The organism is Ensifer sp. VA4, from assembly GCF_055710065.1.
In genome coordinates, this window is record NZ_JBVQPO010000008.1 from 111,144 (window position 1) to 167,774 (window position 56,631).

At 62.9% G+C, this 56,631-nt stretch carries 52 protein-coding genes and 1 other RNA gene (2 of these 53 running past the window's edge); 19 read left to right on the top strand and 34 right to left on the bottom strand.

The window, feature by feature from the left end:
- Window positions 1–48, top strand: the end of a protein-coding gene (locus tag AC0C6X_RS15595; protein WP_472953904.1) for a DUF1134 domain-containing protein. The gene continues 543 nt to the left of window position 1, outside the view; only the last 48 of its 591 coding nucleotides appear in the window; its start codon lies off the left edge, out of view; its stop codon occupies window positions 46–48.
- A gap of 260 nt (window positions 49–308) precedes the next feature.
- The gene (locus AC0C6X_RS15600) at window positions 309–1,478 is read left to right on the top strand and encodes a hypothetical protein (protein ID WP_472953906.1); all 1,170 of its coding nucleotides are present in this window, start codon (window positions 309–311) and stop codon (window positions 1,476–1,478) included.
- 103 nt (window positions 1,479–1,581) lie between these two features.
- Here AC0C6X_RS15600 and AC0C6X_RS15605 read toward each other — a convergent pair whose 3' ends face one another.
- Window positions 1,582–2,418: a TrmH family RNA methyltransferase gene (locus AC0C6X_RS15605; protein ID WP_472953908.1), complete on the bottom strand. Its 837-nt coding sequence runs from the start codon at window positions 2,416–2,418 to the stop codon at window positions 1,582–1,584.
- 4 nt (window positions 2,419–2,422) lie between these two features.
- Window positions 2,423–2,806, bottom strand: a complete 384-nt coding sequence (locus AC0C6X_RS15610) for a hypothetical protein (protein WP_472953910.1) — start codon at window positions 2,804–2,806, stop codon at window positions 2,423–2,425.
- 29 nt (window positions 2,807–2,835) lie between these two features.
- On the opposite strand from AC0C6X_RS15610, the gene AC0C6X_RS15615 reads away from it, so the two are divergent.
- Entirely contained in the window at window positions 2,836–3,864 is a 1,029-nt protein-coding gene (locus tag AC0C6X_RS15615) for an RluA family pseudouridine synthase (protein WP_173520469.1), read from the top strand.
- Between the two features lie 212 nt (window positions 3,865–4,076).
- Window positions 4,077–4,985 (top strand): RNA polymerase sigma factor RpoH, encoded by a 909-nt coding sequence (gene rpoH / locus AC0C6X_RS15620; protein ID WP_173520468.1) that lies wholly within the window; start codon window positions 4,077–4,079, stop codon window positions 4,983–4,985.
- A gap of 105 nt (window positions 4,986–5,090) precedes the next feature.
- Here the strand turns inward: rpoH and AC0C6X_RS15625 are convergent, their stop codons facing one another.
- Both AC0C6X_RS15625 and AC0C6X_RS15630 read right to left on the bottom strand, forming a co-directional pair.
- Window positions 5,091–7,370, bottom strand: coding sequence for a hypothetical protein (locus AC0C6X_RS15625; RefSeq protein ID WP_173520467.1), 2,280 nt, complete (start codon window positions 7,368–7,370; stop codon window positions 5,091–5,093).
- A gap of 62 nt (window positions 7,371–7,432) precedes the next feature.
- Complete coding sequence (locus tag AC0C6X_RS15630; RefSeq protein WP_173520466.1) at window positions 7,433–8,731, bottom strand: adenylosuccinate synthase; 1,299 nt, start codon at window positions 8,729–8,731, stop codon at window positions 7,433–7,435.
- 204 nt (window positions 8,732–8,935) lie between these two features.
- On the opposite strand from AC0C6X_RS15630, the gene AC0C6X_RS15635 reads away from it, so the two are divergent.
- Entirely contained in the window at window positions 8,936–9,817 is an 882-nt protein-coding gene (locus tag AC0C6X_RS15635) for a DMT family transporter (protein WP_472953914.1), read from the top strand.
- Between the two features lie 127 nt (window positions 9,818–9,944).
- Here the strand turns inward: AC0C6X_RS15635 and AC0C6X_RS15640 are convergent, their stop codons facing one another.
- From AC0C6X_RS15640 to tolQ, 14 genes are all read right to left on the bottom strand, one after another.
- Window positions 9,945–10,451 (bottom strand): GNAT family N-acetyltransferase, encoded by a 507-nt coding sequence (locus AC0C6X_RS15640; protein ID WP_472953916.1) that lies wholly within the window; start codon window positions 10,449–10,451, stop codon window positions 9,945–9,947.
- 118 nt (window positions 10,452–10,569) lie between these two features.
- Entirely contained in the window at window positions 10,570–12,165 is a 1,596-nt protein-coding gene (gene serA, locus AC0C6X_RS15645; RefSeq protein WP_173520463.1) for a phosphoglycerate dehydrogenase, read from the bottom strand.
- Between the two features lie 137 nt (window positions 12,166–12,302).
- The gene (locus tag AC0C6X_RS15650) at window positions 12,303–13,481 is read right to left on the bottom strand and encodes a phosphoserine transaminase (RefSeq protein WP_472953917.1); all 1,179 of its coding nucleotides are present in this window, start codon (window positions 13,479–13,481) and stop codon (window positions 12,303–12,305) included.
- Between the two features lie 212 nt (window positions 13,482–13,693).
- Window positions 13,694–14,533, bottom strand: a complete 840-nt coding sequence (locus AC0C6X_RS15655; protein ID WP_472953919.1) for an outer membrane protein — start codon at window positions 14,531–14,533, stop codon at window positions 13,694–13,696.
- Between the two features lie 188 nt (window positions 14,534–14,721).
- Window positions 14,722–15,546, bottom strand: a complete 825-nt coding sequence (locus AC0C6X_RS15660; protein ID WP_173520460.1) for an outer membrane protein — start codon at window positions 15,544–15,546, stop codon at window positions 14,722–14,724.
- A 384-nt stretch (window positions 15,547–15,930) separates the two neighbouring features.
- Complete coding sequence (gene glmM, locus AC0C6X_RS15665) at window positions 15,931–17,283, bottom strand: phosphoglucosamine mutase (RefSeq protein ID WP_173520459.1); 1,353 nt, start codon at window positions 17,281–17,283, stop codon at window positions 15,931–15,933.
- 313 nt (window positions 17,284–17,596) lie between these two features.
- The gene (gene ftsH / locus AC0C6X_RS15670) at window positions 17,597–19,540 is read right to left on the bottom strand and encodes an ATP-dependent zinc metalloprotease FtsH (protein ID WP_173520458.1); all 1,944 of its coding nucleotides are present in this window, start codon (window positions 19,538–19,540) and stop codon (window positions 17,597–17,599) included.
- A 101-nt stretch (window positions 19,541–19,641) separates the two neighbouring features.
- Window positions 19,642–20,958 (bottom strand): tRNA lysidine(34) synthetase TilS, encoded by a 1,317-nt coding sequence (gene tilS, locus AC0C6X_RS15675; protein ID WP_472953923.1) that lies wholly within the window; start codon window positions 20,956–20,958, stop codon window positions 19,642–19,644.
- A 13-nt stretch (window positions 20,959–20,971) separates the two neighbouring features.
- The gene (gene ybgF, locus AC0C6X_RS15680) at window positions 20,972–22,006 is read right to left on the bottom strand and encodes a tol-pal system protein YbgF (protein WP_173520456.1); all 1,035 of its coding nucleotides are present in this window, start codon (window positions 22,004–22,006) and stop codon (window positions 20,972–20,974) included.
- Window positions 22,007–22,265: 259 nt separating this feature from the next.
- Complete coding sequence (gene pal / locus AC0C6X_RS15685) at window positions 22,266–22,799, bottom strand: peptidoglycan-associated lipoprotein Pal (RefSeq protein WP_173520455.1); 534 nt, start codon at window positions 22,797–22,799, stop codon at window positions 22,266–22,268.
- A gap of 182 nt (window positions 22,800–22,981) precedes the next feature.
- Complete coding sequence (gene tolB / locus AC0C6X_RS15690) at window positions 22,982–24,292, bottom strand: Tol-Pal system beta propeller repeat protein TolB (protein WP_247959756.1); 1,311 nt, start codon at window positions 24,290–24,292, stop codon at window positions 22,982–22,984.
- Between the two features lie 78 nt (window positions 24,293–24,370).
- Entirely contained in the window at window positions 24,371–25,450 is a 1,080-nt protein-coding gene (locus AC0C6X_RS15695; RefSeq protein ID WP_247959757.1) for a hypothetical protein, read from the bottom strand.
- A gap of 9 nt (window positions 25,451–25,459) precedes the next feature.
- Window positions 25,460–25,912 carry a protein TolR gene (gene tolR, locus AC0C6X_RS15700; protein WP_173520452.1) on the bottom strand — a complete coding sequence of 151 codons (453 nt, stop codon included), beginning with the start codon at window positions 25,910–25,912 and terminating at the stop codon, window positions 25,460–25,462.
- A gap of 26 nt (window positions 25,913–25,938) precedes the next feature.
- Window positions 25,939–26,661, bottom strand: a complete 723-nt coding sequence (gene tolQ, locus AC0C6X_RS15705; protein WP_173520451.1) for a protein TolQ — start codon at window positions 26,659–26,661, stop codon at window positions 25,939–25,941.
- A 97-nt stretch (window positions 26,662–26,758) separates the two neighbouring features.
- Here tolQ and AC0C6X_RS15710 point away from each other — a divergent pair, with 97 nt between their 5' ends.
- The 3 genes from AC0C6X_RS15710 to ligD are packed head-to-tail and all read left to right on the top strand — an operon-like array spanning window position 26,759 to window position 30,716.
- Entirely contained in the window at window positions 26,759–27,265 is a 507-nt protein-coding gene (locus AC0C6X_RS15710) for a hypothetical protein (protein ID WP_432704710.1), read from the top strand.
- The gene (gene ku, locus AC0C6X_RS15715; protein ID WP_173520450.1) at window positions 27,265–28,113 is read left to right on the top strand and encodes a non-homologous end joining protein Ku; all 849 of its coding nucleotides are present in this window, start codon (window positions 27,265–27,267) and stop codon (window positions 28,111–28,113) included. The genes AC0C6X_RS15710 and ku overlap by 1 nt, the downstream gene beginning before the upstream one ends.
- An 8-nt stretch (window positions 28,114–28,121) precedes the next feature.
- Window positions 28,122–30,716, top strand: a complete 2,595-nt coding sequence (gene ligD, locus AC0C6X_RS15720; protein WP_472953928.1) for a DNA ligase D — start codon at window positions 28,122–28,124, stop codon at window positions 30,714–30,716.
- A 109-nt stretch (window positions 30,717–30,825) separates the two neighbouring features.
- Here ligD and ybgC read toward each other — a convergent pair whose 3' ends face one another.
- The gene (gene ybgC / locus AC0C6X_RS15725; protein ID WP_173520448.1) at window positions 30,826–31,281 is read right to left on the bottom strand and encodes a tol-pal system-associated acyl-CoA thioesterase; all 456 of its coding nucleotides are present in this window, start codon (window positions 31,279–31,281) and stop codon (window positions 30,826–30,828) included.
- 124 nt (window positions 31,282–31,405) lie between these two features.
- Here ybgC and AC0C6X_RS15730 point away from each other — a divergent pair, with 124 nt between their 5' ends.
- Genes AC0C6X_RS15730 through AC0C6X_RS15740 form a run of 3 tightly spaced genes read left to right on the top strand, consistent with a single transcriptional unit; the run spans window position 31,406 to window position 34,382 of the window.
- Window positions 31,406–32,626, top strand: coding sequence for an NAD-dependent epimerase/dehydratase family protein (locus AC0C6X_RS15730; protein ID WP_472953929.1), 1,221 nt, complete (start codon window positions 31,406–31,408; stop codon window positions 32,624–32,626).
- A complete protein-coding gene (locus AC0C6X_RS15735) occupies window positions 32,623–33,483 on the top strand; it encodes a glycosyltransferase (RefSeq protein WP_173520446.1) in 861 nt (286 codons plus the stop codon). The genes AC0C6X_RS15730 and AC0C6X_RS15735 overlap by 4 nt, the downstream gene beginning before the upstream one ends.
- Window positions 33,480–34,382 carry an NAD-dependent epimerase/dehydratase family protein gene (locus AC0C6X_RS15740; protein WP_472953932.1) on the top strand — a complete coding sequence of 301 codons (903 nt, stop codon included), beginning with the start codon at window positions 33,480–33,482 and terminating at the stop codon, window positions 34,380–34,382. Before AC0C6X_RS15735 ends, AC0C6X_RS15740 begins: the two co-directional genes overlap by 4 nt.
- A gap of 21 nt (window positions 34,383–34,403) precedes the next feature.
- On the opposite strand, the gene AC0C6X_RS15745 is transcribed toward AC0C6X_RS15740, so the two are convergent.
- The 4 genes from AC0C6X_RS15745 to ruvC all read right to left on the bottom strand — a co-directional run bounded on the left by AC0C6X_RS15745 (window position 34,404) and on the right by ruvC (window position 37,687).
- Complete coding sequence (locus AC0C6X_RS15745) at window positions 34,404–35,306, bottom strand: metallophosphoesterase (RefSeq protein WP_173520444.1); 903 nt, start codon at window positions 35,304–35,306, stop codon at window positions 34,404–34,406.
- Complete coding sequence (gene ruvB, locus AC0C6X_RS15750) at window positions 35,307–36,347, bottom strand: Holliday junction branch migration DNA helicase RuvB (RefSeq protein WP_173520443.1); 1,041 nt, start codon at window positions 36,345–36,347, stop codon at window positions 35,307–35,309.
- 94 nt (window positions 36,348–36,441) lie between these two features.
- Entirely contained in the window at window positions 36,442–37,059 is a 618-nt protein-coding gene (gene ruvA, locus AC0C6X_RS15755; protein WP_472953936.1) for a Holliday junction branch migration protein RuvA, read from the bottom strand.
- Window positions 37,060–37,174: 115 nt separating this feature from the next.
- Window positions 37,175–37,687 carry a crossover junction endodeoxyribonuclease RuvC gene (gene ruvC / locus AC0C6X_RS15760; RefSeq protein ID WP_173520441.1) on the bottom strand — a complete coding sequence of 171 codons (513 nt, stop codon included), beginning with the start codon at window positions 37,685–37,687 and terminating at the stop codon, window positions 37,175–37,177.
- 170 nt (window positions 37,688–37,857) lie between these two features.
- On the opposite strand from ruvC, the gene AC0C6X_RS15765 reads away from it, so the two are divergent.
- On the top strand, window positions 37,858–38,856 hold the full coding sequence (locus AC0C6X_RS15765; RefSeq protein ID WP_472953938.1) for an LLM class flavin-dependent oxidoreductase: 999 nt from the start codon (window positions 37,858–37,860) through the stop codon (window positions 38,854–38,856).
- 10 nt (window positions 38,857–38,866) lie between these two features.
- Here AC0C6X_RS15765 and AC0C6X_RS15770 read toward each other — a convergent pair whose 3' ends face one another.
- The 8 genes from AC0C6X_RS15770 to AC0C6X_RS15805 form a co-directional block, all read right to left on the bottom strand.
- Window positions 38,867–39,496, bottom strand: coding sequence for an HAD hydrolase-like protein (locus tag AC0C6X_RS15770; RefSeq protein WP_472953941.1), 630 nt, complete (start codon window positions 39,494–39,496; stop codon window positions 38,867–38,869).
- A 72-nt stretch (window positions 39,497–39,568) separates the two neighbouring features.
- On the bottom strand, window positions 39,569–40,315 hold the full coding sequence (locus tag AC0C6X_RS15775; RefSeq protein ID WP_173520438.1) for a YebC/PmpR family DNA-binding transcriptional regulator: 747 nt from the start codon (window positions 40,313–40,315) through the stop codon (window positions 39,569–39,571).
- Window positions 40,316–40,399: 84 nt separating this feature from the next.
- Complete coding sequence (locus AC0C6X_RS15780; RefSeq protein ID WP_472953943.1) at window positions 40,400–40,882, bottom strand: DUF6636 domain-containing protein; 483 nt, start codon at window positions 40,880–40,882, stop codon at window positions 40,400–40,402.
- Between the two features lie 17 nt (window positions 40,883–40,899).
- Entirely contained in the window at window positions 40,900–41,736 is an 837-nt protein-coding gene (locus tag AC0C6X_RS15785; RefSeq protein WP_472954109.1) for an MBL fold metallo-hydrolase, read from the bottom strand.
- Window positions 41,737–41,991: 255 nt separating this feature from the next.
- Window positions 41,992–45,171 (bottom strand): efflux RND transporter permease subunit, encoded by a 3,180-nt coding sequence (locus AC0C6X_RS15790; protein ID WP_472953946.1) that lies wholly within the window; start codon window positions 45,169–45,171, stop codon window positions 41,992–41,994.
- A complete protein-coding gene (locus AC0C6X_RS15795) occupies window positions 45,168–46,322 on the bottom strand; it encodes an efflux RND transporter periplasmic adaptor subunit (RefSeq protein ID WP_173520435.1) in 1,155 nt (384 codons plus the stop codon). Before AC0C6X_RS15795 ends, AC0C6X_RS15790 begins: the two co-directional genes overlap by 4 nt.
- Window positions 46,323–46,802: 480 nt before the next feature.
- Window positions 46,803–47,627 (bottom strand): TIGR00282 family metallophosphoesterase, encoded by an 825-nt coding sequence (locus AC0C6X_RS15800; RefSeq protein ID WP_472953948.1) that lies wholly within the window; start codon window positions 47,625–47,627, stop codon window positions 46,803–46,805.
- A 214-nt stretch (window positions 47,628–47,841) separates the two neighbouring features.
- Window positions 47,842–48,414 carry a 5-formyltetrahydrofolate cyclo-ligase gene (locus tag AC0C6X_RS15805; RefSeq protein ID WP_247959767.1) on the bottom strand — a complete coding sequence of 191 codons (573 nt, stop codon included), beginning with the start codon at window positions 48,412–48,414 and terminating at the stop codon, window positions 47,842–47,844.
- Window positions 48,415–48,786: 372 nt separating this feature from the next.
- Between AC0C6X_RS15805 and AC0C6X_RS15810 the strand changes: the two genes are divergently transcribed.
- Both AC0C6X_RS15810 and AC0C6X_RS15815 read left to right on the top strand, forming a co-directional pair.
- The gene (locus AC0C6X_RS15810; RefSeq protein WP_247959768.1) at window positions 48,787–48,984 is read left to right on the top strand and encodes a helix-turn-helix domain-containing protein; all 198 of its coding nucleotides are present in this window, start codon (window positions 48,787–48,789) and stop codon (window positions 48,982–48,984) included.
- 360 nt (window positions 48,985–49,344) lie between these two features.
- Complete coding sequence (locus AC0C6X_RS15815; RefSeq protein ID WP_472953951.1) at window positions 49,345–50,214, top strand: LysR family transcriptional regulator; 870 nt, start codon at window positions 49,345–49,347, stop codon at window positions 50,212–50,214.
- A 22-nt stretch (window positions 50,215–50,236) separates the two neighbouring features.
- Here the strand turns inward: AC0C6X_RS15815 and ssrS are convergent.
- The 3 genes from ssrS to AC0C6X_RS15830 all read right to left on the bottom strand — a co-directional run bounded on the left by ssrS (window position 50,237) and on the right by AC0C6X_RS15830 (window position 51,108).
- A non-coding RNA gene (gene ssrS / locus AC0C6X_RS15820) (6S RNA) lies at window positions 50,237–50,395 on the bottom strand.
- Between the two features lie 54 nt (window positions 50,396–50,449).
- Window positions 50,450–50,827, bottom strand: a complete 378-nt coding sequence (locus AC0C6X_RS15825; protein WP_173520430.1) for a cell division protein ZapA — start codon at window positions 50,825–50,827, stop codon at window positions 50,450–50,452.
- Between the two features lie 11 nt (window positions 50,828–50,838).
- Window positions 50,839–51,108 carry a DUF4164 domain-containing protein gene (locus AC0C6X_RS15830; protein WP_065375262.1) on the bottom strand — a complete coding sequence of 90 codons (270 nt, stop codon included), beginning with the start codon at window positions 51,106–51,108 and terminating at the stop codon, window positions 50,839–50,841.
- Between the two features lie 339 nt (window positions 51,109–51,447).
- Here AC0C6X_RS15830 and tkt point away from each other — a divergent pair, with 339 nt between their 5' ends.
- From tkt to AC0C6X_RS15855, 5 genes are all read left to right on the top strand, one after another.
- Window positions 51,448–53,430, top strand: a complete 1,983-nt coding sequence (gene tkt, locus AC0C6X_RS15835) for a transketolase (protein ID WP_173520429.1) — start codon at window positions 51,448–51,450, stop codon at window positions 53,428–53,430.
- A 73-nt stretch (window positions 53,431–53,503) separates the two neighbouring features.
- Window positions 53,504–54,514, top strand: a complete 1,011-nt coding sequence (gene gap / locus AC0C6X_RS15840) for a type I glyceraldehyde-3-phosphate dehydrogenase (protein WP_173520428.1) — start codon at window positions 53,504–53,506, stop codon at window positions 54,512–54,514.
- Between the two features lie 5 nt (window positions 54,515–54,519).
- Complete coding sequence (locus AC0C6X_RS15845; RefSeq protein WP_173520427.1) at window positions 54,520–55,110, top strand: putative glycolipid-binding domain-containing protein; 591 nt, start codon at window positions 54,520–54,522, stop codon at window positions 55,108–55,110.
- On the top strand, window positions 55,110–56,306 hold the full coding sequence (locus tag AC0C6X_RS15850) for a phosphoglycerate kinase (protein WP_173520426.1): 1,197 nt from the start codon (window positions 55,110–55,112) through the stop codon (window positions 56,304–56,306). Before AC0C6X_RS15845 ends, AC0C6X_RS15850 begins: the two co-directional genes overlap by 1 nt.
- A 242-nt stretch (window positions 56,307–56,548) precedes the next feature.
- Window positions 56,549–56,631 carry the beginning of a class I fructose-bisphosphate aldolase gene (locus AC0C6X_RS15855; protein WP_173520425.1) on the top strand. The gene runs 943 nt beyond the window's last position, so 83 of the gene's 1,026 nt are visible here — the first part of the coding sequence; its start codon is at window positions 56,549–56,551; the stop codon falls past the right edge of the window.

Consider the following 56,631-nt stretch of genomic DNA (forward strand, 5'->3'; position numbering starts at 1 on the left):
GTCGGCTACCTCAAGATGACCCAAACCCCCACCTGGAACCCCTTCTGAGGCCCTACCGCATAACCCCTTAAATCGGCATCGATTTAAGGACAAATTTATGCAGCAGATCTAAAGTGTGACAGCGACCTTTGCGCGTCTCAATAGACGCGCGGCGCTGTAGTCGGGTCGCGCGGGCAAAATCCCGCGCCAGACACTTGCAGCGCACGAAACGTCATGTTTAGTGCAAGGAAGCGAAATACGCAGCGCCTGCCGGACCGCGAGGCCCGGCGGGCGCTGCGGTTCCGATACAGATTTGAAACGGCCAGCTCGTGATCCAATTCGCGCTTCTCTTTGCCCTGGGATTTCTGACGGCGATCATCATCGTCCTGCTGGTCGCTCCGGCGATCCACCGCCGCATCGTGCGCTTTGCCGAAGATCGACTGAAGGCCACCATGCCGCTCAGCCCGCAGGAGGTGCGCGCACAGAAAGACGCTGCCCGCGCGGCCTATGCCGCTGAAAACGCGCGCACGCAGCAGGCCCTGAAACGCGAGCGCGACAAGGGCGTGTCGCTGATGCTGGCCAACGAGAAGAGTTTGCAAGAGGCGCGGCGCCTCAGCGGCGAGAATGCCGACCTGCATGCGCAGCTTGCCGACATGAACGTCGAAGCGGCCGACATGCGCTCCGCCATTCGACAGCTCGAACAGCGCCTGGAACGGATGAAGGCAACGCTCGACAGCGTCGAGCGCGACAACGCCGGAAAATCCGACGAGATCCAGAAGCTCGGCATCCAGCTCGCTCAGCATGCCGCCGAGATCGACAATCTCAAGATCAGTCTGGCCGCGCGCGAAACCGAGGTCGAGCATCTGAAAAGCCGGATTACCACGCTGCGCGATGAGCGCGAAGCCCTGCGCGGCGATCTCAAGGCCGAGACGACCCATGCCAAGGAAATGGAGCTGCGCCTCTCGCGCGACGAAACGCGGCTGCACCGTCTGGAAGACAAGCTTGCGCGCGAGATGGCGACCAGCGCCGACCGCGAGAGCGCGCTCGAACGGCGCGCAGGGGAAATCGAACGGCTGAAGGCCAAGGTGAAGGATACCAACCAGGAAATGCGCGATGCCGCCAAGGCCCTGCGCGCCGCCGGTATCGCCTTCCCGCTGCGAAAGGAACGCCGTCCGGCCGCCGAACGGGCCGCCAATGGTTCCGTCTCCCAGTCCGATCAGCCGGCCGGCGAGGTGCTGGGCTCTGCCGCCGCCGATGATCTGCGCAACCGCGCCACCGCGCTTTCGGAACGCCTGACCAATTCGAAATCCGCCGCCCACGACGACGCTCTGCGCGACGAGGTTGCGGCAATTGCCGCCGGCATGGTCGCGCTGACGGCGACGAACGAAGGCCCCTCTTCGCCCATCCTCAACCTGTTGGCAGGCGACGAGCAGGAGCAAGGCACTGCCAAGCGCGAGAGTTTGGCGAAGCGGGCGAAGGACATGCTGCCGCGCGAATAGAGCCCGTTGGTCGGGCAGACCGTTGACGCCGTCGGCGCACGCGCCGGTCGCCCGGTCACGGGATCGGTCCACTTGCAGTCATCATAAGCCTGTGAACGGGCGGTCAGATTCGGCCGTTGATCAGTGCCACCTGGTGCAGGGCAATGCCCGCGGCGGTGGAGACATTGAGGCTGTCGAGGCCCGGGCGCTGGCGGATGTGCGCCGTGTGGACAGAGGCCAGCACCGATTGTGGCAACCCCTCCCCTTCGGTTCCCATCAGAAGTGCCGTGCGCGCCGCCGGCGGGATCGCGCCAAGCTCGGTGTCACCGGCGGGCGAGAGCCCCCAGATCGCAAAGCCCGCCTGCTGCAGCCGCTCCAGCATGGTGGCGACCGAACCTTCGCGCGCAAAAGGCACCGTCAGCACCGAGCCGACGGAGACCCGGATCGCCTTGCGGTACATCGGGTCGCAGCTCGTCTCATCCATCAGCACGGCATCGACCCCGAAGGCCGCGGCGTTGCGGAAGAGCGCGCCCATGTTGTCGTGGTTGGAGATGCCGCAGGCCGCCAGAACGAGGCTCGACGCGGGCAGCGACGCGATCAATGCATCGCGGCCGGGCTCACCGTCGCGGCGGCCGAGCGCAAGCACGCCCCGATGCATGTTGAAGCCGGCGATTGCATCGAACACCTGCGCGTCCGCCACATAGACCGGTACCGACGGCGGGAACCGTTCGAGAATATCCTGAACGCCGGAAAGCCGGTTTTCGAGCAGCAGGATCGCCTCGGCCGCAAAGCCACGCCCGGCTTCCTGCGCCGCCGCCAGCATGCGCAGCACCACCGTGCCTTCGGCGATGAAGCGGCCCTGCCGCCCCGTCAGATCGCGCTCCTTGATCGAGACGAAGCCGGCAATCCGGGGATCGGCGGGGTCATCGATGCGCTGGACGGGCGGAAGGGCATTCGACATGTCGTCAGTTCGTCCTGACGGTGACGTCGGCAACGATGCGGCCGGCGCCGATGTCGAACACGATGGCGCGCGGCTCCGACCCCGGCAGGTTGCCGTAGAAGAGCACCTGGGAGCCGGAGAGCGCCACGTTCGTCACCGTGAAACCGGCGGGAAGCGCTGCGACCGCATTGACCGGCGCTTCGCTCGGAACGACGGTAGTGGCGGCCTGAACGGGTGCCTTCGCGTCCGTGCGTGTCAGCTTGTAGACAATCGTCCCAAGGACGGCCATAAGCATGACCAACATGACGCCGGCCGAGACGAGCTGAAGCTTCACCATCTTGCGGCGGACATTTTCCATGGCCGGATCTAGCGGCTTGTCGTCCTGGTCATCGGGCTCGATTGCGGTCATGGCTGGCCTTTTTTCGGATTTGGAACGGAATGAACGACCCCTTTAAACAAGCGACGGCCAATAGGAAAGTCCTGACCGCAGGCGAGGATGCCACGGGGCGCCTTGATTCCTTCCTCACGGACGCACTTTCGGGTGAATTCTCCCGCAACCGGATCAAGAGCCTGATCGAACAGGGCGCGGTGTCGATCAACGGCAAGCCGGTGACGGAAGCGAAGAAGAAGGTCCATCCCGGCGACGTCTTCGAGATCGATCTGCCCGAGCCCGAAGACCCGGAGCCGAAGGGCGAGGACATCCCGCTCGACGTGCTCTACGAGGACGACGACCTGATCGTGCTTTGCAAGCCCGCCGGCCTCGTCGTGCATCCTGGCGCCGGCAACTGGACCGGCACGCTGGTCAACGCGCTGATCCACCATTGCGGCAGCAGCCTGTCGGGCATCGGTGGCGTCAAGCGCCCGGGCATCGTCCATCGCCTCGACAAGGAGACGAGCGGCGTCATGGTCGTCGCCAAGAACGATGCCGCGCACCGCCATCTCTCGGAGCAGTTTGCCGACCATGGCCGCACCGGTCCGCTCGAACGCGCCTATCGCGCCGTCGTCTGGGGGCGCCCGCGGCAGTTGAAGGGGACGATCGACGCGCCGCTCGGGCGCGCCGGCGACCGGACCAAACGCGCGGTCAAGCGCGAGGACAGCGACGATGCCCGCGAGGCGATCACCCATTATGAGGTCGTCGAGCGCTATCTTGAAAAGCCGGATGGCACCTGCCTGGCGTCAACCGTGGAATGCCACCTCGAAACGGGGCGCACGCACCAGATCCGCGTGCACATGGCCCATATCGGCCATCCGCTGATCGGTGACCCGGAATACGGCGCCGCCTTCCGCACCAAGGCGAATTTGCTGCCGGATGCGGCCAAGGCCGTCGTCAATCAATTCCACCGCCAGGCCCTGCACGCCTTCATGCTGCAGTTCGAGCACCCCACGACCGGCGAAACCATGCATTTCGAAGCGCCTGTGCCGGCCGACATGGAGCAACTGATCGAGGCTTTGCGCGGCGAAGTGTGAGCGCGCCCCTTGAATTCTGCTGTCAGGATTCCGATCTAAGGCTTAGTCTCTGTTCGTGACTTCCTGTCACCCGGCGTCACAGTTTGGTGAAACCGGAGTCCTTGAATCATGCTTTCGCCGTACTTATTTTCTAGGCTCGTGGGGTCTTGACGAAGACCCACATGCCCGGCTTGCCGACCGGAAGCCGGAGACGATTAAAGGGGGGTGCTTCTATGGCCCGAAACAATTTGCCGACCATTGCCGCTGGTGAAGGTGGCCTCAATCGTTATCTCGACGAAATCCGCAAATTTCCGATGCTGGAACCGCAGGAAGAGTACATGCTCGCCAAGCGGTACCAGGAACATGACGACCGCAACGCGGCGCACAAGCTGGTCACCAGTCACCTTCGCCTCGTCGCCAAGATCGCGATGGGCTATCGCGGCTATGGCCTGCCGATCGGTGAAGTCGTATCCGAAGGCAATGTCGGCCTGATGCAGGCCGTCAAGAAGTTCGAGCCCGATCGCGGCTTCCGGCTCGCGACCTACGCGATGTGGTGGATCAAGGCGGCGATCCAGGAATATATCCTGCGCTCATGGTCGCTTGTGAAAATGGGCACGACCGCCAATCAGAAGCGGCTGTTCTTCAACCTGCGTCGCCTCAAGGGCAAGATCCAGGCGCTGGATGAAGGCGACCTGAAGCCCGAACAGGTCAAAGAAATCGCCACCACGCTCAAGGTGAGCGAGGACGAAGTGGTTTCGATGAACCGCCGGCTTTCCGGTGACGCGTCGCTCAACGCGCCGATCAAGGCGAGTGAGGGCGATGCCGGCCAGTGGCAGGATTGGCTTGTCGACGACCACGACAACCAGGAAGAAATCCTGATCGAGCAGGACGAGCTCGAAAGCCGCAGGGCGCTGCTCGCCAATGCGATGAAGGTGCTGAACGACCGCGAGCGCCGCATCTTCGAAGCGCGCCGCCTGACCGAAGAGCCGCTGACGCTCGAGGATCTTTCGGCCGAATTCGACATCAGCCGCGAACGCGTGCGGCAGATCGAGGTGCGTGCCTTCGAAAAGGTCCAGGACGCCGTGCGCAAGGCCGCTCTCGAGCGCGCCAACGCCTTGCGGGTCGTCGAAGGCGCCGTATAAGGCCCCTCGCGTCCCTTACGGTGGCGCGGCAGCCCCATGAGCCAAATGAAAAACCCGGCGGATCGCTCCTGCCGGGTTTTTCTTTGTCCTGTCGTGTCTCGGGGCTTACTGGCTGTTGGTCGCCGCGTCCGTTGTCGGCGCGGCCGCCCAGGCGCGCAGCGCCTGATTGAAGGCGTCCGTTCCGCTCGGTCCCTTCTCCAGCGTCAACAGTGCGCGCCGGCCGTTCCTGTAGGTCAGCGGAATGTCGATCCAGCTACGGCTGCGCAGCAGTTCGGTGTTGTTGCCGATCGCGTCCTTGGAATCGTTGAGCGCGATCATATGGAAGTCGTCGGTGATCTTGGCCGGGACGGCGATCAACGCGTCACCCCGATCCTGCTCCGTACGCTTCATCGAAACGCGCTGCACGCTGTCGATCGCGCCGCCTTCGAAGTTCTGCGGCAGCGAGAAGACGAATTCGATGACATGACTTGCCGGCAACGACTCGTCGGCGTTGCGCTTGATCGTCATCAACGCAGTGAGGCCCCGGTCCGGAATGGTGATCTGTGCCTGGACGGCCGGTTCGGGCTTGGCGTCACCGCCGGGCGATTCTTCCTTCACCGACCACGCAACGGTTCCCGGAATGGCCGTCGGCGAAGACTGGCCGAGGCGCTCTTCGTAGAGGAACATCTTCTCGCCATTGGCGATCGCAATCTCCGGTGTCGTCGGCTGTCCACCAGTCTGCTGTCCGGCCGGCGGTGTGCCCGCTTGACCGGCCGTTCCGCCCTGGGCACTAGCCGTTTCCAAAGGCTTGCTCGCCTCGGTCTGCTGCGCCACGGACTTGCCTTCCTGGCCGGTGCCCTCGCCGCTTGCGGTGGCGGGCCCATTGTCGACTTCGGAGCCGTCATTAAGCAGGCGCTGGGTGAATTTCGTCGAGGTGTTGTCCGGGACCGCCGTGTCGTCGTGTTGTGCCGGTTGCTGCTGCGTCGCTTCTCCCTGGCCATCTGCCGGCGGAGCGCTCTCTTCTGCCGGCGATCCTCCGATGTTTGAAACGGCCGAAGTGACCGACGCCACGATCCTCGAAAGCCAGGCGTTGCCCGCTTCCCGATTCTGCCAGTAGGCGAAGCCGCCACCGCCAAGCGCCAGCAAGATGATTGCAGCGATGGCAAGGCGCTTGATGCTGAAGCGCGACGGCTTCGGTGTAGCCCGGTAAGATGACGGCCGTGAGGCTGCCGGCGCCGGTCCCTCGGCGCCACGTTCCGGCTCGCGCGCAGCCGTCGATGCTGCTGCACCCGCCGTCGCTGCGGTCGCGGCACTTTCGAAACCGAGCAGGTCGTCGATGTGGTCCCAGGCCGTGCCGGCGCGATCTTGCTGGCTCTGGGGAGTATCGGCCGCCGCCTGTCCGGTCTTCTCGATCGGCCAGGACCAATCGGCAATCTCCGGTTCCGCGCTCTTTTCGGTGCGCCGTTCCTCGAACGCCGCGAAGGGATCGTTATCGTCGAACGACCAGTTGCGCGCGGTATCGGCCTTCGGGGGCTCGGCTGCAGCACTCGGCGTCTCCGCCGGCACATCCTGCTGCGGCTCTTCCACCGGATGCATGCCGAGGAGCTCGGGCCCATGGGCCTGCTCGTCCTCCTCGACCTGCTGGTCCGCAGGAGCGTGCGTCGCCATCGGAGTGGCGGTTTCCCATTCCGGCAGATCCCACTCGGAGGCGGCCGGCTTTTCTTCGGCGGCAGCCGCCGGAGCATCCCATGCCGGCTCTTCGACCGAGCGAGGTTCCTCGTCCACCGGCGGAGGGGGTGCAGTCACATCGTGCGTTTCGTCCGCAGCCGGTGCCGCATACTCTGCGGCCTCGTAAACCGGGACATCTGCCTGCGGCTCTTCGACGACGGGGGCGCTCGCCTCGTCGATCGGAGTATCGGTCGTTTCGACCACTGGTTCTTCCGCAGCCGGCTCTGCCGCGGCTACTTCCGCCGCTTCGGCGGGATGGTCGGCATACTGCGCCGGCTCCTCTTGAACCGCCGCACCATGTTCGTCCGCTTCCGGTGCCGCTTCCTCGGCGACCGCGACCGGCTCGCTTTCGCCAGCCGGTTCGGGCTGCGCTTCAGGCTCGGGAACGATTTCCTCGACCGGCTGCTCGACGGCTACGGTTTCGGACGCATCCTCCACCACTTCCGTCTCTTCGAGAGAGGGCAAGGCCTCGGCATATTCGCTGTCGACTTCGGCGATCGCGTTTTCGAGTTTCGCCAACTGGCGATTGATCATGTCGTCCGACGGACGCGGGTTCATGTTTTCGAGCTGGCGGCGCACGGCCGCGCGCGCCTTCTCGTATACCCTGTCCCGCATTTCGGGTGTGTTTTCCGACAGGCCGTCAACGGTCCTGCGAATAACTGCAACAAAATCCGCCATTAGTACTTTCTCATACGCCAGGTATGTCTTTGCGATCGCGACGCAATGTCATTTCGCCGACACTAGTCCTCAAAGGGGTCCGTCACAAGTATTGTGTCGTCCCGTTCGGGGCTGGTCGAAAGAAGAGCGACCGGCGCACCGATCAGTTCTTCGACCTGACGAACGTATTTGATCGCTTGCGCCGGAAGATCTGCCCAGCTGCGTGCGCCGACCGTCGATTCCTTCCAGCCTTCGAGTGTAATATAGACTGGCTTTGCCGAAGCTTGCTGCGCCTGGCTTGCCGGCAGGTGGTCGATCTGCTGTCCATCCAGAGTATAACCGACGCAGATCTTCAGCTCGTCGAGACCATCGAGCACGTCGAGCTTGGTGAGCGCGATGCCGGTGATGCCATTGGCGGCAACCGACTGGCGCACCAGTGCCGCGTCGAACCAGCCGCAGCGGCGCTTGCGCCCCGTCACCGTACCGAATTCATGCCCCTTTTCACCGAGGAACTGACCGATTTCATCGGTGAGCTCGGTCGGGAACGGGCCCTCACCGACGCGCGTCGTGTAGGCCTTGGTGATGCCGAGGATATAGCCGAGCGAACCCGGGCCCATGCCCGAGCCTGCCGCGGCCTGGCCGGCAACGGTGTTCGACGAGGTGACGAACGGATAGGTGCCGTGGTCGATGTCGAGCAGCGTCCCCTGCGCGCCTTCGAACAGGATGCGCGCGCCCTTGCGGCGGGCCTTGTCGAGCAGCACCCAGACGGTGTCCATGAACGGCAGCACCTTGGCGGCGACAGAGGAAAGCTCCTGCATGATCGCCTCGTGGCTGATTTCCGCTTCACCGAGACCGCGGCGCAGCGCGTTGTGGTGCGTCAGCAGGCGGTCGACCTTGGCCGGCAGGGTATCGAGGTCGGCGAGGTCCATGACGCGGATGGCGCGGCGGCCGACCTTGTCTTCATAGGCCGGGCCGATGCCGCGGCGCGTCGTGCCGATCTTGGTGCCGCTGTTGGAGGCCGCATCTTCGCGGATGCCATCAAGCTCGCGGTGCAGCGACAGGATCAGCGTGGCGTTGTCGGCGATGCGCAGATTGTCCGGCGTGATCGCAATACCCTGCTTGCTGAGCTTGTCGATTTCGGCAATTAGCGCATGCGGGTCGATGACGACGCCGTTGCCGATGACGGCAAGCTTGCCGGGACGGACAACGCCGGAAGGCAGGAGCGACAGCTTGTAGCTGACGCCGTCGATCACCAGGGTATGGCCGGCATTGTGACCGCCCTGAAAGCGCACGACGATATCCGCGCGTTCGGAGAGCCAATCCACAATCTTGCCTTTGCCTTCGTCACCCCATTGGGAGCCGACCACTACGACATTCGTCATAATTCTCTTCCTGTGCAGGCGCGCAAACGAGGCTGCGCTGTTCTCAAACCCGCGCATCTATACTGTGTTGTCATCCGGAAAGCGACCCCGTTATATAAGGCGTTCCGCCCTTTTTGCATGACAAGGCCGGGATTTAGCGCCTATATCTTCGTCTCTCCCGCCATCCCGGCAACAGGTCCCCATCCCCGCACAGGTCCGAGCATCGTGAATTCCAGAGCCTATGTCTATCTCTGCGTCACCGCACTTTTCTGGGGCGGCAATTCCGTCGCCGGCAAGATGGCGGTCGGGCACGTGAGCCCGATGATGCTGACGACCCTGCGCTGGGTCTTTGCGCTGGTCGTCATCCTGGTGCTGATGACGCCGCAGATCCGTCGCGACCGGGACAAGATCCGCAAGCACTGGCTGCAACTGCTCGCATATGGCGCGATCGGCTTCACCACCTTCAACGCCCTGCTCTATTCGGCGCTGAAATATACGAGCGCCATCAACGCCGTCATCCTTCAGGCCGGCATTCCGATGCTGATCTTCCTGTTCAACTTCATGCTGTTCCGCACGAAGGCATCGATCGCCCAGGTGATCGGCTTCACCGTTACCCTGATCGGCGTATTGGTGACGGCAGCCCACGGCGACATTTCGAGCCTGTTGACGCTCGAGTTCAATTTCGGCGACGCGCTGATGATCGCCGCCTGCGTGGTCTATGCCGGCTACACCGTGGCACTGCGCTACAAGCCGGTCATGCACTGGCAGAGCTTCATTGCCGCGCCTGCGTTCGGCGCACTCATCAGCGCCGTGCCGCTGCTGTTCTGGGAAATCAGCAGCGGCACGGCGATCGTGCCGGATACCACCGGCTGGATCATCGTTCTCTATGCCGCGATCTTCCCGTCACTGATGTCACAGGTGCTCTATGTTCGCGGCGTCGAGATGATCGGCGCCAACCGGGCGGGTCTCTTCATCAATGCGATTCCCGTTTTCGGAACGCTTCTTTCCGTGTTGCTGATCGGCGAGACCTTCCGCCTTTTCCATCTTGTCGCCCTCCTGCTGGTGCTTGGCGGCATCGCCATTGCCGAGAGGGGTCGCCCGCACTGACGAGCCCTCGCGCCTGCCGGGCAAAGGTCGCGCGATGCAATTGCTGGAGGTCGGGAGGCGATCCGGGCCTTGGTCGCAGAGGATGTTCCTATCGCCTTCTCCTCGGGGGCCAAGGCATTTTCATCTATCAGACGAGAAGCCGCTCCATATAGAGCGCTTCCTCACCATAGCTTGAGAGCTTCAGCGCCAGCCGCTCGTCCATGCGCACCTCAAACCCCTGTCTTTCCCAAAACCCGCGGGATCCGTTGACGGAGACGAGCGACATCGACCGGAACCCTTCTGTCTTGGCGACATCCTCGAGCATCGGAAGAACTCCGCCCCCTGCTCCGGAGCCACGCATCTCGGGGAGAAGTGCCAGATCGTGGATGTACCAGGTGTCGGCGGCATCAGGAATTTCGCCAAGCATGGTATTCAGCGACGGTGGCGCGCCTCTGAGCCAGGGATGGCTCAACACGTAACCCCGCGACTGCCCGTCCGCGTCCAGCATGAAGCAACCGGCTGGGCTCAAGGCGATGCGATCGGCAAGCACGGCATCATCCTCGGGGAACGCCTGGTGAACCACAAGCTGGATCTCCGATACGGAAACGAGGTCAGGCAGGCTTGCCTCGCGCCGGCGGAACGTCATTTCGGTCATTTCTCGTCACATGCTCTGAAACAGGAAAACGCACCGGCGGTCACCGGTGCGTCCTCGACATGTCCCGTGATTGGGGTCGACGAAGCGGCGGATCTTGCTGCCGCTTCCCGTGCTGGTTTCAATCGATGTTGAAGACCAGCGGCTTTGCCTGGCGAATTGCCTTGTTGGCGCGCAGCTTGTCAAGCACGGTCTCGGAAACGGCAGCGTCGACATAGAGCAGAGCGATCGCGTCGCCGCCTTCCTTCTCGCGGCCGAGCTGGAAGTTGGCGATGTTGACGCCGGCATCGCCCAGCGTCATGCCGATGAAGCCGATCATGCCGGGAACGTCGGTGTTGGTGATGTAGACCATGTGGCTGCCGACATCCGCATCGAGGTTGATGCCCTTGATCTGGATGAAGCGCGGCTTGCCGTCGGAGAACACGGTACCGGCGACCGAGCGCGTCTGATTCGCCGTCGTCACCGTCAGCTTGATGTAGCCGTCGAAGACGCCGGTCTTGTCACGCTTGACCTCGGAGAGGATGATGCCCTTTTCCTTGATCATGACCGGCGCCGAAACCATGTTGACGTCGGCGACCTGCGGCCGGATCAGGCCGGCGAGCACCGCGCTCGTCAGCGCCTTGGTGTTCATGCCGGCGGTCGAGCCGTCATAGAGGATCTCGATTTCCTTGATCGCGCTTTCGGTGACCTGGCCGACGAAGGCGCCGAGAACGTCGGCAAGCCGGATGAACGGCTTGAGGATCGGCGCTTCTTCGGCGGTTATCGACGGCATGTTGATGGCGTTGGAGACGGCACCCTTGACCAGGTAGTCCGACATCTGCTCGGCCACCTGCAGGGCGACATTCTCCTGCGCTTCCGTAGTCGAAGCGCCGAGATGCGGCGTGCAGACGACGTTCGGCAGGCCGAAGAGGGGGCTTTCCGTCGCAGGTTCGACCTCGAAGACGTCGAAGCCGGCGCCGGCGACATGACCCGACTTGATCGCTTCGGCAAGCGCCTTCTCGTCGACCAGACCGCCGCGGGCGCAGTTGATGATGCGCACGCCCGGCTTCGTCTTGGCGATCGCTTCGGCGCTCAGGATGTTGCGCGTCTTGTCGGTCAGCGGCACGTGCAGCGTGATGAAATCGGCGTGCGCGAGCAGCTCATCGAGCTCGACCTTGGTAACGCCCATTTCCTCGGCGCGCTCCTTGGAGAGGAACGGGTCGTAGGCGAGCACGTGCATCTTCAGGCCGATGGCGCGCGAGCAGACGATCGAGCCGATATTGCCGGCACCTATGACGCCGAGCGTCTTGCCGGTGATCTCGACGCCCATGAAGCGCGACTTCTCCCACTTGCCGGCCTGGGTCGAGGTATCGGCCGCCGGAAGCTGGCGGGCAACGGCAAAGAGCAGCGCGATCGCATGTTCGGCGGTCGTGATCGAGTTACCGAAAGGCGTGTTCATCACGATGATACCGCGGCGCGAAGCGGCCGGAATGTCGACGTTGTCGACGCCGATGCCGGCGCGGCCGATAACCTTGAGGTTGGTCGCAGCCGCGATCAGCTTTTCCGTCGCCTTGGTGGCCGAGCGGATCGCAAGACCGTCGTAGTTGCCGATGATTTCGGCGAGCTTGTCCTTGTCCTTGCCGAGCTTCGGCTGGAAATCGACTTCGACGCCGCGGTCGCGGAAGATCTGGACGGCGGTTTCCGACAGTTCGTCGGATACGAGAACGCGAGGTGCCATGAGAGGCCTCCTTACTTAGAGATCAGGTCTGAATAGGAATGCGGATAGCCGGCCTCGCCCCCTCCCCGGGAGCGAAGCGGATCACTTTCATCTGTGCGGGACGCGGGCAGAGTACATTTTCCTCACCCCGCTCCGGATCAGGCCGCGGCCTGCGTCAATGTCGCCTTCTGGGTCTCGAAGGCCCAGGTAAGCCACGGCATCAGCGCTTTCATGTCGGCGGCCTCGATGGTAGCGCCGGCCCAGATGCGAAGACCGGACGGCGCATCGCGGTAGTGGCCGATGTCGAAGGCGACGCCTTCCTTCTCGAGGAGCGCAACCACGCCCTTGGCGAAGGCGGCCTGACCGTCGGCGTCGAGCGCCAAAACGTCCTTGTCGACGATCTTCAGGCAGACCGAGGTGTTGGAGCGGGTCTCGTCCTTGACCGCCAGGTTGGCGATCCAGTCATTGGCGGCGATGAAGTCGAAGATCACCTGCGCATTGGCATCGGCGCGGGCCATCAGGCCCTTGAGCCCGCCGACCTGCTCAGCCCAGAGCAGCGCGTCGATATAGTCCTCGACGCAGAGCATCGACGGCGTGTTGATCGTCTCGCCGGAGAAGATGCCCTCGATCAGCTTGCCGCCCGAGGTCATGCGGAAGATCTTCGGCAGCGGCCAGGCCGGCACGTAGGTGAGCAGGCGCTCGACGGCGCGCGGCGACAGGATGATGACGCCATGGGCGCCCTCGCCGCCAAGGACCTTCTGCCAGGAGAAGGTGACGACGTCGAGCTTGGCGAAGTCGAGGTTCTGCGCGAAGGCGGCCGAGGTCGCGTCGCAGATCGTCAGGCCCTTGCGGTCGGCGGGGATGAAATCGGCGTTCGGCACGCGCACGCCGGAGGTCGTGCCGTTCCAGGTGAAGACCACGTCGCGGTCGAAATCGACCTTGGAAAGATCGGGCAGCTCGCCGTAGCCGGCTTCGAACTTGCGAACGTCGGCAAGCTTCAGCTGCTTGACCACATCGGTCACCCAGCCGGCGCCGAAGCTTTCCCAGGCAAGCATATCGACGCCGCGCTGTCCCAGCAGCGACCAAAGCGCCATTTCGACGGCGCCGGTATCGGAAGCGGGCACGATACCGATACGGTAGTCGGCCGGCACTTCGAGAATGTCACGGGTAAGATCGATGGCCTGCTTCAGCTTCGTCTTGCCGATCTTGGCACGGTGCGAACGACCGAGCGGAGCATCGGAGAGAGCATCGAGCGTCCAGCCAGGGCGCTTCGAGCAAGGACCAGAGGAGAAATGGGTATTGTTCGGACGGAGGTCCGGCTGTGCAGGCTTTGCCATGTGCTATCCTTCCAGATAGATAGCCCTTCGTTGGGGAAGGGTGTCCCGCCGTCGTCGATATTGTGGCCGGGACCGGAAGTCAAGCGCCTTTGTCGCAATCGAGAAAATTTATGGCGTCGCAGGCAACATCTGAAAAGCCTGAGCAAGGCCAGCCGATCGATTGTCAAAGGCGACGCCCTTCTTGCGCCGCCGTCCGCACCGGTTTCGAGAGATCAGAAGGAGAAGCGCAAGCCCGCCCGGATTTCGTGGCGCGACAGCCCGTCGTCGAAGCCCTTGTCGCCGCTGGCGCCAACAAGCGCCTCGGCGCCGAAGCCGAACATCTCGCCATCGGCGACATGCGAATAGCGATAACCGACATCGAGTTTCAGCTGTTCGCTGAGATCATAGGAAACGCCAGCCATCAGCGCGTAGGTGAATCGCCAACTGTCGCGCCCCTCGTAGGCGGTCGCAGTGGGCGCGCCGCCGACGCAAGCGCCGCCGCCGGCCACACAAGTGGCCCTTTCGATTGCGCTGTCCCAGTTGAGGCGTGTCGCACCGATGCCGCCGCCGACATAGGGCGTGAAACCCGCAAGCGTGCCGAAATCCAGATAGGCGTTCGCCATTAGCCCAAGAGCCGAATAGCCGGCACCGGTCGATAAAGCACAGGACGTGCCGGCCCCCTGCCCCGCGCAAGGACTTGCCGACGACGACGAACCGCTGAACCGGCCCTCGAAATATTCGGCCGTCAGGTCGGCGCGGAACGTATCGGTGAGCTGGTAGCCGATGCCGAGCGAACCGGAGAACGGTTTGTCAAAACGGGCATTGTCGAAGGAGACGCTGTCATAGGTCAGCGTTCCCGCATCGAAGGTCCGGTAATAGGGGTCGCCTTCTCCGCGCCAGGGCGCATAGCCGATATCGCCACGCAGGTAAATCGCACTGGTGCCGGCCGCTTCCTTCTCGATGGTGATCTCCGGGGCATTCAGAAGATCCTCGTCTGCCGCCAGCGCCGAACCGGAAAGTAGCAGCAGGCCGGCACCAAAAGCGGCTCCGCAGAACCCGTTTCGCCAATCCATGCCCATGCCCTTTCACCACTGCTATCCGTGCGGGATGGAGCCATGCCGTCGCCGCTTCGTTCAGCGTTAACTATTGCAGCGACTGGTTAACCCACGGTTAACCATACTCGTTAGGAAACGGGCAAAGATTGGCGGCCACGAAAAAGGCCACCCGCAGGTGGCCTTGGTGCTTGTCGGATACTGTCGGATTATTTGTAGACGATCGGCGGCGGCTCGTAAGGAACTTCGCAGGTGTTGCCGAAGGAGTAGCGCAGACCGGCGCGCGCCTCGTGGATGTAGAAGCCATCGTCGAAACCCGGTCCGCCGCCATTGGCGTAACCGAACATGTCGCCGTCATCGACCTGGCGGAAGCGATAGCCGATATCGGCCTTCAGGTTGCAGGTCAGGTCGATCGCTGTACCGGCCATGAGGGCGTAGGTGAAGCGCCAGCTATCCTCGCCGCCGTGATTGGTCGTCGGGTCGCATGCCGTGGGATCGGCGACACTGCAGCTGGTGTTGCGCAGTCCGTCCCAGCTCACGCGCGTGGCACCGATACCGGCACCGACGTAGGGCGTGAAGGCGCCATAGGTGCCGATGTCGACATAGGCGTTGGCCATCAGGCTCCAGGCCGAGACCGAGCTTATGTCACGCGACACGCAAGGACCTGCAACCGTCCCGCAGCCGCCGCTGGTCGAGCCGACGAAGTCGCCGTTGCCCCAGTAGTCGGCCGTGATGTCGGCACGGAGATAATTGTTGAACTGGTAACCGACACCGCCGCCGATCACCCAAGAATCATCGATATCGGCGGAGTCGAAATCCGCGATCGAGCCGCTCGGCCCCCCCTGGTAGAAATTTGCGCCGCGCAGATGATTCCAGGCGTAACCGACGTCGCCGCGCAGGTACCAGCCGCTGGTCTGGATGACCTCGACGGGCTGCTCCGGCACCGGCTCCATAGGCGGTTGGTAGACATCCGCAGCAAAAGCTGCCGTGCCGCTGAGCAAAATAGCAACAACGCCACTCAAAATTCTCTTCATGGCCCACTCCAATACATTCCGTTGCTTGGTTCACCATGAAACCGGTGCCCAAATCCCGATGTTGGTTATGGATAATGAGGAGGAAAGGTTAAGTTCCGATTAACTACAAACGTTTACCGAGATTGTTAAGAAAGCAGCCTATTCTTACGGTTGTTGTGCCGCATTACTGTCCGTCTTCGAGTTCCCTTAAGGTACAGCTAAATAAATCGGCAAGACAATGTACTAGCTCGCCCCTGAAAAGACAGGAACGCTCACCGCTTGAAAATCCGGTGCTGGGATGGCCTCGTGAGATGCTTTGGCCTTCGGCGACGGTAGCCGACAGCAGGACAAAAAAGAGGCCGATGCATCGCACCGGCCCTGGAGGGAAATCAGTCGCTGAATACTTCAGGCAGCATTGCGGACGCTGCCGATGACATTGACCAGCTCATCGACAATACGTTCGACCTGCCCGCGGTCGTCGCCTTCCGCCATCACACGGATCAGCGGTTCGGTGCCGGAGGGCCGGATCAGCAGGCGGCCGGACTTCGCAAGCTCTGCCTCCGCATCGGCGATCGCCTGGCGTACCGCCGTATCTTCGAGTGGCTTGCCGGCAGAAATACGAACATTCTTCAGCACCTGCGGCACCGGCTCGAACCGGTGGCACACCTCGCTCACCGCCTTGCCCTGACGCTTGACGACCGCAAGGATCTGCAGAGCGGCGACAAGACCATCACCCGTCGTGCCGAAATCGGAGAGCACGATGTGGCCCGACTGTTCACCACCCACGTTCAAGCCATCCTGGCGCATCTGCTCGACGACATAACGGTCGCCGACCTTCGTGCGCCGCAGATCGATGCCGCGCCCTTTCAGATAGCGCTCGAGCCCAAGATTGGACATGACGGTCGCGGCAACGGCGCCGCCACGCAGCATGCCGTCTTCGGCCCAGCTGTCGGCGATCACCGCCATCAGCTGGTCGCCGTCAATCACCGTGCCGTTCTCATCGACGATCAGCACACGATCGGCATCGCCATCAAGCGCAATGCCGATATCGGCGCGCACTTCGTGGACCTTTTTCGACAGCGTCACGGGATGGGTGGAGCCGCAATCGAGATTAATGTTGAGGCCGTTCGGTTCCGTCCCGATGGTGACGACTTCCGCGCCCAGCTCCCAAAGCGCCGTCGGCGCCACCTTGTAGGCCGCACCATTGGCGCAGTCGACAGCGATGCGCAGGCCCTGGAGCGTGACGTCGCGCGGCAGCGTGCGCTTTGCGTGCTCCAGATAGCGATAGATGTCACCATCGACGCGCTTCGCCCGGCCGATGTCTTCAGACTTTGCCAGTTGCCCCGAGAGGTCCTGATCGAGCAGCGCCTCGATCTTCTCTTCGATATCGTCGGAAAGCTTGTAGCCGTCAGGACCGAAAAGCTTGATGCCGTTGTCTTGGAAGGGGTTGTGCGAGGCGGAGATCATCACGCCGATATCGGCGCGCAGCGACCGCGTGAGCATGGCGACGCCCGGCGTCGGGATCGGCCCGAGCAGGAAGACGTCGAGACCTGCAGCCGTAAAGCCCGCCACCATGGCGTTTTCGAGCATATAGCCCGAAAGACGGGTATCCTTGCCGATCACCACCCGGTGACGGTGGGCTCCGTTGCGAAAGATCGTACCGACCGCAATGCCGACCCGCATCGCCAGATCCGGCGTCATCGGAAACATGTTGGACTGGCCGCGGATACCGTCGGTGCCGAAATACTTTCGCTTCATAAAAACTCCATCGTTCTGCCGGGTCAGGGCCGGTTTGGCCAGCTCCGCCTGTCTGCGTTTTGCGCGACTGGGTTTCATTGACCGAACCTCATTCATCTCTTGGATGCCGTCTGCTTGGCGATCGGCATTCCGTTCAAGGGCAGCCATCGCAAACACGTCGTGTCTTCTTTGACACAAAAGCGCAGCAAGCGGCAGCGAGCCTAACATCAGAAATCATTACATCCCGTTACCAAATGCCAGAGGCCGAGAGGCAACGAAAAGCCGCCGTTCCACTTAAGGAGCGGCGGCTCGGATACATTGCCGACCGTGCCGGCTATTGCGGCTGCGGCTCGAATCCACCTTCGGATTCTTCGCCCTTGTTGCTCGCCGGGCCCTCCTTCTTGGAACCTGCTGAAGGAACGGCCGAGCCACGATGCGGTGGCGTGTCGTCGCCAAGGTCGCGTGCCGGCTTTTCGCCGCGGATCAGCGCCTTGATCTCATCACCCGTCAGGGTTTCGTATTCGAGCAGGCCTTCGGCAAGCGCCACGAATTCGTGGTTCTTCTCGGTCAGGATCCTGCGCGCCGTCTCATAGGCCTCGTCGATCAGGCGACGGATTTCGTTGTCGATCTTCTGAGCCGTCGCTTCGGAAACGTTCTTCTGCTGCGCGACGGAGTGGCCAAGGAAGACTTCCTGCTGGTTCTCGCCGTAGGAAACCTGGCCGAGCTGATCGGAGAAGCCCCATTGCGTCACCATCGCACGGGCAAGCTTCGTTGCCTGCTCGATATCCGACGATGCGCCCGAGGTGATGTTCTCCTTGCCGAAGGTCAGCTCTTCGGCAACGCGTCCGCCCATCATGATGGCAAGGCGCGAGACCATCCACTTGTAGCTCATCGAGTAGCGGTCGCCTTCGGGCAACTGCATGACCATGCCAAGCGCCCGTCCGCGCGGAATGATCGTCGCCTTGTGCAGCGGATCGGCCGAGGGAACGTTGAGCGCCAGGATCGCGTGACCGGCTTCGTGATAGGCCGTCAGCTTCTTCTCGGCTTCGGTCATGGCCGAGGAGCGACGCTCCGCACCCATCATGATCTTGTCCTTGGCATCCTCGAACTCGAGCATGGTGACAAGACGCTTGTTGCGGCGGGCGGCCATCAGCGCCGCCTCGTTGACGAGGTTCATGAGATCGGCGCCGGAGAAACCGGGCGTACCGCGTGCGAGCACCTTGAGGTCGACGTTCGGCGCCAGCGGCACGTTGCGTACGTGCACCTTGAGGATGCGTTCGCGGCCGTTGATATCCGGGTTCGGCACGACGACCTGGCGGTCGAAGCGGCCTGGACGCAGCAGTGCAGGGTCGAGAACGTCGGGACGGTTGGTCGCCGCGATCAGGATGATGCCTTCATTGGCTTCGAAGCCGTCCATCTCGACCAGCAACTGGTTGAGCGTCTGCTCGCGCTCGTCGTTGCCGCCGCCGAGACCGGCGCCACGATGGCGGCCGACGGCGTCGATTTCGTCGATGAAGATGATGCAGGGCGCATTCTTCTTCGCCTGCTCGAACATGTCGCGCACACGGCTGGCGCCAACGCCGACGAACATTTCGACGAAGTCGGAACCGGAGATGGTGAAGAACGGCACGTTGGCTTCGCCGGCAACGGAGCGTGCAAGCAGCGTCTTACCGGTACCGGGAGGGCCGACGAGCAGCACGCCGCGTGGAATGCGGCCGCCAAGGCGCTGGAACTTCTGCGGATCGCGCAGGAATTCGACGATTTCTTCGAGGTCCTGCTTGGCTTCGTCGACGCCGGCGACGTCGTCAAAGGTGACGCGGCCATGCGCTTCCGTCAGCAGCTTGGCCTTGGACTTGCCGAAGCCCATGGCTCCACGCGAGCCGCCCTGCATTTGGCGCATGAAGAACAGCCAGACGCCGAGGATCAGAAGCATCGGGAGGAGCGTACCGATGTAGCTCAGGAAGCCGGACGAGCCGTCGGTTTCCGGGCGAACCGTGACCGTCACGTCCTTGGCTTCGAGGCGCTCGGTCAGCGCCGTATCGACGGATGGCGCGTAGGTCTGGAAGGTGGCGCCGCTTTCGGAATAGCTGCCGATCACTTTCGGGCCGGTGATCACGACTTCCTTGACACGGCTCGCATCCACGTCCTTGAGGAATTGCGAGAACGGAATCTCGCGCGAGCCGGTGCGCTCCGTCGGCTGCTGGAACATGCTGAACAACGCGATCAGCAGAAGCGCTATGATTGCCCAAAGGGCAAGATTACGAAAATTAGGGTTCATCGAACTCCCCGGAACCTGTCACGACCCACGCATTTCGCCGGGTCGCTGTCTTGCTCCCTAACATAGGGTTCTGGCGACGCATTGCCAAGGCAAACCGCCGTCTACCATTCCATTTCTGTCAATAGACCGTGAACCGGTGGCGGCAGGTAAGGCTGGCGTCCGAACAATCCGGCGATCCTGTCTGCCATGATCCTGTCGAAACCCGGCAAAAAGGTGTCGTAGAGACCGATCCTCGGCTCGATTGTGACAGGTGCGACACTTTTGACGTCGTCGCGGACGATGCGTGGCGCCGACAGCGACGCTCGACCCGCAACGCCCGGTGGCAAACCTGCGGCAATAAGTCTCTGCTGTTGTGGTCCGCGGCCGCCTTCCACCGTCACCATGAGGGGACCATCGCCATCGTTGCGGATCAGGAAACGTCCGTCCCAGACAGCAGTTTGCCCTGCCTGCAAGGTCAGGTCCTCGATGCCGCGCGCCTCCCGATAAAGATAAAGGCCGGTCGAGCGCCGATCGAAGACGACGCGTCCCGCGGTCAGCCGGCCCGGTGTCCCCTGCTCCAGGGCGTTCACCAACCGCTCGACAGTCCCGGCCGCCGGCAGATGTGCGCGGCCGCCGAGGACGGTCGCCAGCGTCAGCAGCGCCCGTTGCCAGTCGATGTCCCGGCCTTGATCTGCCATCGCAGGAGGGATTTGCGCGACCAACCCCGCATGCACCCTTACGTGCCGCGCGAGCAGGGCGGCTGCAACTGCCGACGATCGCGCCCGCGATCGGGCATCCCAGACGCCGCCACCGGTCGCTGGCGATGACGCCAGCGAGGCCCGCGCACGTACCCGCTCGAAGCGAGGGTTCGCGTTGCTCGGATCGTCGAACCAGCCGACATTCCTGGCCTCGAGAAAGGCGCGAATGGCGCTGCGTTCGACCGCGAGGAAGGGTCTGAACACCCAGATGCGACGGTCATAGAGCGTGGCCGCCGCCATGCCCGCGGCACCGGGTCCCTCCCGCCGCCGTGCGCGCATCAGGATCGTCTCTCGCTGGTCGTCGAGCGTGTGGCCGGTGACGATCGAGGATGCTTCGAAGCGTTGCGCAGCCCCCGCCAGTAATGCGTAGCGCGCCGCGCGCGCCGCCGCCTGAATGCCGGTTCCGGGCTTCGGCCCGTCCCATCGGGTGGTGAGATGCGGCACACCCAGGCTCTCGCAAAACGACGCGACACCGCGCGCCTCTTCGGCCGATTCCGGCCTCAACGCATGATCGACCGTGCAGGCGGCCAGGGAAAATTCTGTGGGCTTGGTTGCCTCGATCGCTTCTTTGAGAGCGAGAAGCAGTCCCTTCGAGTCGCTCCCGCCGGAGACGGCCACGAGGATGCGTGCTGGTCTATCGAAGGAGGCAAGAAATCGTTTCGCCGTTTCGACAACGGCCATTGGCGGGTGGGCCTCAGCAGCCAAAGCGGCTCTGCTCGCTCGTCACCTTTGCCTTTACCGCCGGCGAAGCCTTCGGGTAGCGCTTGTTGACCTCGCGCAGCGTCGCGCAGGCGGTTTCCTTGTTGTCGAGCGCACCGAGCGACATTCCGAGCTTCAGCAGCATCTCCGGCGCCTTCGGCGACTTGCCGTGGGCCTGGTGCGCATTCAGGAAGGTCTTGGCCGCGTCGCTGTACTTGCCCTGCGAGTATTGCGCCTCGCCCAGCCAGAAGCTGGCATCGGCCGCCTTGTCGCCCTGCGGAAACGCCGCCAGATAGTCGCCGAATTCCTGCTCCGCCGTGCTGTAGTCGCCGGAAAGAACATGGCCGTAAGCCGACTGGTAGAGATCGCCGGGGTTGTCGAGCGAGGCCGTCTGCTGGCTGCCAGGGTTGCTGTTGAGGCCACCATCGTCGGCGGGCAGTCCGGCACCGGTGTCGACGCCCGGAGGTGTGGCGTTCGAGCCGGGTTGAGCATCGGTCGTGGCAGCAACCGGATTGCCGTTCTGGTCGAAGACGATCTGACCGAGCGTGGTCGGCGCCGCGCCGCCGGAACCCTGGTCACCACTCGACGGGAGCCCGGAGGACGCCATGTCATTGCCCCCGCCGGCCGGTGCCATTGTCTGGCTATCCGTCACCCCGGGGGTGACGGACGCCTGATCGCTGGTCTTCGGCGTCTGCAACGCGCCGCTCTTCTTCGGGGAGGCCTTGCCGCTTTCCAGGTCCTGGAAGCGGAATTCGTTGTCCTCCTGGAACTTCCGGATCTGCTCCTGCATCTGCAGGAGCTGGAAGCTCATTTCCTCGATACGCCCGTTGAGCGAGCGGATCTGTTCCTCAAGCTGGCCAATCCGTGCGGTCTCGGCCGACTGCACCTTCACCACGGGCAGGTTTTGCGCACTGGTTTGGGTTTCAGTCGTTCGGGCCAGCAGCCCTGAAAGCGGCATGGCGTTCGCTGTCTGGCCCAGGCCCACAAGGGCCGTCAGACCGATCAGTCCCGCCACGACAAATTTCTTCATTTCATTTGTCCTGTTCGAATACCGGTTGTCCCACCCTTGATTCGGGGCCCGCAATACATCTCGCCGAGTCAACTGGGTGATTGCCGCACAGTTTTCCAATTGCCCTGAAAAAGCAACGGAGTTCGGCCAAAGTGTGGTAAAAAAGCAAAGGGCGGCTGAGAGCCGCCCCTATATTTTAGCAGTTCGTGATTTCGGGAACACGCTTGTGTTCCCCGGAACATGTCATGCGACCCGACCGAGCCAAGCTCGGTCGTGAGATTTACATGCCGGCGCCACCGAGGACGGTGACTGCACGACGGTTCTGCGACCAGCACGAAATGTCGTCGCAGACGGCGACCGGCTTTTCCTTGCCGTAGGAAATCGTCTTCATGCGGTTCGCCGGAACACCCTGGCTGATGAGGTAATCGCGGGTGGCGGCAGCACGGCGGGCGCCGAGTGCAAGGTTGTATTCGCGCGTGCCGCGTTCGTCCGCATGGCCTTCGATCGTGATCGCGTAGTTCGGATATTTGGCGAGCCACTGGGCCTGGCGGGCGAGCGTCTGCTGCGCGTCGGCACGGATCGAGGTGGAGTCGGTGTCGAAGAAGATGCGGTCGCCGACATTGACGGTGAAGTCCTGCTGCGAACCCGGCGTTGCAGCGCCAGCGCCGCCGAGGCCGAGCTCGTTGGCGTTGTTCGGCAGGTTCTTCTTCGATGCACAGCCAGCGATGGCAAGCGTCATGACCAGGGCGATCATGACCGGGTTGCGAGCGATGGTCTGCATGCGGCCTGCGGCCGGGGTGTCAATTCGGCTCATACGCCGGTCTCCTTGGAAGTGTCTGAATTCACGGTTGCCAGACTGTAACCGGAAGCGGTTAATCGCTTTTCAACAGTTATGGTTAACAAATCGATAATTTCGGTTCGGCGCCTGCTAGACCAGCACTTTGCGGCGAGAAAGCGGCATCATTGCCACATTTTCCCGCCGCATATTGGATCAGCCTACTCGAGCAGCGGCGACCAGGCCGGGTCGGAGGCGAAGCCCTGCGTCGGGATCGCCTGCTCGTTGTAGCCGCTCAGATCGATCGAATAGAGCTGCGGACCGCCGGCACCGGCGTTCTGTCGGAAGAACATCAGCACGCGGCCATTCGGCGCCCAGGTCGGGCCTTCGTTGTGGAAGCCCGTGGTCAGGATGCGTTCGCCCGAACCGTCGGTCTTCATCACGCCGATCGAGAACTTGCCACCCGACTGCTTGGTGAAGGCGATGAGGTCGCCACGCGGAGACCAGACCGGCGTCGAGTAGGAGCCGTCGCCGAAGGAGATGCGGCGCTGGCCGGAGCCGTCGGCGCCCATGACGTAGATCTGCTGGCGGCCGCCGCGGTCGCTTTCAAAGGCGATCTGGCTGCCGTCGGGCGAATAGGACGGCGCCGTGTCGATCGCTGCGGTGTTGGTGAGGCGCGTCGTCGTGCGCGAGCGCAGGTCCATCGTGTAGATGTTGGCATTACCGTCCTGCTGAAGGCTCATGATGACGCGCTGGCCATCCGGCGAGAAGCGCGGCGAGAAGGTCATGCCGGGGAAGTTGCCGACGACTTCACGCTGTCCGGTTTCGAGCTGCAGCAGATAGACGCGCGGCTGCTGGTTTTCGAACGACATGTAAGTGACTTCCTGGCGGTTCGGCGAGAAGCGCGGGGTCAGAACGATGTCGTTGGAATTGGTGAGCGCACGGGCATTGAAGCCGTCCTGGTCCATGATCGCCAGCTGACGCTTGCGCGCCGTCTTCGGGCCGCTTTCGGCGACATAGACGACGCGGGTGTCGAAATAGCCCTTTTCACCGGTAACGCGCTCATAGATGGCATCGGCGATGATGTGGGCGACGCGGCGCCAGTTTTCCGGCTGGGTGAAGAACTGCTGGCCGGTCATCTGCTGGGCACCGAACGTATCCCACAGGCGGAACTCGGCCTTCAGCCTGCCATCGCCTTCCTGCGTCACGCGGCCGGTGACGAGCGCCTGCGCATTGATGACCTTCCAGTCCTCGAAGCGCGGCGTGGCGTCAGGATTACTGATCTTTTCGATGAAGGCGCTCTTGTTGATCGGCGCGAACAGACCCGACCGCTTCAGGTCGGCGGCGACCACGTCCGAGATCTTCTGACCGAGCTCGCCCTGAAGGAAGTCGGTGATCGCGATCGGCAGGGGCTCGACGTTACCCTTGTTGATGTTGATTTCGACGACGGCGTTCGCCGGCGTTGCCGCCACGAAGGCGACGAACATGCCCGCGGCCACCATCAGGGCACGGAAAAGAGAGACCTTGATCATTGAGACAAGCCTTTCAGCTTAATACGAAGGGTTTGTGCGGTGTGTTGGCTATCCGGCATGGGTTCCAATCCCGGCAGCTCAGAGTGCGAATTCCGAGGGGTCGAAGTTCAGCACGAGGGTATTCCATCCTTTTTCGCCATCATATTTTTCAGGTGGCAGGTTCTGTAGCGGCGACGAGCGGCGGAGCGCACGCAGCGTGCTGCTTTCGACAGCGCGACGCGTTCCTTCAGGTCCGCCGGTTGCCGTCACTTCCGGCGTGCCGACGATGTTGCCTGCCGGATCCAGCTGGACCTTGATCGTCACCCGGACTTCCTGAACGCCGGTGAGACCTGGTGTCAGCGACCAGTTGCCCTGGATCTGACCCTTCACGCCGTCGATCTCGTTGGCGCTGAGGCCCACACCGATCGTCTTCTTGCCGCCGAGAGCCGCCTCTTGCGTAGAGCGCTTGGCGCCACCGGCGGACGGGTCCTGCCGGTTGAGCAGGGCGGCAATCTCGTCGGCGTCGAACTTGCTTTCTTCAGTGGACGCCGCCTTCTTCTGTTCCTTCGGCGTTGCCTCGTTCTTGCGTTCAGGCGTCTTGGCACTCTGGGCCGGCTTTTCGACCTTGGGCTTTGCGGCCGGGGTCGGCACCTTTTCGGGCAGCGCTTCGGCTTCCGGGTTTTCAGCCGGCTTTTCTTCGGCGGGCGCCGGGTCGGGCTTCGTCTCCGGCTTCACTTCCTGCTTCGGTTCCGGCAGGGCTGCGACCTCGGTCGCCGGTTCGGAAGCAGGCTTGGTCTCCTCGACCTTCTTGATTTCCTGCTCGACCGGATCGGGCGTCGGCTCGGGCTTTTCGTTCTTTTGCGGCGAGGCCTGGGCTTCGCTCTTCGACGGCTTGGCGTTCGGCGTCGGCGGCGTCTTCAGGTCGGTGTCGTTGTCGCCGACGTTCTCGGCCGGCTGGTTCGTCTCCGGACGCTTGGTCGGAACCGGAGACGAGGTCTCCTTCTTCGGCGCCTTCTTGTCGCCCTGCTGAACCTGGGTCATTTCCGAATAGGGAACGATGTCGACAGGCAAAGCCTCGACGTCGGCGACCTGGAAGTCAGCCGGGCTGCCAAGCGACACCAGCGCCCAGGTCAAGACCATGGCGTGGAGGACAGCAGATGTAGCGAGACTGCCCTTCATCGTGGACGATCACTTTTCCTGTTCTTGCAGCGTGACGAGGCCGAGATTCTTGAAGCCTGCGGCGGAGATGCGGGCCATGACCTTCATGACCGTGCCGTAGTCGGCATTGGTGTCGCCGCGCACATAGATGCGCTCGTTGTAGCCGGTGGTGGCGATCGCCTCGAGCTTCGGCACGACTTCATCGATCGCGATCGGCGTTTCCTGCAGGTAGATCTCACCGGAAGGATTGACCGAGACGGTGATCGGCTGCGTATCGGAATTGAGCGCCTTCGCTTGCGTTTCCGGCAGGTCGATCGGCACGCCGACCGTCATCATCGGCGCCGCCACCATGAAGATGATCAACAGCACGAGCATGACGTCGACGAAAGGCGTGACGTTGATCTCGCTCATCACGGCCTTCTTGCCGCCGCGGCGGCGACGTCCGCCGCCCGAACCCTTGGCTCCGCCAACCGACATACCCATCAGCGTGGTCTCCGTATCTCTGGCGATTATTGCGCGGCCTGGCGCGGGCTCTGCAGCTTCTCGTCGATCTGCCGCGACAGGATGGCCGAGAACTCGTCGGCAAATCCTTCCATGCGTGCCGACAGCTTGCCGGCGTCGGCCGAAAACTTGTTGTAGGCGATAACCGCCGGGATAGCGGCGAGCAGGCCGATCGCGGTGGCGAGCAGCGCTTCGGCGATACCGGGCGCCACGACCGCGAGGTTGGTCGACTTCGAGCCGGCGATCGCCTGGAACGAAGTCATGATACCGACGACCGTACCGAAGAGGCCAATGAAGGGTGCGGCCGAACCGATGGTTGCGAGCGAACCGAGACGCGCTTCAAGCGATTCCGATTCACGGGCGAGCGTCACGTCCATGGCGCGGTCGATACGCATCTGCAGGCCGATCGGCGACCGGGCGCCGCGCTCGAAGCTCTTCTTCCACTCGCGCATGGCGGAAACGAAGATCGCCCCCATTCCGGCGGTCTGCCTGTCGGCCAGAGTCCGGTAGAGCTCTTCCAGCGACTGGCCGGACCAGAACACCTGCTCGAAGTTGTCGAGCTGACGGCGCACGCGACCGTAGTTCAGCGTCTTGTCGACAACGATCGCCCAGGTCCACACCGAGGCGGAAATCAGCCCCAGCATGACCAGCTTCACGACAAAGCCCGCCTGCATGAACAGCGACCAGAGGGTCACGTCGTGCGTCGCAGCGGCCAATCCAACCTGTTCCATCGTCTTCAGTCCCCGAATCCAAACACCCGGCAAGAGCGGCTCATGCTCGTGACCGGGTAGCCCAAACGTCCTGTTTGCAAGAATGCCCGGCACCGCCGTGGATCGCACCATCGCGACCTTAATTAGCTTTAGGTTGCCTTCTTGCCGTCAATTTTGGTCAAAGGATGACGTGCACTGCACAAATCCTGATGCAGTGATTAAGACACCATTATGGTTAAACAACCGTTACCGTACTGTGTCTTTGCAGTATCACCTGCCGGCCGGAACTTACCTTGGCCGGGCACGTTTCTTCGGCATGGGCCAGCAGACGACACGACAGCGCGACAAACGATCTTCCTCGCCGCATTTTGATCCGCGGGACCGGTTGATCCTTGCCCTTTATGCCGAGCTCAAGGCCGAGCGGGAGACGCGGGCCGCATTGGAGGACGCTCTCGCCCATGGCGTGCTGTCGACTGATGTCCTGCAGGCGATCATTTCCGACCCGATCCCGGTCGTCACCGGCGAGGACATCGCCCATATCGAGCGGGCTTTGGCCCAGGACAGGTCGCGATCGGCCATAGTCGAAGATACGCCGAGCATTCGGCGCCTGCGTGGAGGCCGGTGATGGCGGCGCGCGCCCTATGGAAGGGGCAGCTTCGGCTCTCACTGGTGTCGATTCCCATCGAGCTCTTCAGCGCCACCCGCGCCAGCGCAAAGGTGGCTTTCCGCCAGATCCACGAGCCCTCCGGCAAGCCGGTGCACCACGCAAAGGTCGTCGAAGGCGTTGGTCCGGTCGACACGAACGATATCGTCAAGGGATACGAGTACGAGCCCGGCAAATACGTGCTGCTCGAGCCGGAGGAAGTGGACTCCATCAAGCTCGAGACGAAAAAGACCCTCGAACTCGTGCAGTTCGTCGGCGCCTGCGACATCTCGCCGATCTACTTCGACAAGCCCTACTACGTCGTGCCTGCCGACGATCTCGCCGAAGACGCCTACCGTGTGGTTCGCGATGCTCTGAGAGCCGCGTCGAAGATCGGGCTTGGCCAGTTGACGTTGCGCGGCCGCGAATACCTGGTTGCGGTCCGGCCCTGCGGCGATGGCCTGCTGCTCGAGACGCTGAGATATGCCGATGAATTGAGAAAGGCGGAGCCGATGTTTTCCGACATCTCCGGCAAGAAAGCGGAAAAAGACCTGTTGGACGTCGCAACGGCGCTCATCGATCGCAAAACCGCGCCCTTCGACGCCGCCGCATTCAAGGACAATTACACCGCGGCACTCACCGAACTCGTCAAGCGCAAGATGAAGGGGAAGTCGAACCGCGTTTCCGTCGATGAGGACGAGCGTCCCGAACGCCGCGGCGACAATGTCGTCGATCTGATGTCGGCGCTGAAGCAGAGCCTTGAAGCAGGTGACGGGAAGAAGCCGGCAAAGTCCAAACCGGCGCCGTCTCGCCAGCGCAAATCCGCGTGAGGTGAAGCATGGCCACCAACCACGATCCCCTGGCCGAATACAACAGACGCCGCGATTTCCGCGAGACCCGCGAACCAAAGGGCAAGATCGGTCGCAGTCGCTCGAACCAAAGGCGCTTCCTGGTGCAGAAGCATGACGCCACACGCCTTCATTACGATTTCCGACTGGAATGGGACGGCGTTCTGAAAAGCTGGGCCGTGACCCGCGGGCCTAGCCTCAACCCGGAGGACAAGCGTCTCGCCGTTCGAACCGAAGACCACCCGCTTGCCTATGGCGATTTCGAGGGAACGATCCCAGAGAAGCAATATGGCGGCGGCACCGTCATGTTGTGGGACACCGGCTGGTGGGAACCGGAAAACGATCCCGAGAAGGCATTGCGCGAAGGCAAGCTGACGTTTCAACTTCATGGCCAGCGCCTGCATGGCGGCTGGGCACTGGTCCGCATGCGGCCGCGCTCCGGCGAGAAGCGCGAGAACTGGCTGCTCATCAAGGAGGGGGATGACGCCGCCTCCGACGATGGTGAAACTCTCCTGGAGGACCATCAGACGAGCGTCACCACCGGCCGGACCATGGATGAGATCGCCGCCGGCAAGGGCGAACGCAGGAAGCACGTCTGGGCATCCGACAAAAGTACAGCCGCGAATCTGAGGGTGGGCGCGGTCGACACACCGCCGAAGAGATCGGTCAAGGGCAAGCCACCTGCTTTTCAGAAGCCACAACTGGCAACGCTGGTTTCGGAGGCGCCAGAGGATGACGCCTGGCTGAACGAGGTCAAGTTCGATGGTTATCGCCTGGTGGTAGCCATCGGCGGCGGCAAGGCCATCTGCCACACGCGCACCGGACTCGACTGGACCGAGAAATTCCAAAAAATCTCCAAGGCATTGGCGGAACTCGACTGCACGTCTGCGCTTATCGACGGCGAGGCCGTTGCCGTGTCCAAGGAGGGGTCATCGTTCTCCGCCCTGCAGAAGGCCCTGAAAGGCGGCGGCGAGACACGCTTCTATGCCTTCGACCTGCTTCACCTCGACGGCCGCGACCTGCGCCGCCTGCCGCTGATCGAGCGGAAGGAGACACTGAAGCGGCTGCTCAGATCCCTGCCGCCATCCAGCACCATTCAATACAGCGAACACGTGCGCGGCAACGGACCGGAAGTCTTCTCGACCATCTGCAAGGCCGGCCAAGAGGGCATCATCGCCAAACAGGCGGAGGCACCCTACAGCAATCAGCGAACCCGAAGCTGGCTCAAGATCAAATGCACAAGGCGCCAGGAATTCGTCATTGGCGGCTACTCGCCGTCGACGAAGAAAGGACGCGCCTTTGCCTCCCTTCTCGTCGGCACCTACGACAAGGGCGAACTCATCTATCGCGGACGCGTCGGAACCGGTTTCGACGAGGAACGCATGGAGACGCTCTCGGCCGCTTTCGCCAAACGCCGTCGCGCGACCAGTCCCTTCGCGAGCGTCCCGCGCGAGATCGCAAGGGACGCGATCTGGATCAGGCCGGACATGGTCGCAGAGATCGATTTCACCGAATTTACCGATGAAGGACATATCCGCCACGGCGCCTTTGAGGGGCTGCGGGATGACAAGGAGGCAAAGGCCGTGACACTCGAAACGCCGAAACCCGCAACGAAGTCCTCAGGCAAGTCCCAGGCGGAATCCTCGAAGGCAACGAACGCAAAGGGGGGATCGACCGCAGCGGACGAAACCGTCCTTGGCGTGCGGATCACCCACCCAGACCGCATCCTGTTCGAGGGCCAGGGCATCAGCAAACTGGATCTCTCCCGCTACTATGCGGTCGTCGCCGATCGGATGCTGCCCTACGCGGCCGAGCATCTCTTGTCGCTCGTGCGCTGCCCGCAGGGCGGCAAGGGGCAGTGCTTCTACCAGAGGCATGCCAGCGACGGCTTTCCCGACGAGATCAAGGAAGTCCCCGTCGAGGAGAGTTCCGGCGAGACCGAAAACTACATGTATGTGCGCGATGCCAAGGGCCTAGTCGCCGCGGTACAGATGGGCACTCTGGAGTTCCACATCTGGGGATCGCGCTTCGACAAGCTCGAGACACCCGACCGGCTGGTCTTCGACCTCGATCCCGACCCGAGCGTCGACTTCGACACCGTGAAGGCGGCCGCCGTCGCTCTGCGCGACGCCCTTGACGAGATCGGGCTGAAATCGATGCCCATGGTTACCGGCGGCAAGGGCGTGCATGTCATCGTGCCGCTGACGGCGCGCGCCGCCTGGCCGGAAGCCAAGGCCTTCGCCAAGACCTTTGCCCAAGGTTTCGCCGAACGCGATCCGGACAAGTTCATCGCCACCATGTCGAAAGCCAAACGCAAGGGACGCATCTTCATCGACTGGCTGAGAAACGAACGCGCCGCCACCGCGATCGCGCCCTACTCGACCCGGGCGCGCGCCGGCGGGCCGGTCGCCACGCCGGTCAGCTGGGATGAGCTTTCCGGCCTCAAGGCCGCCAACAGTTTCCGCATCGCCGATATTCTCGACCGGATCGAAAGCGGCGAAGATCCCTGGAAGGATCTTGCCGGCATCCGCCAATCCCTGACCAAGAAGATCCTGAACAAGGTCGGGGCGAAGGCGACCGACTAGAACGCACAAAGGACGCTCCAGCACTTGATTCGAGAGCATCTTCTCCGCTTTCAGTGATTCCACTTGAAAACTGGATGCTCTATGCCGCTTCTGCCCGGCGCAGCCCCGGTTATCCCACGCTTTCCTTCGCATGTTGGAACTTGTACGCCAGCGCTTCCGGCAAACGCCGCGGCCGACCCTGACCGTTGATGACGGCGATGATCACCTTGGCGGCGATCAGCAGTTGCTCACCACGGCGGATCTCCTGCTGCAGCACCATCTTGGCGCCACCGGCCTTCTCCGTGACCGTTGTAATCGTCAGGATGTCGTCCATGCGGGCAGGCAGCTTGAAGTCGATCTCCATGCGATGCACGACGAAGACCAGGCCTTCGCTGTCGCCTTCGATCGCGAGCGTCGCCTGTTCGACGCCGAGCAGCCGCAGGAAGTCGGTGCGGGCGCGCTCCATGAAGTGCAGGTAGCGGGCATGATAGACGACGCCGGAAAAATCTGTGTCTTCGTAGTAGACGCGCTGGATCAGCCGATGGCCATGTTCGGTCAGTTCGCCTGCGAGCGAAATCAGGGACATGCTTTTCTCCGAAAGAATTTCCCGTTTCCTGTGCAGGAACAAAAAGCCATTTGCAAGCATTGCAGCGTTGTCACAATCCTATCCTATCACGTGACGGACTTCCTTCTCGATCAGGAGAGCGTGCATGAAGATTGCGATTCTCGGCGGCGACGGTTTCGTCGGCTGGCCCACGGCCCTTCACCTGTCCGATGCCGGCCACGATGTCCACATCCTCGACAATCTTTCCCGCCGCTGGATCGATACGGAGCTCGGCGTGCAATCGCTGACACCGATGGACTCGATCCAGGAGCGCACCCGTATCTGGCACGCCGAAACCGGCCGCCGCATCCATTTCAATCTGATTGACCTCGCCCGCGACTACGAACTGCTCAAGAACTGGCTCGCCGAACAGCGCCCGGATGCGATCGTGCATTTCGCCGAACAGCGCGCCGCGCCCTATTCCATGAGGAGCGACCGCCACAAGAACTACACGGTCAACAACAACGTCAACGCCACGCACAATCTCTTGAATGCGTTGGTCGAGCTCGAGCTCGATGCGCATCTGGTGCATCTCGGCACCATGGGCGTCTACGGCTATTCGACCGTCGGCGCGGCGATCCCCGAGGGATACCTGCCGGTCGGCATCGAGACGATGGGCGGCGAGACCGTCAGCCAGGAGATCCTCTATCCCTCCAATCCCGGCTCGATCTATCACATGACCAAGTGCCTGGATCAGTTGCTGTTCCAGTTCTACGCAAAGAACGACGGCCTCAGGATCACCGACCTGCACCAGGGTATCGTCTGGGGCACCCATACCGAGCAGACGAGCCGTCACCCGCAGCTCATCAACCGCTTCGATTATGACGGCGACTATGGCACCGTCTTGAATCGCTTTCTGATCCAGGCGGCGATCGGCTATCCCCTGACGGTGCACGGCACCGGCGGCCAGACGCGCGCCTTCATCCACATTCAGGATTCGGTCCGCTGCATCGAGCTGGCGCTGAAGAACCCGCCGGCCCGGGGCAGCCGCGTCGAGATCTTCAATCAGATGACCGAGACCCACCGGGTGCGCGACCTCGCCGAGATGATCGCCGCTATGTCAGGGGCTGAGATCGCCTGGCTGCCCAACCCGCGCAAGGAAGCGGCCGAGAACGAACTCGTCGTGCACAATGAGAAGTTCCTGGCGCTCGGCCTCAACCCGACGCGGCTGCAGGACGGGCTGCTTTCGGAAATCGTCGATGTCGCGAAGAAATTCGCTTATCGTGTCGACCGCACGCGTGTACCCGCCGTCTCCGCCTGGACCAAGGACATCGCGCCGCTCATCAACCACGACCCAGAGGGCAAGCGGCTGAAATCCGTTTCATGACATCCACCGACCCTTCGGAGGGGCTCCGCCCCTCCTCGCCTCCTTCTGCCGGCCATGCCTTCGTGACGCTGGTCACCAATGCCGACTATGCGCTCGGGGCCCGCGCTTTGGCGCGCTCGCTGCGCCTCTCCGGCACCGAGGCCGATATTGTGGTGCTGCATACCGGCGGCGTCTCGCTCGACGCGCTGGCGCCGCTGGCCGAGTTCGGCTGCCGCCTCGTCGAGGCCGACCTCCTGCCGCTCTCCGACGCCTTCAACGAGCGCCACCAGCGCCGGAACGTGCATGAGACGGCGCCCTTCACCAAGGGCCGCAAACCCGCCTTTCACTCGCCGCTCGACAATTTCTGCAAGCTCAGGCTCTGGCAACTCGTCGAGTACCGCCGCTGCGTCTTCATCGACGCCGACGCGATCGTGCTCAGGAACATCGACCGGCTGTTTTCCTATCCGGAGTTCTCCGCCGCGCCGAACGTCTACGGAAGCCTCGCCGACTTTCACCGGCTGAACTCCGGCGTCTTCGTCGCCGAGCCTTCGCTCGCGACATTCGGACGGATGCTCGCTCGTCTCGACGCACCCGAGGCCTTCTGGCCGCGCACCGACCAGACCTTCCTGCAGACTTTCTTCCCGGATTGGCACGGCCTGCCGGTGACGATGAACATGCTGCAATATGTCTGGTTCAACATGCCCGACCTCTGGGACTGGCGCTCGATCGGCGTCCTGCACTACCAGTATGAAAAGCCCTGGGAAAAGGACCATCCGCGTGCCGAGGCCTTGCGGCCGCTGATCGACCTCTGGTTTGCCTTCCTGACCGGGGACGACATTCCGGAGATCGCTTCTCTCCCCAATCCGGTACGCCGATGACACGGGTCTTGGTCTCCGGCGGCACCGGTTTCGTCGGCCGCTTCATCGTCGAGCATTTGTTGCGGAACGGATACGAGGTGATCGTCGGCGGCCGCCATCCGCCCGACCCCGGCTATTTCACCGCCGATCTTCGCTTCGTGCCGTTGTTTCTCGATCCGGATCTCGACCAAGCCGCCGTATTCGAAGGCGTTGCCGCCTTCGTCCATGCTGCATTCGAACATGTCGAGGGCAGGTATCGCGGCGGTGAAGGCGACGATCCGCAAGGCTTCTGCCGTGCGAATATCGACGGCTCGGTCCGCCTGTTCGAGACGGCACAGGCGGCCGGCGTCAAGCGCTGCGTGTTTCTGTCGAGCCGCGCCGTCTACGGCAGTCGCCGCGCTGGCCGTCTCGACGAGACGTCGCCGCCAGACCCGGACACGCTTTATGGCCAGGCGAAGGTCGCGGTCGAAGATCACTTGCGGATGCTTGCAACAGAGGACTTCATCCCGGCAAGCCTGCGGGTCACCGGCGTATACGGTGCCGCTGGTCCTGGCCGACGGCACAAGTGGGCCGACCTGTTTGCGAGCTATCTTGAAGGAAAACCGATCCAGCCGCGGATCGGCACCGAGATCCATGGCGATGACGTGGGTGCCGCGGTGCGCCTGATGCTCGAAGCGGATAGCGCCGCGGTGCGGGGTGAGGTCTTCAACGTTTCGGACCTGCTGCTCGACGTCAGGAAAATTCTCTCGCTGGTGCAGGCACTGACCGGATGCCCGCACCCATTGCCGGAGACCGTTTCGGCGGATGGCTATCTGGTTATGGCGACTGAAAAATTGCGCCAGCTCGGCTGGCAGCCTGGCGGATCGGAGCGGCTGGCGACCTCGATCAGGGGTCTGCTCGAGGACATCAGGCCCGCGTAAAGCCTCCGGACCTCGGACCAGCTAACCAAGGTCGATGACGACGATTTCCGGCGGCACGCCGAAACGAACCGGCGCAAGCGAACAGCCGAGACCTCCGGAAACGATCAGGTTGCAATCGTTCTCGACCATATGGCCATAGGCGTAGCGATCGCCGAAGCGCGAGGGCACCACGGGCGCGTAGCCGAGAAGCCGCACCTGGCCGCCATGGGTATGGCCCGACAATGTCAACGCGACGCGTGAGGGAACGCTCGGGAAGATGTCCGGCTCGTGTGCCAGCAGAATGACCGGATCGCCATCGCTCACCTGCGCCAGCGTGCCCTCGAGATCGTCGAGACCTTTCATGCGCTGCCGCTGCCACTTCTTGCCCGGCACCAGGGCGAGCTGGTCTTCGAGACCGGCGATCCAGAAGCCCTGCCCTTCTTTCTCCAGCCGGACTGCCCGGTTGCTGTAGACGTTGATGCCGACATCCTGCAGCGCCTTGTGTCCGAAGGTCGGACCGCTTCCGTTTCTCTGCGCGGTCTTGTCCTCCCACCAGTCGTGATTGCCCATGACGGCATGGACGCCGAGCGGCGCCGTAAGCGTCGCAAGCGACTTAGCCCACTCGCTGGAGTGGACATAGCGGGTAACGAAATTCATACCGGCCGCGTAATCACCGAGAAGCACGGTTACGTCGCCGCCGAGATCATTGGCCTGGCGGCAGATCGAGGCGATGCGGCTTGCCGGCATCCAGGGTTCGCAGGCATGGATATCGGCGAGCGCGACGACACGCAGCTTCAGGCCGGGTGTCCAGCCGGGCGGCGTCAGCGAGTAACGAGTTACATTCAGCCGGGCCAATGGCTCGACGGCGAAGGCGTAACCGCTAAGCGCCGCCATGCTGGCAATCCCGCCGCCGATCATTTTCAACAATCCGCGGCGGGTAATCATCTATTCGTCCTCGAGTGTCAGCCGAAATTGTGTCGCCTCGACCTCTTTCGGTGGATTGAGGCCGATATGTTTCCAGGCATTTGCGGTCAAGATACGGCCGCGCGGCGTCCGCTGTATGAAACCTTGCTGGATCAGATAGGGCTCGATGATGTCTTCGATCGCGTCACGCGGTTCGGAGAGACCGGCGGCGATGGTTTCGATGCCGACGGGTCCGCCAGCGAAATTCTGCGCGATCATGAAAAGATAGCGCCGGTCGAGCTGGTCGAGCCCCATATTATCGACGAGCAGCCGTGTCAGTGCTTCGTCGGCGATCTCCTTGGTAACGGCCTCGGCGCGCGCCACTTCAGCGAAATCGCGCACCCGGCGCAGCAGCCGCCCGGCGATGCGCGGCGTGCCGCGGGCGCGACGGGCGATCTCGCGCGCGCCATCGTCGGTCATGCCGAGCCCCATCAGCCGGGCGCCGCGCCGGACGATCGATTCCAGTTCTTCGACGGTGTAGAAGTTGAGCCGCACCGGGATGCCGAAACGGTCACGAAGCGGTGTCGTCAGCAAGCCGAGGCGGGTGGTTGCTGCCACCAGCGTGAACTTCGAGAGATCGATCTTCACCGAACGTGCGGCCGGGCCTTCGCCGATGATGAGGTCGAGCTGGAAATCCTCCATCGCCGGATAGAGGATTTCTTCGACCGCCGGATTGAGCCGGTGGATTTCGTCGATGAAGAGCACGTCGCGCTCTTCGAGATTGGTGAGCAGTGCGGCGAGATCGCCGGCCTTGGCTATGACCGGGCCGGAGGTCGAGCGGAAATTGACGCCGAGCTCCTTGGCCATGATCTGCGCAAGCGTCGTCTTGCCGAGGCCGGGCGGGCCGACGAACAGTACGTGGTCCAGCGCCTCGCCGCGGTTCTTGGCCGCTTCGATGAAGATCTTCAGGTTGGCGCGCGCTTCCGCCTGGCCGGTAAACTCGTCCAGCGACTGCGGGCGCATGGTCGCGTCGAGATCCTCGCCGCGCTTTTCCGGCGTTATCAGACGTGCCGCATCAGTCATGCATTCGTTCCAATTGGTCGGTCGTCATGGCGCAGGTACCCACCTGCGTCCGGCCCCTTCCGTTCTGCCTTCTGCGCCCCGCCAAGGCAAGCGCTCATCGCGCCAGTTCCTTGAGGCCGAGGCGAATGAGCTTGGCACTGTCTCCCCCCTCACCGCCATTCTTCAGCGCGGCGGCAACCGCATTGGCCGCCTGGTCGCGCGAATACCCGAGATTGGTCAGCGCCGAAACCGCATCCGACACCGGCGCGGAGGCGACGCCTTCGCCAAGCTCCTGCTTGAGGCCGATCGACGACGCCATTTCGCCGGCAAAGGACGGTGCCTTGTTCTTGAGTTCGGTGACGATGCGTACCGCCACCTTGGGGCCGACACCCGGCGCGCGGGAGACCGAGGTCTTGTCCTGCAGCGCGATGGCATTGGCGAGTTCGCCCGGCGTCAGGGTCGAGAGCACCGCGAGCGCAACCTTCGAACCAACGCCCTGCACGCTTTGCAGCAGGCGAAACCATTCCCGCTCGAGCGCCGTCAGGAAGCCGAAGAGCTTCAACTGGTCCTCGCGCACATAGGTCTCGATGAAGAGCATCGCCCCCTCGCCAGCCGAACCGAGCTTGGACAAGGTGCGCGCCGAACAAAAGGCGACATAGCCGACGCCATGCACGTCGAGCACGACGTGATCCTCGCCGATCTCGTCGATGGTACCCTTCAATTTGCCGATCATATGGCGTCTCTCGCGGTGGGGGATGGTCGCTCAGACCATCGGAAAATATCTTCTCTACAGCGCCGCGCGCCTCAAGACGCGCTAAGGTCGATGTAGCATTTCAGATCTGCTGCAACTACGCCATCAATGCGGCGAGCCGGCTCGTCACCGATTGCCGATTGTGGGCATGACAGATGGCGATCGCCAATGCGTCCGCCGCATCGTTGCCCTTGAACTCGACCTTCGGCATCAGAACCTTGATCATCATGTGGATCTGCTGCTTCTCGCCATGGCCGACGCCGATCACGGCCTTCTTGACCGCGTTCGGCGCATATTCGGCGACCCTCAAGCCCGCGCGCGCCGGCACCAGCATCGCAATGCCGCGCGCCTGGCCAAGCTTCAGCGTCGCCGTCGCGTCCTTGTTGACGAAGGTCTGCTCGACCGCCGCTTCGTGCGGCTGGTAGCTGTGCACCACTTCGGCAAGGCCGTCGTGCAACTGGCAAAGCCGCGAAGCAAGATCCATCTCGCCATCGGAGGTGACCGTGCCGGAGGCAACGAAACGCAGCGAGTTGCCGAGCGTCTCGATGATGCCCCAGCCGGTGCGGCGGAGGCCCGGATCGATGCCGATGATGCGAATCATATTCTGCATGAAATTCACCCTATGACGCCAGCCTGGACGCTGCCAGCAAAAAGTGAACAAAACAAAAACATACGCACAGTTGAAACAGGGCTTCAGGAATTCTTGGTCGTCGCCCTTGGATTGAGGAAAATTGAGCTTACATAGCCTTTCATCAATTTCCCTCAATAAAGGCCTTTGCCATGGCGACTTTCTCCGTCCTCGATCTCTCCCCGATCACCGAAGGCGGCAGCGTCGCCCAATCGCTCGAAAATTCCCGCCGCCTGGCGCAGGCCGCCGAGGAGAACGGCTACAAACGCTTCTGGCTGGCGGAACACCACGGCATGAAGGGCATCGCCAGCGCCGCGACCTCCATCGTGATCTCGCACGTGGCCGCAGCCACGAAGACGATCCGCGTCGGCTCCGGCGGCATCATGCTGCCGAACCATTCGCCGCTGGTGATCGCCGAACAGTTCGGCACGCTCGCCGCGCTCTATCCGGGTCGCATCGATCTCGGCCTCGGCCGCGCGCCGGGAACCGACATGCGCACGGCCCAGGCGCTCCGGCGCAACATGGAGGCAAGCGGCAACAATTTCCCGAACGATGTCGTGGAACTGCAGGCCCTGCTCGGCCCCGTCGCCGAGGATCAGAAGATCATCGCCGTTCCGGGCGCCGACACCAATGTGCCGATCTGGCTGTTGGGCTCGAGCCATTTCAGCGCTCATCTTGCCGGCATGCTCGGCCTTCCCTTCGCCTTCGCTTCGCATTTCGCGCCGGACATGCTGCTCTCGGCGCTGGAGATCTATCGCGAACGCTTCACGCCGTCCGCGACGCTCGACAGACCGCATGTCATGGTCGGCGTCATGGGTGTCGCCGCCGATACGGACGAGGAGGCGAACTATCTCTTCACCTCGATGCAGCAATCCTTCGTAACGCTGCGGCGCAATGCGCGCGGACGCTTCCCGCCGCCGGTTCAATCGATGGACGGGCTCTGGAGCTATGACGAAAAGATCTTCGTGGACCATTCGATGATGTATGCGGTCGTCGGCGGGCCCGAGACGATCCGCCGGAAAATCGCGACCTTCCTCGATCAGACGAAGGCCGATGAACTGATCATCTCCCTACCGATCTTCGACATGGAGGCGCGCCTGCACTCGCTTCGCCTCTTCGGCGACGCCCAGCGCGATCTCGCGAAGGCCTGAGAAAGCGCGATCAGACCACGCCGAAAGCCGGCGCAATGTCCTCCATGCGGGTGAAAAACCGATCCGGTCCGAGCTTTCGCAGGAAGACCGGATCGGCATAACCCCAGGCCACCGCTCCCGCGGCAATGCCCGCCTTGCGGGCCGCTTCGATGTCGCGTGCTTCGTCGCCGATCGCCAGGAACCGGGTCGGGTCCAGCCCGGAATATCGGACCGCCTTCTTGAAATGCTGTTCCTTGCCGAAGAGAGCGGCACCGCACTCGAGAATGTCCACGGACGCCGCCGCTTCTCCGAGTGCAGCGCGAATCCCGTCTTCCGCGTTCGAGCTGACGATGGCGATGCCGATACCGGCGGCCCTCAACCGGCTGAGCAATTCGGCGGCGCCCGGAAACAGCCGCACGGTTGCGGCCTCGGCCGCCATGGCCCGGCGCATGAACATGGCGATCTGCGGCAGCTTCCACAGGGGCACGCCGAGATGCGCGATGATCTCGCGATTGCCCATCGTCCGCAGCGACTGGAACTCCTCGACGGAAAGCTCACGGAAGCCGTAGCGCCGTGCGGCACTGTTGCAGGCAAGCATGAAGCTCGCCGCGGTGTCCGCGAGCGTGCCGTCGAAATCGAAGATCGCAAATTCATAGGTCATCGGAACCGTACAATGAAAAACCCGTGCCCTTTCGGACACGGGTAAACAATCCGGAACTTGCCGAGCGTCCAATCAGGCGGACAGCTTCGCCAGGATCTCGTCCGACACTTCGAAGTTCGAATAGACGTTCTGGACGTCGTCATCGTCTTCGAGCGTGTCGATGAGCTTCATCAGCGACTGTGCCTTTTCTTCGTCGACCGGCACGGTGTTCTGCGGCTTCCAGATCGCCTTGACGGTCTCGGCTTCGCCGAGCGTGTCTTCGAGCGCCTTGGAGACTTCGCCGATCGCCTCGAAACCGCAGATGATCGTGTGGCCTTCCTCGTCGGTGGTAACGTCGTCGGCACCCGCCTCGATCGCCGCTTCCATCACCTTGTCGGCGTCACCGGCGGAGAGCTTGTAGGTAATTTCGCCGACGCGGTCGAAGGAGAAGGAAACCGATCCGGTTTCGCCAAGCGCACCGCCGGCCTTGGTAAAGGTCGAGCGCACGCTGGAAGCGGTACGGTTGCGGTTATCGGTCAGCGCCTCGACGATGACGGCAACGCCGCCCGGGCCGTAGCCCTCGTAGCGGACTTCTTCGTAGTTTTCCGCATCGCCGCCGGAGGCCTTCTTGATGGCCCGTTCGATGTTGTCCTTCGGCATCGACTGTGCCTTGGCGTTCTGGATCGCCAGGCGCAGGCGCGGGTTCATCGCCGGGTCCGGCATGCCGGCCTTGGCGGCAACCGTGATTTCGCGCGCGAGCTTGGAAAACATTTTCGAGCGCACCGCATCCTGACGGCCCTTGCGGTGCATGATGTTCTTGAACTGTGAATGGCCAGCCATGGCACCCTCTGCATGCATGATAATGTAGGAATGGGGCGCCTTATAGTTTTATTGCCGCTTTCCGTCCAGCCGGGGCGCGGCTTTTCAGTCGGCCGATACCTGCGCGCGGCTCAGGTGGAAGCTGTGTCCGTCATCACGACGACAGGAAAGGCCGGTGCGCTCCGAGGCGCAGGTGAACGGTCCCCGCGCCCAGCTTTGCCCGTAGTCGAGCACCGGGCCGGACGAACAGCAGCTCGGATCACCGACGGCGTGGTTGAGGGTGGCCGCACCCGTGCGGCCGAGCGTGGCGCGAACGTAGCGCGGCACGACGATATCGCAGGTAAGCTCCGGGCCGCCGTCGGCAGGCTGATAGACGGGCGTGCCGCCGGCCGGCGTGTAGACGCAGCCGATATTGCCCGATGGCATCACGAATATCTCCTGCACGCCCGCGGGCTCAACGGTCGGCTCCGGCTGGCTTTGCTGCCATTGTCCTTTGGGAGAGGGCATGCGTGGCGGCGGCGCGCCACCCGCTTGGGCCAGTGTCGACAGTGACAGGAAAAGCGATACGCCAACCACAAGCAACTTCATCGGGCGATCCTGAACGTTCAGACGCCCTGGAGAATATAAACCAGAGGTTTGCTTGGCAAGGAACGCAACGAGACTTTGACGCTGGCGCTGTCGGCGAAGCGTTTGTCGTAGTCGTCGCCGAACATGTCGAGAAAGGCGTCGATCGGCGGACCGCGCCGGTGCATCGGCAGGATCAGAGACGACCGCAGTCGATTGACGACCCGGCTCATGCTTTCGGCCCCCATGGTCAGACCGCCGTCGACCGGTACCATGAGCACGTCGAGCCGGCCGATCTGACGGTAGTGGCTGTCGTCAAGCTCATGATGAAGATGACCGAGATGGCCGATGCAAAGGTCCGCGACCTCGAAAATGAAGATTGAATTACCGTCACGCTCCATTGCCCCGCCGCCTGCACGGATGTCGGTCGTGACGTTGCGGATATAGGTGTCACCCACCACGAGGTCGTGACGGGCCGGTCCGCCGTCGTCGCCCCAGCCATGCAGAACGGTCCTGATCGCCGGGTCGGGCTTCAGCGTGTAGTGGCTCGAATGCGCCTTGTTCATCGTCGCGACCGTCGGCGGCGTGGGAGGCGCGAACCAACCATTGTAGTCGGTGGCGATCGAGATGCCGCCGGGCGTCTCGATTAGGAAGGTGGAATGACCGAGATAAGTGATGGTCACCTCACCGGCAGTCGCCTGTCCCCTGACGGCGGCCGCGGGCGTGAAGCTGGCGAAGGTCGCCTGCGGTATGGCCTCGGCAATCGCCTGGCACTGACTGACGTGACGGGGCTGCTGCTGCGCATGCGCGACGGACGGCCAGAATGCATGGATCAGCCATATGGCGGCGAACGTGTAGACAAGGTACCGGAGCATCAGCCTTCACCTCTCTCACTTTGCTTGCTTGACCCGGGCCTGAAGGGGCGCGGGAGCCGCAGCCGTTGAACAGCGAATGCCTTTGCCTTCGCTCGGCCCGGGCAGGGAGAGAATTGTTCAAGGGCCCGGGCGCGTCCAGTTACAAACGGCCGGCGCTGCTCACGTTTACGTCACCGCACTCGACAGAGAACGAGGAGTTTGGACGCTCAACGGCAAAGGCCCCGGCATCGCTGCCGGGGATCACAGTGTCGTATTCCTCTATTCGGCGGGGTGGGGAGCCGGTTCGGTCACCACCGCCGATTTGCGCCGCCGGAACGACCGCAGCGCGACGTAGAAGACCGGTGTCAGGAACAGGCCGAGGAAGGTCACGCCGAGCATGCCCGAAAACACCGCGGTACCGAGCGACTGGCGCATTTCCGCGCCGGGGCCGGTCGCGATCATCAGCGGCACCACGCCGAGGATGAAGGCGAAGGCCGTCATCAGGATCGGTCGGAGGCGCAATTGGCTTGCCTCCACCGCCGCCTCGATCGGCGTCTTGCCCTCGTCCTCGCCCTGTCGTGCGAACTCGACGATCAGGATCGCGTTCTTGGCCGCAAGGCCGATCAGCACGATCAACCCGATCTGGGTCAGCACGTTGTTGTCGAGACCGCGGACGAACACGCCGACCAGCGCCGCGAGCACGCCGAGCGGCACGATCAGGATGATCGCCAGCGGCAAAACCCAGCTTTCATATTGGGCCGAAAGCGCCAGGAACACGAAGACGACCGACAGCGCGAAGATGAACACTGCGGTATTGCCGGTCTGGCGTTCCTGGAAGGCGAGTTCCGTCCACTCAAAGGTCGTGCCCTGCGGCAGGATCTGGGCGGCGAGTGCCTCCATCTTGTCGAGGGCCGTACCCGTCGAAACGCCGACCGCGGGGTTGCCTTGGATCGGCACCGACACATACATGTTGTAGCGCTGGACCAGCGTCGGGCCGGCGGTATCGCGGATCTCGACCAACGTACCCATCGGCACGAGCGCACCGGTCGCGGAGCGAACCTTCAGCGCGAGGATATTGTCACGCTCGACGCGGTACTGCTGATCGGCCTGCGCCCGCACCTGGTAGACACGGCCGAAGGCGTTGAAGTCGTTGACGTAGGAGGTGCCGAGATTGATCGACAGCGCCTCGAAGATGTTGGGGATCGGCACGTTGAGCGTGCGCGCCTTGTCGCGGTCGATCGCCAGGAAGTATTGCGGGCTCGAGGCCGAGAAGGTGGTGAAGACGCCCGTCAGCCCCTCCGTCTGGTTGGCGGCACCCATCATCTGATAGGCAAGCCCCAGCGCCCGGCGCATGTCCGAGTTCTGCCGGTCCATGATCTGCATCTTGAAGCCGCCGGAATTGCCGATGCCGCGCACCGACGGCGGCGGCACGGCGATGATGAATGCCTCCTGGATGCTCTGCAGGCTGCCATAGAGCTGGCCGATGATCTGGTTGGCGCCCTGCCCGTGCTTCAGCCGTTCTTCGAAACTCTCGAACGAGGCAAAGACCACGCCCGAGTTGGACGCGTTGGTAAAGGTCGCGCCGTTGAAGCCGGCAAAGGCAACGGCGCTCTTCACTCCAGGAACGTCCTGGATGATCTTCGACGCCCGCTTGACCACCGCGTCGGTGCGGTCGAGCGAAGCGCCATCCGGGAGTTGGATGACGACGATTGCGTAACCCTGGTCCATGGTCGGCACGAAACCGCTCGGCACGATCTGCGCCATGTACCAAGTGGCCCCGAGCAGGCCCACAAAGACAAGCAGCGCCGCGGCCACCGCCGTCTTCGTCGACACCAGCCTGCGCACGATCCAGGCATAGCCCTCGGCCATCCGGTCGAAGCCGTTGTTGAAGCCGTTGGCCAGCGACCGACCGAAACGCGTCAGCGGATTGCGACTCTCGTTATGTTCGTTCTCATGCGGTTTCAACAGGATCGCCGCCAGCGCCGGCGACAGCGTCAGCGAGTTGAAGGCGGAGATCACGGTCGCAACCGAGATCGTCACTGCGAACTGCAGATAGAACTGGCCGGCAATGCCCGGGATGAAGGCCGTCGGAACGAAGACGGCGGTCAGTACCAGCGAGATGGCGATGACCGCAGCACCCACCTCGTCCATAGTCACGTGCGACGCCTCGCGCGGGGTCATGCCGCGCGCGAGATTTCGCTCGACGTTCTCGACGACGACGATCGCATCGTCGACGACAATGCCGATCGCCAGCACCAGGCCGAACAGCGTCAGCATGTTCAGCGAAAAGCCGAAGGCGTAGAGGAACGCAAAAGTGCCGACCAGCGACACGGGGATCGCAACGATCGGGATGATCGCCGTGCGCCAGGACTGCAGGAAGACGAGAACCACGATGGCGACGAGCAAGGCCGCCTCGCCGATCGTCTTGTAGACCTCATTGATCGATTCCGAGATGAACTCGGTCGGGTTGTAGACGATCCGGTACTCGAGCCCTTCGGGGAAATCCCGCGAGACGTCGGTCATCACCTTCTGGATCTGCTCGGCGGCATCGAGCGCATTGGTGCCCGGCCGCGAGAAGATGCCGAGCGCTACCGCCGGGCTGCCGTCGAGATAGCTGTTGTTGACATATTCGCGCGCGCCGAGCTCGACGCGCGCAACGTCCTGCAACTGCACCAGACGGCCGCTTTCGGTCGCCTTGACGATCACGTAGCGGAACTGCCGTGCATCGCTGAAGCGGCCGTCGGTGGTCACGGTATACTGGAAAGCGCTGTCGCCCGGCGCCGGCGGGCCACCGATCGAGCCGCCGGAGACCTGCACGTTCTGCTCGCGCAGCGCCTGCACGACGTCACCGGCAGTCATGCCGTAGGCCGAGAGTTTCTCCGGATCGAGCCAGACGCGCAGCGCATATTCGCGCTCGCCGAACAGGATGACGTCGCCGACGCCGTCGAGCCGCACCAGCAGGTCGCGGATGCGCGTACGCGCGTAATTCGAGACGTAGAGCTGGTCGTAGCGCTCGTTCGGCGACAGCAGATGCACGACCATCATCAGGTCGGGCGAGCTCTTCGCGGTGGTGATGCCGATGCGCCGCACCTCTTCCGGCAGGCGCGGTTCGGCGATGGACACGCGGTTCTGCACCAGCACCTGTGCCTGGTCCAGGTCGGTGCCGAGCTTGAAGGTGATCGTCAGCGCCATCGAGCCGTCGGCGGTCGAATAGGAGGACATGTAGAGCATGTTCTCGACGCCGTTGATCTCCTGCTCGAGTGGCGTCGCCACGGTATTGGCGACCGTGTCCGCGTCCGCGCCGGGATAGGCGGCCCGAACGACGATGGTCGGCGGGGCGATCTCCGGATACTGCGCCACCGGGAGCTGGAAATAGGCGATGCTGCCGACGATCAGGAAAACGATCGACAGCACCGATGCGAAGATCGGTCGGTCGACGAAGAAGTGAGCGAACCTCATTGCTCCGTCCTCGTCGCTTGCGCTTCAGAGGGAAGCTGAACCATCTCCGGCTTCACCTTGGTACCGGGACGCGCCCGCATCAGGCCGTTGACGACGATGGTCTCGTCACCGGTCATGCCGCTGCGGATGACGCGATAGCCGTGCAGCTTCGGCCCGAGCCGCACGGGCTTGGTCACCACCGATCCGTCTGCCGTCACCTCGTAGACGATCCGCTCGTTCTGGTCGGCGCCGATCGCCTCATCGGGAATGAGCACGGCCTTGTAGGTGTTCGAGCCTTCGATCTGCACGCGGCCGAAGAGACCAGGCTGTAGCACCAGCTTCGGGTTCTCGAGACGGGCGCGCACGCGCATGGTACCGCTCTGCGGGTCGACACGGTTTTCGGCAAAGTCGAGCTTGCCCTTGAACGGCTCCTCATTGGAGTCGGCAATGGTGACCAGCACCTCGAGCGCACCGCCACCTTCCTGCAGCGCGCTGCCGCGTTCGCGCGCGACCCGTGCGTAGGAGAGCAGCCGCCGCTCATCGACGTCGAAATAGAAGTCGATCGGATCGAGCGAGACGATCGTCGTCAACACGGTCTGGTCGGCCTGGACGAGGTTGCCCGGCGACAGCAGGCGTCGGTCGACGCGGCCGCTCAGCGGCGCAGTAATCGTGGTGTAGTCGAGATCGAGCTTGGCACGCTCGACCGCCGCTTCCGAACCGCGCACCAGCGCCTGCGCCGAAAGCAGTTCCCGGCGGTGATCGTCGAGCGTCGAGATCGACAGCGTGCCCGTGCCCGTCAGCGATTGCGTCCGCTTGAACTGCGCCTCGGCGAATGCCAGCGTCGAGCGTGCCGATTCGAGCGTCGACTCGGCCTGGGAAAGGGCCGTGCGATAGGGGCGCTGGTCGATGACGAAGAGCCTGTCACCCTTCTTCACCAGCGCACCATCGGTGAAGTTGACCTCATCGAGATAGCCGCCGATGCGGGCGCGAACCTGCACCTCGTCGACCGGCTCGAACCGGCCGATGAATTCGTCACTGTCGATCACGTCACGCACGACCGGCTTGGCGACGGTCACGACGGGCAATTGCGCGTCCTGCGCTTGAGTACCAACAGCGGAAAGAAGGGAAAGAGAAGCGCCGACGATCATCGGCAAATGCCACTTAGACAACATGCACGCCCTCCGAATGCACTTTGGATCGCGACGAGAAGCCGACCGAGCGACCACCGCAACCGCTTTGAATACTTCAGAGCGGGACATGGCGGAAAATCGCCGCATTACCCTTCCGCTCCGCACAAATCCTCGGATCGGCAGCGATCCAAGAGGCAAAGTCGCACAAGCAATTAAATGATACAGCGGTCTCCGCTCTCGGCCGGCGAACGCTATTGGATCGAGATCGCCGGGCAGAGAGCGCCTGCTCCCGATTGTCCGGTGACGGCAGCACAGGTCCGCAATCCAAGACTGCGGACGGTATTCGTTACTGGAAAACACTCGAATACATCACGCCCCGGCCCGGCGTGACCTCGCGATAACCTGCCATCATTTGATGGGGTTGTCACCTTGAAAAAAATCAATTCCCGGAAGGCGATAACGGGCAGGGCGCGCCTCAACCAGAAGCGCGTTCGACCAACCGGAATTGCTGCCGGCTTCGCCCTAGGACCAGAAATCCGGGATCGTCTCGGCCAGCCGCGCACCGAGGCGCAGCGGCGCGATCTTTTCGGCGAGCCCGGTGCGGTCGGAGATCTCGACGCCGAGGCCGCAGATGGTCGCGGGGCCGGAAGCGGCCTCAAAACGCCCCTTCGGCATTTTCGAGATGAAGCGGTTGAGCGGCTCTTCCTTGTCCATGCCGAGCGAGGAGTCGTAGTCGCCGCACATGCCGGCGTCGCTCATATAGGCCGTACCGCCATTCAGGATCTGGTGGTCCGCGGTCGGCACGTGCGTATGCGTGCCGACCACGAGGCTGGCGCGGCCATCGACGAAATGGCCGAAACATTGCTTCTCGCTGGTCGCCTCCGCATGGAAGTCGAAGACGATCGCATCCGCCTGCTCGCCGAGCGGGCAGGCATCGAGGATCGCCTCGGCCGACTTGAAGGGATCATCGAGCTCCGGATGCATGAAGACGCGGCCCATGATATTGGCCACCAGCACGCGAGCGCCGTTGCGGGCGAAGAACAGGTTGGAGCCACGCCCCGGCGTGCCGGCCGGATAGTTGGCCGGGCGCAGGAATTGGTCGTGCCGCTCGCAGAAGACGACCGCCTCCTTCTGGTCCCAGACGTGATTGCCCGTCGTCACCACATCGGCGCCGGCATTGATCGTCTCGAGAAAAATGTCTTCGGTGATGCCGAAACCGCCGGCAGCATTCTCGCCGTTGACGATGACGAAATCGAGCTTGAGGTCACCGATCAGTCCCGGAAGCCGTTCCCAGACCGCCGTACGGCCCGTCTTGCCCACCATATCTCCCAGAAACAGAACTCTCATGCTCGCTCAAATCCCACCAGGTCAAGCCCCGGGGCAAGCGCTTCAGCGATTGTGGCGTCCGGAACTGCGTAAAACAAAGAGATAGAGCGTCTACACGATCCCGACCGCGCAGGAAACGCCTTAGATGAATTGCGGGAAAACCGGGAAACGGCCTATTGCTCCCGCCTTTGCGATATCAACGCGTTAGGTCATCCCACGATCTCGGCGAATTAAGTCAGAAATGCCGAAATCCGCTCTCCGTGAGCACGGCGTCCAGTGCAACGTCGTGCGGTTCGGCCGGAATGGACGCCACTTCCTGGCAGTCGAAGGCGATGCCGATCAGCTTCGGCAGGTGCCCCTTGTTGCGCAACCGGTCGATGGCGCGGTCGTAATAGCCGGCACCATAGCCGATGCGATGACCGGTCGAATCGAACGCGGAAAGCGGTACGAGCATGATATCCGGATCGACTTCCGGTGCCTCCGGACCAGGCCCCGTGGTGCCGAAGCCCGTGGCGATGACATCGGCACCGTCGAGCAATTCGCGGAAAATGATCGTCTGCTTGTCCACGATCGCGGGCAGGCAGAGCCGGGCGCCGCGTTGCTTCAGCCGTGCCATCAGCGGCCGGATGTCGACCTCGGAGCGGATCGGCCAGAAGCCGGCGACAATGTGTCCGGGATCGATCGCGATGACGTCGCCGGCATGATCGGCCATGGTCAGGCTCGCTTCGATCCGCATCTCCGGCGACATTGCATCGCGCAATGCCAGCTTCTCCTTGCGCAGTGCTGCCTTCAAATCCCTCGGTGACATCAATTCCTCGCCTGCAAACCCACCGCCCGCCATCGTCGCCGGAGAAAATCACTTCCCGAAATGGCACAAGTCCATCATCTGTCGCCGATTCCCGGGCCGGCTACCAGCCTGTTTACGCGATCGCGCCTTTCGCTCACCCACCGGCATCGCCGCATTTGCAGCAGTTTGCGACAATCATGTCAGCCCCTTCCCGGTTCGGCACAGCATTAGCCTTCCATTCATCATGGGCAAGGGTTCCGCTTTCACGAAACATGGCGCACGTGCAAATAAGGTCACGATTTCAAATAATTAGCAGGAACTAATGCCCGTGTTCGATGTATGGACGCGCTCCTGCAGGCAGCAGTGGAAAAGCCGACGTCCATGAAGGACCAGATGAGTGAACTCGACCCGTTGGAACTGCGTTGCCTGACCCTCGCCGCACGCGGCCGCACGCGCCAGGACATGATGCGCGAGACCGACATTCCGCTCGATCGGATCGACCGGGCACTAACCGATGCCATGCGCAAGTTGCAGGCGAGCAATCTCGCCGAAGCGGTGTTTCGTGCCGCCAGGCTCGATCTCATCTCGTAATCCGGGAGCGGCGCGCAAAATCGCTCAGAGCAGCCAGTGCGACCGGTAGACGGCGTCTCTCGGCGGCGGTTGCATAGGCGCCATATCGCCTGCCTCCTGACAGATCCCCGCATCGCGCAGGAGCGCCGGCCTACCTGTCGGAACGGTCACAGACGCCGCGGGAAACAGGAGTTCGCAAGACCATTGCACCGCTCGGCGGCGGACTGCGATGGAGGTTTCGGAAAAGGCAAAGACGGCAAGCACGCTCATCGGGAATGCCCCTGCGCAAGGTGATCGGATCAGCGATCTTCGCCCTCGCATTGACATCTGACAAACGAATTGCAAGCATGGCTGCCATCAGAACTTCTGATGGATAGAGCCATGTCCCTTGCGCTCGACAGCGATTTGCTCAGGACCTTCCTTGCGGTCGTCGACGCCGGCAATGTCACACGCGCCGCCAATATCGTCGGGCGCACGCAGTCCGCCGTCAGCATGCAGATCAAGAAGCTCGAGGACATGCTCGGCGACGCGCTGTTCGAGCGCCACTCGCGTGGCGTCGTGCTGACGCCGCAGGGATTGCGATTGCTCGACAATGCCAGACGCATCGTCACGCTGCTCGACGACACCGCCGCCGCGATGCGCCAGCCCGCTCTCGACGGCACGGTCCGGATCGGTATCCCCGAGGAATACATCAACTCCACCCTGCCGAAAGCGCTTGGAACCTTCGCCGCCATCCATCCCGGCGTCGAGGTGACCGTTCAGCAGGGCGCTTCGATGACCAACATCGCAGCACTGGAAGCCGGCGAGCTCGATCTCGCTGTCGTCTTCGAGCCCGGCGGGCGCACGAAGAACGAAGTCCTGATTATGGACCCGACCGTCTGGGTAACCTCCGAGCAGCACCGCACCGACGAGCGGCGACCGCTGCCGATCGCCACCTATACCTATCTGGAAGGCGGCTGGTGCGACGACCTCGCCCAGCGCAATCTCAGGAAATGCCGCCTGGAAAGCCGCGTGGCCTATGTCAGCCGCACGAGCGGCGGCATGATGGCAGCGGTGGTGTCGGGGCTCGCCATTGCGCCGCTCGCCCGCAGCAGCATTCCGGCCGGGTGCCGCGAACTGACGGCCGACGACGGCTATGAGGTGATCGACCACTCGAACGTCGTATTGCGGATATCGAAAGCGGGGAACGGCAAGGACCGCATCGTCGAGGCCATGGCCGACGCCATTCGCCGGGCGTTCGCCGGAGATTGAAAGGTCGCCCGAAGGGGAGAAAGTGCGATCCACGACGACCGATGGAGAGTTTACGATCCCGGGTGCCTACTAAGTAGGTGGGCGCCGTGTGTCCGAACCCACAGGCTCGGCCAGGGACAGCTCCCTTGAGATCGTGTATGGCCCCGGGGATTGTGGTTCCTGTCGGGAAGCGCAGACCGCGGTCGATATATAAAGTGTCTCGCGGCTTCGCGCCAGAGGCTTGCCACCGAAACCTTTAGCTTGCCGCTGTCGTGGCGCGGCCGTTCAGCTTGGCGGCAATGCTGTGAATCTGCGCGGTGACTTCGCTGAGCGCAGAGGCCAGCGCCTCCTCGCTCTTCATCTGGTCGGAAAGCGCGGCATCGCGACCATGCGTCAGATTGCCGACCTCGGCCTCGAGACTCTTCAGCCGGCGATTGACCTCGCTGAGTTCGTCCATGACCATGATGCCCGCCATGACGGTGAGGCGCAGATCGCCGATCTCGCCGAACTGGCTCTTGAGGTGCCCGACATACTGATCGAAGTTGGTGGCAAGCTCGATCAGATGATCTTCCTGCCCTTCCTCGCAGGCCATCCGGTAGGCCTTGCCGTCGATCGATACTGTCACCTGCGCCATGTCGCTTATTCCTAGCGGTCGAGCACCGCCCGAATGGTTTCCATCGCCGTCACGAGGCGACGGGAAACCTCGCGGTTGACCTCCTCGAGTCGATTTGCCCGGAACTGCGACTGATCGAGCTCCTGTGCAAGCCGCGAGCGGTCGGTGTTGACGCGCCGCACCTCGCTCTCGAACTCGCCGAAATCCCGTTCCCTGTCAAACCGACCGTCGATCGCATTCTCCAGGGATTGCACTGCGTTCCGCAGTTCATCGATCGCCGCTTTGACAGTCTTTGCCGGCATGTGTTCCGAATACCTCGCCCGTGAGGCCGAATCGCCCGAATCCCGTCCGCCGCTTCGGCTCGATCTTTTTTAAACCTATTACGCAAGTCTCAACAATGCCAAGCTCCGCAAACAACTACGGAAGCTGTGGATGGATTACGTAGCCGGCTTTCTTCAACGGCAGTGCGAAAGCTCTGTTGCATTGCGAGACAAGGAGCGGGACGACCTGTCGTCAAATGGCCGCGGAAGGCCCGTATTTATTGACTCGCACGGCGCACCTGCTATGTGTCAGCCGCTTCTTGCGCGGTCTTTGGAGGATAGAGACCGTTCCCTGACCACCGAACGCAAAACGGAACAGTCATGATCTCTCGCGAAAAACACGACCGGATGGCAAATGCGATCCGTTTCCTTTCCATGGATGCCGTCGAGAAGGCAAATTCCGGCCACCCCGGCCTGCCCATGGGCGCAGCCGACATAGCGACAGTCCTCTTTACGCGCTATCTGAGCTTTGACCCCAAGAACCCCTCCTGGCCAAACCGCGACCGCTTCGTGCTGTCGGCCGGCCATGGCTCGATGCTGCTCTATTCGCTGCTCTATTTGACGGGCTACGAAGACGTCACCATCGACGAGATCAAGAATTTCCGCCAGCTCGGCGCCCGCACCGCCGGCCACCCGGAATACGGCCACGCCGCCGGCATCGAGACGACCACCGGTCCGCTCGGCCAGGGCATTGCCAATGCCGTCGGCATGGCGATCGCCGAGCGCAAGCTGCGCGACGAATTCGGCTCCGACCTGATGGAGCACTATACCTACGTGCTCGCCGGTGACGGCTGCCTCATGGAAGGCATCAGCCAGGAAGCGATTTCGCTCGCCGGCCACCTGAAGCTCAACAAGCTGATCGTCTTCTGGGACGACAACAACATCTCTATCGACGGTCCGATCTCGATCGCCGACTCGACCGATCAGCACGCCCGCTTCCGCGCCTGCAACTGGAACACCATCTCCGTCGATGGCCATGACCCGGATGCGATCGCCGCCGCGATCGAGCAGGCCCAGAAGTCCGACAAGCCGACGATGATCGCGGCCAAGACGACGATCGGCTTTGGCGCACCGAACAAGGCCGGCACCCACAAGGTCCACGGCTCGCCGCTCGGCGCCGAGGAAATCGCCGCAACCCGCGAAGCGCTCGGCTGGGAGTCCGAAGCCTTCGTCGTTCCCTCCGACGTGCTCGACGCCTGGCGTCTGGCCGGCCTGCGTTCGACCAAGGCGCGCAAGGAATGGGAAGAGCGCCTGGAAAAGAGCGAGGCCGAAAAGAAGGCCCAGTTCAACCGCCGCTTCTCCGGCGAACTCGAAGGCCGTCTTGCCTCGGCCATCGACGACTACAAGAAGAAGCTTGCTGAAACCAAGCCGTCGCCGGCAACCCGCAAGGCTTCCGAAGACGCGCTCGAAGTCATCAACGGCGTTCTCGCCGAAACCATCGGCGGCTCGGCCGACCTGACCGGTTCGAACAACACCAAGACGAGCCAGACCAAGTCGATCACGCCTGATGATTTCTCCGGCCGCTATATCCATTACGGCGTGCGCGAGCACGGCATGGCCGCTGCCATGAACGGCATGGCGCTGCACGGCGGCGTCATCCCCTATTCCGGCGGCTTCCTGATCTTCTCGGACTATTGCCGTCCGTCGATCCGCCTCGCCGCACTGATGGGCATCCGTGTCATCCACGTGCTGACGCATGACTCGATCGGCCTTGGCGAAGACGGTCCGACGCACCAGCCCGTCGAGCATATGGCCGCACTTCGCGCCATCCCGAACCTCCTGATGTTCCGCCCGGCCGACGCCACGGAAACGGCGGAATGCTGGCAGCTCGCGCTCGAAAGCCACAACCGCCCGTCCGGCATCGCGCTCACCCGCCAGAACCTGATGGCTGTGCGCACCGAGTATGAGGAAGAAAACCTCTGCGCCCGCGGCGCCTACGACTTGATCTCGGCCGCCGACGCCAAGGTCACGATCTTCGCCACCGGCTCGGAAGTCGAGATCGCCGTCAAGGCCTGCCAGGCATTGAGCGCCAAGGGCATTTCCACCCGCGTCGTCTCCGTTCCCTGCTTCGAGCTCTTCGCCGAGCAGAGCGAAGACTACCAGCAGGCGATCATCGGCAACTCGCCGGTCAAGATCGCCGTCGAGGCCGGCATCCGCCAGGGTTGGGATCACTTCATCGGCAGCGACGGCGCCTTCATCGGCATGTCGTCCTTCGGTGCCTCCGGTCCCTACAAGGACCTTTACAAGCACTTCGGCATCACGCCCGAGGCGGTGGTCGCCGCTGCGGAAGCGAAACTCGCCTGATCAAGTTGCGGGGCGCGCCGAAGGGCGCGCCCCGCTTTTTTCGTACCACGTCATACAGACAGGGAGAGACCCCATGACAGTAAAAGTCGCCATCAACGGTTTTGGCCGCATCGGTCGCAACGTGCTCCGCGCGATCGTCGAATCCGGCCGCACCGACATCGAAGTCGTTGCGATCAACGATCTCGGCCCCGTTGAAACCAACGCTCACCTGCTGCGCTATGACTCGATCCACGGCCGCTTCCCGGCCGAGGTCAAGGTCGAGGGCGACACGATCACCGTCGGCGGCGGCAAGCCGATCAAGGTCACGGCGATCAAGGATCCGGCAACGCTTCCGCACAAGGAACTCGGCGTCGACATCGCGATGGAATGCACCGGCATCTTCACCGCGCGCGACAAGGCTGCAGCACATCTCACCGCCGGCGCCAAGCGCGTCATCGTTTCGGCTCCGGCCGACGGCGCTGACCTGACGGTCGTCTACGGCGTCAACCACGACCAGCTGACCAAGGATCACCTGGTCATCTCCAACGCTTCGTGCACGACGAACTGCCTGGTTCCGGTCGTCAAGGTTCTGAACGACGCCGTCGGCATCGACCACGGCTTCATGACCACGATCCACTCCTACACCAACGACCAGCCGTCGCTCGACCAGATGCACAAGGATCTCTACCGCGCCCGTGCTGCGGCCCTATCGATGATCCCGACCTCGACCGGCGCCGCCAAGGCCGTCGGCCTGGTTCTGCCGGAACTCAAGGGCAAGCTCGACGGCACGTCGATCCGCGTCCCGACCCCGAACGTCTCGGTCGTCGACTTCAAGTTCGTCGCCAAGCGCAACACGTCGGTCGAGGAAATCACCAACGCCATCAAGGCTGCCGCCAACGGCGCGCTGAAGGGCGTCCTCGGCTACACGGAAGAGCCGCTCGTTTCGCGCGACTTCAACCATGACAGCCACTCCTCGATCTTCGCGATCGACCAGACCAAGGTGATCGAAGGCAACTTCGTGCGTATCCTCACCTGGTACGACAACGAGTGGGGCTTCTCGAACCGCATGGCCGACACCGCCGTCGCCTTCGCCAAGCTCATCTAACGCAGATGTTTCGCGCCCTTTCTTCAAAGACGGTCCGCTGGCGTCCGCTTGAAGGGGAAGGGCTCGAACACCTGACGCTGACATCAATCGATACTGCTGACGGCGCGGTCATCCGCGCCGTTGGCATTCTCATCGGCAACCGCGGCGGCACACCCTACGGCGTGCGCTACCGGATCGATTGCGACGAGACATGGCTGGTTCGGAAATTCATGGTCGACACGACCGATGGCCGGAGCCTGCATCTGCGCTCGGACGTTCCGGGCCAATGGATGACGGCGCGAGGCGCAGCCCTGCCCGAGTTCGACGGCTGCATCGATATCGACCTCGCCGGAACACCCTTCACCAACACGCTTCCGATCCGACGCCTCGGGCTCGACCGCCGGTCCGGCACCGCCAGGCTGAAGATGCTCTACGTGCCGTTCGACACGTTCGAGCCTGTCGTCGACGGCCAGCACTACACCTGCCTCGATGATTTCAGGCTCTACCGCTACGAGGCCGAGGACCGCAGCTTTGCCGCGGACTTGCCCGTGGACGAGGATGGCCTCGTCATCGACTATCCCACCCTTTTCCAGAGACTATCACCGGAGACTATCTGATGACTTTCAAGACCCTCGACGATCTGACCGACATCGCCGGCAAGCGCGTGCTGGTGCGCGTCGATCTCAACGTGCCGGTCAAGGACGGCGTGGTGACGGACGCGACCCGCATCGAACGCGTGGCGCCGACCATCCGCGAACTGTCCGAGAAGGGCGCCAAGGTCATCCTGCTCGCCCATTTCGGCCGCCCGAAGGGTGAACCGGTCGCCGACATGTCGCTGAAGACGATCGCACCGGCGGTCGAAGACGTGCTCGACCAGCGCGTTCACTTCGCGGCCGACTGCGTCGGCGACAAGGCGAACAACGCCATTGCCGAAATGAGCGACGGCGACGTACTACTGCTCGAAAACACCCGCTTCCACAAGGGCGAGGAAAAGAACGAGCCGGCCTTCGTCGAAGCACTTGCCGCCAACGGCGATATCTATGTCAACGACGCCTTCTCCGCCGCGCACCGCGCCCATGCCTCGACCGAAGGTCTCGCCCACCACCTGCCGGCCTATGCCGGCCGCACCATGCAGGCCGAACTAGAAGCGCTGGAAAAGGGCCTCGGCGAGCCGAAGCGGCCGGTCGTCGCGATCGTCGGCGGCGCCAAGGTCTCGACCAAGATCGACCTCCTGCAGAACCTCGTGACCAAGGTCGACGCGCTCGTGATCGGCGGCGGCATGGCCAACACCTTCGTTGCCGCCAAGGGCGTCAATGTCGGCAAGTCGCTCTGCGAGCATGACCTCGCCGACACCGCCAAGGCGATCATTGCCGCTGCCGACAAGGCCGGCTGCGCCATCGTCCTGCCGGAAGACGGCGTCGTCGCCCGCGAATTCAAGGCTGGCGCCGACAACGAGGTGGTCGACATCAACGCGATCCCCGCCGACGCCATGGTTCTCGACGTCGGTCCGAAATCGGTCGCTGCCGTCAACGACTGGATCTCCAAGGCCGAAACGCTCGTCTGGAACGGCCCGCTCGGCGCCTTCGAAATCGCTCCGTTCGACAAGGCGACGGTTGCGGTTGCCAAGCATGCGGCCGCCCGCACCCGCCAGGGATCGCTGGTCTCGGTTGCCGGCGGTGGCGACACGGTCGCTGCGCTGAACCATGCCGAAGTCGCCGACGATTTCACCTATGTCTCGACCGCCGGCGGCGCATTCCTGGAATGGATGGAAGGCAAGCCGCTCCCGGGCGTCGACATCCTCAAGCAGAAGTAAGCCGTGCAACCGGCGCGTGGGGCCATTCCCACGCGCCGGCAATCAAGAAAAAACCTTATTTATTCAATCGATTAAAAAAATTTAAATCGTTTTAGTCGATTTTCTTGCCATTTTCCTGGACAATTTGACCTGTTACTCGCGCCCTTGTTTGGAGCGTGGCGGTTGCCCCGTGCGCCGTCGGTCCGAAACTGTTTCAGTACTCGCCCCGATCCTGGTGATCGGCGCTGTCCAGGGAGAACAACATGAGCGAAAGACTGGAAGACATCGCTGCCGCCATGGTCGCCAACGGCCGCGGGCTGCTCGCCGCCGACGAATCCACGGCAAC

Bases quoted from the DNA above. Each gene is read 5' to 3' on its own strand.
- AC0C6X_RS15605 (WP_472953908.1), bottom strand. From the start codon at position 2,418: ATGTCGAATGCCCTTCCGCCCGTCCAGCGCATCGATGACCCCGCCGAT.
- AC0C6X_RS15610 (WP_472953910.1), bottom strand. From the start codon at position 2,806: ATGACCGCAATCGAGCCCGATGACCAGGACGACAAGCCGCTAGATCCG.
- AC0C6X_RS15615 (WP_173520469.1), top strand. From the start codon at position 2,836: ATGAACGACCCCTTTAAACAAGCGACGGCCAATAGGAAAGTCCTGACC.
- rpoH (WP_173520468.1), top strand. From the start codon at position 4,077: ATGGCCCGAAACAATTTGCCGACCATTGCCGCTGGTGAAGGTGGCCTC.
- AC0C6X_RS15625 (WP_173520467.1), bottom strand. From the start codon at position 7,370: ATGGCGGATTTTGTTGCAGTTATTCGCAGGACCGTTGACGGCCTGTCG.
- AC0C6X_RS15630 (WP_173520466.1), bottom strand. From the start codon at position 8,731: ATGACGAATGTCGTAGTGGTCGGCTCCCAATGGGGTGACGAAGGCAAA.
- AC0C6X_RS15640 (WP_472953916.1), bottom strand. From the start codon at position 10,451: ATGACCGAAATGACGTTCCGCCGGCGCGAGGCAAGCCTGCCTGACCTC.
- serA (WP_173520463.1), bottom strand. From the start codon at position 12,165: ATGGCACCTCGCGTTCTCGTATCCGACGAACTGTCGGAAACCGCCGTC.
- AC0C6X_RS15650 (WP_472953917.1), bottom strand. From the start codon at position 13,481: ATGGCAAAGCCTGCACAGCCGGACCTCCGTCCGAACAATACCCATTTC.
- AC0C6X_RS15655 (WP_472953919.1), bottom strand. From the start codon at position 14,533: ATGGATTGGCGAAACGGGTTCTGCGGAGCCGCTTTTGGTGCCGGCCTG.
- AC0C6X_RS15660 (WP_173520460.1), bottom strand. From the start codon at position 15,546: ATGAAGAGAATTTTGAGTGGCGTTGTTGCTATTTTGCTCAGCGGCACG.
- glmM (WP_173520459.1), bottom strand. From the start codon at position 17,283: ATGAAGCGAAAGTATTTCGGCACCGACGGTATCCGCGGCCAGTCCAAC.
- ftsH (WP_173520458.1), bottom strand. From the start codon at position 19,540: ATGAACCCTAATTTTCGTAATCTTGCCCTTTGGGCAATCATAGCGCTT.
- tilS (WP_472953923.1), bottom strand. From the start codon at position 20,958: ATGGCCGTTGTCGAAACGGCGAAACGATTTCTTGCCTCCTTCGATAGA.
- ybgF (WP_173520456.1), bottom strand. From the start codon at position 22,006: ATGAAGAAATTTGTCGTGGCGGGACTGATCGGTCTGACGGCCCTTGTG.
- pal (WP_173520455.1), bottom strand. From the start codon at position 22,799: ATGAGCCGAATTGACACCCCGGCCGCAGGCCGCATGCAGACCATCGCT.
- tolB (WP_247959756.1), bottom strand. From the start codon at position 24,292: ATGATCAAGGTCTCTCTTTTCCGTGCCCTGATGGTGGCCGCGGGCATG.
- AC0C6X_RS15695 (WP_247959757.1), bottom strand. From the start codon at position 25,450: ATGAAGGGCAGTCTCGCTACATCTGCTGTCCTCCACGCCATGGTCTTG.
- tolR (WP_173520452.1), bottom strand. From the start codon at position 25,912: ATGGGTATGTCGGTTGGCGGAGCCAAGGGTTCGGGCGGCGGACGTCGC.
- tolQ (WP_173520451.1), bottom strand. From the start codon at position 26,661: ATGGAACAGGTTGGATTGGCCGCTGCGACGCACGACGTGACCCTCTGG.
- ku (WP_173520450.1), top strand. From the start codon at position 27,265: ATGGCGGCGCGCGCCCTATGGAAGGGGCAGCTTCGGCTCTCACTGGTG.
- ligD (WP_472953928.1), top strand. From the start codon at position 28,122: ATGGCCACCAACCACGATCCCCTGGCCGAATACAACAGACGCCGCGAT.
- ybgC (WP_173520448.1), bottom strand. From the start codon at position 31,281: ATGTCCCTGATTTCGCTCGCAGGCGAACTGACCGAACATGGCCATCGG.
- AC0C6X_RS15730 (WP_472953929.1), top strand. From the start codon at position 31,406: ATGAAGATTGCGATTCTCGGCGGCGACGGTTTCGTCGGCTGGCCCACG.
- AC0C6X_RS15735 (WP_173520446.1), top strand. From the start codon at position 32,623: ATGACATCCACCGACCCTTCGGAGGGGCTCCGCCCCTCCTCGCCTCCT.
- AC0C6X_RS15740 (WP_472953932.1), top strand. From the start codon at position 33,480: ATGACACGGGTCTTGGTCTCCGGCGGCACCGGTTTCGTCGGCCGCTTC.
- AC0C6X_RS15745 (WP_173520444.1), bottom strand. From the start codon at position 35,306: ATGATTACCCGCCGCGGATTGTTGAAAATGATCGGCGGCGGGATTGCC.
- ruvB (WP_173520443.1), bottom strand. From the start codon at position 36,347: ATGACTGATGCGGCACGTCTGATAACGCCGGAAAAGCGCGGCGAGGAT.
- ruvA (WP_472953936.1), bottom strand. From the start codon at position 37,059: ATGATCGGCAAATTGAAGGGTACCATCGACGAGATCGGCGAGGATCAC.
- ruvC (WP_173520441.1), bottom strand. From the start codon at position 37,687: ATGCAGAATATGATTCGCATCATCGGCATCGATCCGGGCCTCCGCCGC.
- AC0C6X_RS15765 (WP_472953938.1), top strand. From the start codon at position 37,858: ATGGCGACTTTCTCCGTCCTCGATCTCTCCCCGATCACCGAAGGCGGC.
- AC0C6X_RS15770 (WP_472953941.1), bottom strand. From the start codon at position 39,496: ATGACCTATGAATTTGCGATCTTCGATTTCGACGGCACGCTCGCGGAC.
- AC0C6X_RS15775 (WP_173520438.1), bottom strand. From the start codon at position 40,315: ATGGCTGGCCATTCACAGTTCAAGAACATCATGCACCGCAAGGGCCGT.
- AC0C6X_RS15780 (WP_472953943.1), bottom strand. From the start codon at position 40,882: ATGAAGTTGCTTGTGGTTGGCGTATCGCTTTTCCTGTCACTGTCGACA.
- AC0C6X_RS15790 (WP_472953946.1), bottom strand. From the start codon at position 45,171: ATGAGGTTCGCTCACTTCTTCGTCGACCGACCGATCTTCGCATCGGTG.
- AC0C6X_RS15795 (WP_173520435.1), bottom strand. From the start codon at position 46,322: ATGTTGTCTAAGTGGCATTTGCCGATGATCGTCGGCGCTTCTCTTTCC.
- AC0C6X_RS15800 (WP_472953948.1), bottom strand. From the start codon at position 47,627: ATGAGAGTTCTGTTTCTGGGAGATATGGTGGGCAAGACGGGCCGTACG.
- AC0C6X_RS15805 (WP_247959767.1), bottom strand. From the start codon at position 48,414: ATGTCACCGAGGGATTTGAAGGCAGCACTGCGCAAGGAGAAGCTGGCA.
- AC0C6X_RS15810 (WP_247959768.1), top strand. From the start codon at position 48,787: ATGAGTGAACTCGACCCGTTGGAACTGCGTTGCCTGACCCTCGCCGCA.
- AC0C6X_RS15815 (WP_472953951.1), top strand. From the start codon at position 49,345: ATGTCCCTTGCGCTCGACAGCGATTTGCTCAGGACCTTCCTTGCGGTC.
- AC0C6X_RS15825 (WP_173520430.1), bottom strand. From the start codon at position 50,827: ATGGCGCAGGTGACAGTATCGATCGACGGCAAGGCCTACCGGATGGCC.
- AC0C6X_RS15830 (WP_065375262.1), bottom strand. From the start codon at position 51,108: ATGCCGGCAAAGACTGTCAAAGCGGCGATCGATGAACTGCGGAACGCA.
- tkt (WP_173520429.1), top strand. From the start codon at position 51,448: ATGATCTCTCGCGAAAAACACGACCGGATGGCAAATGCGATCCGTTTC.
- gap (WP_173520428.1), top strand. From the start codon at position 53,504: ATGACAGTAAAAGTCGCCATCAACGGTTTTGGCCGCATCGGTCGCAAC.
- AC0C6X_RS15845 (WP_173520427.1), top strand. From the start codon at position 54,520: ATGTTTCGCGCCCTTTCTTCAAAGACGGTCCGCTGGCGTCCGCTTGAA.
- AC0C6X_RS15850 (WP_173520426.1), top strand. From the start codon at position 55,110: ATGACTTTCAAGACCCTCGACGATCTGACCGACATCGCCGGCAAGCGC.